42 protein-coding genes and 1 pseudogene are annotated in these 44721 nt (G+C 29.7%); 36 read left to right on the forward strand and 7 right to left on the reverse strand.

Going from position 1 to position 44721, the window contains the following annotated elements:
- Window positions 1-184: pseudogene (locus KIB46_RS08675) on the forward strand (NADH peroxidase); the annotation flags it as partial.
- A gap of 23 nt (window positions 185-207) precedes the next feature.
- On the opposite strand, the gene KIB46_RS08680 reads toward KIB46_RS08675, so the two are convergent.
- Window positions 208-1155, reverse strand: a complete 948-nt coding sequence (locus KIB46_RS08680; protein WP_291671439.1) for an alpha/beta hydrolase — start codon at window positions 1153-1155, stop codon at window positions 208-210.
- A 162-nt stretch (window positions 1156-1317) separates the two neighbouring features.
- Between KIB46_RS08680 and cls the strand changes: the two genes are divergently transcribed.
- From cls to KIB46_RS08735, 11 genes are all read left to right on the forward strand, one after another.
- Window positions 1318-2751, forward strand: coding sequence for a cardiolipin synthase (gene cls, locus KIB46_RS08685; protein WP_156559424.1), 1434 nt, complete (start codon window positions 1318-1320; stop codon window positions 2749-2751).
- 334 nt (window positions 2752-3085) lie between these two features.
- Entirely contained in the window at window positions 3086-4099 is a 1014-nt protein-coding gene (gene aroF / locus KIB46_RS08690) for a 3-deoxy-7-phosphoheptulonate synthase (RefSeq protein ID WP_291671440.1), read from the forward strand.
- Between the two features lie 18 nt (window positions 4100-4117).
- Window positions 4118-5182: a 3-dehydroquinate synthase gene (gene aroB / locus KIB46_RS08695; protein WP_156559428.1), complete on the forward strand. Its 1065-nt coding sequence runs from the start codon at window positions 4118-4120 to the stop codon at window positions 5180-5182.
- On the forward strand, window positions 5182-6480 hold the full coding sequence (gene aroA / locus KIB46_RS08700; protein ID WP_291671441.1) for a 3-phosphoshikimate 1-carboxyvinyltransferase: 1299 nt from the start codon (window positions 5182-5184) through the stop codon (window positions 6478-6480). Before aroB ends, aroA begins: the two co-directional genes overlap by 1 nt.
- Window positions 6458-7552: a chorismate synthase gene (aroC, locus tag KIB46_RS08705; RefSeq protein ID WP_291671442.1), complete on the forward strand. Its 1095-nt coding sequence runs from the start codon at window positions 6458-6460 to the stop codon at window positions 7550-7552. Before aroA ends, aroC begins: the two co-directional genes overlap by 23 nt.
- Window positions 7540-8679 carry a prephenate dehydratase gene (pheA, locus tag KIB46_RS08710; RefSeq protein ID WP_156559434.1) on the forward strand — a complete coding sequence of 380 codons (1140 nt, stop codon included), beginning with the start codon at window positions 7540-7542 and terminating at the stop codon, window positions 8677-8679. Before aroC ends, pheA begins: the two co-directional genes overlap by 13 nt.
- 10 nt (window positions 8680-8689) lie before the next feature.
- Window positions 8690-9493, forward strand: a complete 804-nt coding sequence (gene aroE / locus KIB46_RS08715; RefSeq protein WP_291671443.1) for a shikimate dehydrogenase — start codon at window positions 8690-8692, stop codon at window positions 9491-9493.
- A gap of 15 nt (window positions 9494-9508) precedes the next feature.
- The gene (locus KIB46_RS08720; protein WP_156559438.1) at window positions 9509-10024 is read left to right on the forward strand and encodes a shikimate kinase; all 516 of its coding nucleotides are present in this window, start codon (window positions 9509-9511) and stop codon (window positions 10022-10024) included.
- A gap of 4 nt (window positions 10025-10028) precedes the next feature.
- Window positions 10029-10457, forward strand: coding sequence for a type II 3-dehydroquinate dehydratase (gene aroQ / locus KIB46_RS08725; RefSeq protein WP_156559440.1), 429 nt, complete (start codon window positions 10029-10031; stop codon window positions 10455-10457).
- 124 nt (window positions 10458-10581) lie between these two features.
- Entirely contained in the window at window positions 10582-11595 is a 1014-nt protein-coding gene (aroF, locus tag KIB46_RS08730; RefSeq protein WP_291671455.1) for a 3-deoxy-7-phosphoheptulonate synthase, read from the forward strand.
- Between the two features lie 20 nt (window positions 11596-11615).
- The gene (locus tag KIB46_RS08735; protein ID WP_291671444.1) at window positions 11616-12449 is read left to right on the forward strand and encodes a prephenate dehydrogenase; all 834 of its coding nucleotides are present in this window, start codon (window positions 11616-11618) and stop codon (window positions 12447-12449) included.
- 125 nt (window positions 12450-12574) lie between these two features.
- Here the strand turns inward: KIB46_RS08735 and KIB46_RS08740 are convergent, their stop codons facing one another.
- Window positions 12575-13117 (reverse strand): CYTH domain-containing protein, encoded by a 543-nt coding sequence (locus KIB46_RS08740; RefSeq protein ID WP_291671445.1) that lies wholly within the window; start codon window positions 13115-13117, stop codon window positions 12575-12577.
- 168 nt (window positions 13118-13285) lie between these two features.
- Here KIB46_RS08740 and deoD point away from each other — a divergent pair, with 168 nt between their 5' ends.
- From deoD to KIB46_RS08760, 4 genes are all read left to right on the forward strand, one after another.
- Complete coding sequence (gene deoD / locus KIB46_RS08745; RefSeq protein ID WP_291671446.1) at window positions 13286-13993, forward strand: purine-nucleoside phosphorylase; 708 nt, start codon at window positions 13286-13288, stop codon at window positions 13991-13993.
- A gap of 35 nt (window positions 13994-14028) precedes the next feature.
- Window positions 14029-14802, forward strand: a complete 774-nt coding sequence (srtB, locus tag KIB46_RS08750; RefSeq protein WP_156559450.1) for a class B sortase — start codon at window positions 14029-14031, stop codon at window positions 14800-14802.
- A gap of 158 nt (window positions 14803-14960) precedes the next feature.
- Window positions 14961-16568, forward strand: a complete 1608-nt coding sequence (locus KIB46_RS08755) for a Na/Pi cotransporter family protein (RefSeq protein ID WP_156559452.1) — start codon at window positions 14961-14963, stop codon at window positions 16566-16568.
- A 77-nt stretch (window positions 16569-16645) separates the two neighbouring features.
- Window positions 16646-17686, forward strand: a complete 1041-nt coding sequence (locus KIB46_RS08760) for a nucleoid-associated protein (RefSeq protein WP_156559454.1) — start codon at window positions 16646-16648, stop codon at window positions 17684-17686.
- Between the two features lie 53 nt (window positions 17687-17739).
- Here the strand turns inward: KIB46_RS08760 and KIB46_RS08765 are convergent, their stop codons facing one another.
- Window positions 17740-18783, reverse strand: coding sequence for an FAD:protein FMN transferase (locus KIB46_RS08765; RefSeq protein ID WP_156559455.1), 1044 nt, complete (start codon window positions 18781-18783; stop codon window positions 17740-17742).
- Window positions 18784-18887: 104 nt separating this feature from the next.
- Window positions 18888-19334, reverse strand: coding sequence for an FMN-binding protein (locus KIB46_RS08770; RefSeq protein ID WP_156559456.1), 447 nt, complete (start codon window positions 19332-19334; stop codon window positions 18888-18890).
- A gap of 353 nt (window positions 19335-19687) precedes the next feature.
- On the opposite strand from KIB46_RS08770, the gene KIB46_RS08775 reads away from it, so the two are divergent.
- The 4 genes from KIB46_RS08775 (at window position 19688) to KIB46_RS08790 (ending at window position 23593) form a co-directional block, all read left to right on the forward strand.
- Window positions 19688-21559: an FAD-dependent oxidoreductase gene (locus tag KIB46_RS08775; RefSeq protein WP_156559457.1), complete on the forward strand. Its 1872-nt coding sequence runs from the start codon at window positions 19688-19690 to the stop codon at window positions 21557-21559.
- Between the two features lie 128 nt (window positions 21560-21687).
- Window positions 21688-22086, forward strand: coding sequence for a NusG domain II-containing protein (locus tag KIB46_RS08780; RefSeq protein ID WP_291671447.1), 399 nt, complete (start codon window positions 21688-21690; stop codon window positions 22084-22086).
- Between the two features lie 11 nt (window positions 22087-22097).
- Window positions 22098-22616 carry a Gx transporter family protein gene (locus KIB46_RS08785; protein ID WP_156559458.1) on the forward strand — a complete coding sequence of 173 codons (519 nt, stop codon included), beginning with the start codon at window positions 22098-22100 and terminating at the stop codon, window positions 22614-22616.
- 11 nt (window positions 22617-22627) lie between these two features.
- Entirely contained in the window at window positions 22628-23593 is a 966-nt protein-coding gene (locus tag KIB46_RS08790; protein ID WP_156559460.1) for a polyprenyl synthetase family protein, read from the forward strand.
- A gap of 8 nt (window positions 23594-23601) precedes the next feature.
- On the opposite strand, the gene KIB46_RS08795 is transcribed toward KIB46_RS08790, so the two are convergent.
- Window positions 23602-24489: a LysR family transcriptional regulator gene (locus KIB46_RS08795; protein WP_156559462.1), complete on the reverse strand. Its 888-nt coding sequence runs from the start codon at window positions 24487-24489 to the stop codon at window positions 23602-23604.
- Window positions 24490-24617: 128 nt separating this feature from the next.
- Here KIB46_RS08795 and KIB46_RS08800 point away from each other — a divergent pair, with 128 nt between their 5' ends.
- Complete coding sequence (locus KIB46_RS08800; protein WP_291671448.1) at window positions 24618-25757, forward strand: ABC transporter substrate-binding protein; 1140 nt, start codon at window positions 24618-24620, stop codon at window positions 25755-25757.
- On the opposite strand, the gene KIB46_RS08805 is transcribed toward KIB46_RS08800, so the two are convergent.
- On the reverse strand, window positions 25746-26873 hold the full coding sequence (locus tag KIB46_RS08805) for a glycosyltransferase family 1 protein (protein ID WP_156559466.1): 1128 nt from the start codon (window positions 26871-26873) through the stop codon (window positions 25746-25748). The two genes, KIB46_RS08800 and KIB46_RS08805, sit on opposite strands and share 12 nt — an antisense overlap.
- Before the next feature lie 121 nt (window positions 26874-26994).
- Here KIB46_RS08805 and KIB46_RS08810 point away from each other — a divergent pair, with 121 nt between their 5' ends.
- The 3 genes from KIB46_RS08810 to KIB46_RS08820 all read left to right on the forward strand — a co-directional run bounded on the left by KIB46_RS08810 (window position 26995) and on the right by KIB46_RS08820 (window position 29994).
- Window positions 26995-27993, forward strand: a complete 999-nt coding sequence (locus tag KIB46_RS08810; RefSeq protein ID WP_291671449.1) for a CotS family spore coat protein — start codon at window positions 26995-26997, stop codon at window positions 27991-27993.
- 140 nt (window positions 27994-28133) lie between these two features.
- Window positions 28134-28922, forward strand: coding sequence for a spore coat protein (locus tag KIB46_RS08815; protein ID WP_156559470.1), 789 nt, complete (start codon window positions 28134-28136; stop codon window positions 28920-28922).
- Window positions 28923-28938: 16 nt separating this feature from the next.
- The gene (locus KIB46_RS08820) at window positions 28939-29994 is read left to right on the forward strand and encodes a CotS family spore coat protein (protein ID WP_291671450.1); all 1056 of its coding nucleotides are present in this window, start codon (window positions 28939-28941) and stop codon (window positions 29992-29994) included.
- Between the two features lie 54 nt (window positions 29995-30048).
- On the opposite strand, the gene KIB46_RS08825 is transcribed toward KIB46_RS08820, so the two are convergent.
- Complete coding sequence (locus tag KIB46_RS08825) at window positions 30049-31179, reverse strand: glycosyltransferase family 1 protein (protein WP_156559473.1); 1131 nt, start codon at window positions 31177-31179, stop codon at window positions 30049-30051.
- A gap of 104 nt (window positions 31180-31283) precedes the next feature.
- Here KIB46_RS08825 and KIB46_RS08830 point away from each other — a divergent pair, with 104 nt between their 5' ends.
- The 12 genes from KIB46_RS08830 (at window position 31284) to rho (ending at window position 44582) form a co-directional block, all read left to right on the forward strand.
- Window positions 31284-32282: a CotS family spore coat protein gene (locus tag KIB46_RS08830; RefSeq protein ID WP_291671451.1), complete on the forward strand. Its 999-nt coding sequence runs from the start codon at window positions 31284-31286 to the stop codon at window positions 32280-32282.
- A 173-nt stretch (window positions 32283-32455) separates the two neighbouring features.
- Window positions 32456-33319: a sporulation peptidase YabG gene (yabG, locus tag KIB46_RS08835; protein WP_156559477.1), complete on the forward strand. Its 864-nt coding sequence runs from the start codon at window positions 32456-32458 to the stop codon at window positions 33317-33319.
- A gap of 241 nt (window positions 33320-33560) precedes the next feature.
- Window positions 33561-33797 (forward strand): Veg family protein, encoded by a 237-nt coding sequence (locus KIB46_RS08840; RefSeq protein WP_027097089.1) that lies wholly within the window; start codon window positions 33561-33563, stop codon window positions 33795-33797.
- Between the two features lie 507 nt (window positions 33798-34304).
- Entirely contained in the window at window positions 34305-35867 is a 1563-nt protein-coding gene (locus KIB46_RS08845) for an SPOCS domain-containing protein (protein WP_291671452.1), read from the forward strand.
- A 178-nt stretch (window positions 35868-36045) separates the two neighbouring features.
- Entirely contained in the window at window positions 36046-36891 is an 846-nt protein-coding gene (locus KIB46_RS08850; RefSeq protein WP_156559481.1) for a cyanophycinase, read from the forward strand.
- The gene (cphA, locus tag KIB46_RS08855; protein WP_291671453.1) at window positions 36863-39478 is read left to right on the forward strand and encodes a cyanophycin synthetase; all 2616 of its coding nucleotides are present in this window, start codon (window positions 36863-36865) and stop codon (window positions 39476-39478) included. Before KIB46_RS08850 ends, cphA begins: the two co-directional genes overlap by 29 nt.
- 133 nt (window positions 39479-39611) lie before the next feature.
- Window positions 39612-40454, forward strand: coding sequence for a 4-(cytidine 5'-diphospho)-2-C-methyl-D-erythritol kinase (gene ispE, locus KIB46_RS08860; RefSeq protein WP_156559485.1), 843 nt, complete (start codon window positions 39612-39614; stop codon window positions 40452-40454).
- A 57-nt stretch (window positions 40455-40511) separates the two neighbouring features.
- Window positions 40512-41150 (forward strand): stage II sporulation protein R, encoded by a 639-nt coding sequence (gene spoIIR, locus KIB46_RS08865; protein WP_291671454.1) that lies wholly within the window; start codon window positions 40512-40514, stop codon window positions 41148-41150.
- Between the two features lie 87 nt (window positions 41151-41237).
- A complete protein-coding gene (locus KIB46_RS08870) occupies window positions 41238-42218 on the forward strand; it encodes a tRNA 4-thiouridine(8) synthase ThiI (RefSeq protein WP_156559489.1) in 981 nt (326 codons plus the stop codon).
- 12 nt (window positions 42219-42230) lie between these two features.
- Window positions 42231-42650: a DUF1934 domain-containing protein gene (locus KIB46_RS08875; RefSeq protein WP_156559491.1), complete on the forward strand. Its 420-nt coding sequence runs from the start codon at window positions 42231-42233 to the stop codon at window positions 42648-42650.
- 140 nt (window positions 42651-42790) lie between these two features.
- Complete coding sequence (locus tag KIB46_RS08880; RefSeq protein WP_156559493.1) at window positions 42791-43078, forward strand: hypothetical protein; 288 nt, start codon at window positions 42791-42793, stop codon at window positions 43076-43078.
- Between the two features lie 115 nt (window positions 43079-43193).
- Entirely contained in the window at window positions 43194-44582 is a 1389-nt protein-coding gene (gene rho / locus KIB46_RS08885) for a transcription termination factor Rho (RefSeq protein WP_156559495.1), read from the forward strand.
- Window positions 44583-44721: the final 139 nt, after the last annotated feature.

A 44721-nucleotide genomic window follows, 5' to 3' on the forward strand; every position in this document is an offset into this window, starting at 1 on the left:
TAAGACTAACTTACAAATGAGAGTTGATGCAGAACATGGAGCTTGCCAAGGTAAGAAGGATTTAGCTACATTAGCTAAGCAATTAAACCTAGATGCAATTCATGATACAGTACATGAAATGTGCAAAGATGAAGCTAGACATGGTCAAGCGTTCAAGGGATTATTAAACAGATATTTCGGTTAGTAAATGGAAAAAATCCTAGAAGATTAATCTTCTAGGATTTCTTTTATTGCAATTAAAACAACATCTTGATGAGTATGATGAATAAAATGATCAGATCCCTTAACTAATACTTGCTTACTTCTTGAAGACCAAGTGATTAAGTCTTTTTGGGTGTTAAGCCAAGCATCTTTTTCTTCTTTGCTGAAGTTTTTTTCGTTTTCTGCTGTGAGAATAATTAAAGGTATATCTCCAATAGACTGAGATTTATCTAATACTTTAGCACAATTAGAAGATAAGTTCTTAAGTTCTGTAATCATATCTTCGTTCCAAAAGTTTTTTATAAATAAAGCTTTTTTTATTCTATTTACTTCATCAATCTTATCATTAAATTGAAGTTTATTTTTAAAATATGAAGTTAAAGTTAATAATCTTAAGATACCAGTATATTTTAAAATCTGTAAAAAGCGAATCGATATAATACTTGTTTTTTTCTTATGTTCTATGAACCAAGGGTTTAACGCATCAATCATGATTATTCCTTTTACTTCATTAGGATATAGCTGAGCAAAACGTAATGCCTCTAATCCTGCCATAGAGTGAGCTACTATTACATATGGAGGAGTGTGGCCCGATGCTTTTAGAGATTGTCTTAAATTTTCAATTATAGTATCTATATTAGCATCATATTCTACATTGTCACTAAAACCATATCCATACCGTTCAAATACTGCTGTTTTTGAAAATTTAGATGCATTTTCTTGAAGCTTATAGTAATCATAATAAGGGCTAGTTACTCCATAACCTGATGTAAATACAACGGTATTATTTCCGTTTCCTTTAGAAAATATATGAATATTACCAGTGTTTAACTTTATCATATCTCCAGGAGCTTTCAAATTTTTATCTTCAATGAAGGATAAAAACTCCTCACATATTAAACCTATAATTAATAAAATCACAAGACCCAAAAGTGTGTATAATAAAATAATCATAATAAACCTCCTATATAAGTTAATTTTAGTATACTTTTAATTTACAAAATATGTCAATAAGATTCGCGGAAAGTTTATATAAGTTATATATTTAAATTTGATTACTATATTCAAAAAAGATATAATTTTAATAATTAATATAATTAGGAGGATAGAATTATTATGAAAATAGCAATTGCTATAGGTGTGCTTATTCTAGTGATGAATATAGTCTTTTCTTTTTCCCTTATCTTTATAGAAAGAAAAGATCCAACAACAACATGGGCATGGTTGTTAATAATGATATTACTTCCTGGAATAGGATTTATTATATATCTTCTTCTTGGTCAAAATCTTAGTAGAGAAAGATTGTTTAAAGAGAAAACAGTTCTCGATGAAAATAAAAGAAGGGAATTATCCATTCAGTTTACTGAGTCCAGTGAAGGGCATTCTGGAAGTGATGAATATTTAGATTTAAGGAGAATGAATTACAATCATTCTGGAGCTAAATATACTACAGGAAATGATATTGAAATATATTATGATGGAGAAGATAAATTTGCAAGGTTGTTAGAAGATTTAAGAGGTGCAAAGAAATACATACATATTCAATATTATATATTTAGAAAAGAAAGTATAGGTAAGGAAATAATAAAAATATTAGAAGAGAAAGCTGCTGAAGGCGTAGAAGTAAGATTTTTAGTGGATAGTATGGGATCATATAAACTTACAAAAAGAAGCTTAAAAAAGTATATACAAAATGGAGGGAAGTTCGAAATATTCTTTCCAGGAATATTGCCTCATATAAATACCCGTATTAACTATAGAAATCATAGAAAAGTTGTAGTTATTGATGGTGAGTATGGCTATACTGGTGGGTTTAATGTTGGAAAAGAATATGTTAATTTAGATGACAAAATAGGATTTTGGAGAGATACTCACATAAGAATAAGAGGGGAAGCAGTAAATGATTTAAATGAAAGATTTCTTTTAGACTGGTGTTATGCTTCTGGAGAAAAATTAGATGATTTCACAGTATTTTATCCAAAACATCCTTATAAAGATGGGGGCAAGGGAATACAAGTAGTTACAAGTGGCCCTGACCATAAAGAAGAATATATCAAGCATGCTTATATTAAAATGATTAATAATGCTAAAAAGAATATATATCTTCAAACTCCATATTTTGTTCCAGATGAACCTATGTTAGAGGCATTAAAGTTAGCTGCTTTGTCAGGTGTAGATGTTAGAATAATAATACCAGGAAAGCCCGATCATATATTTATGAAGTGGGCAGCAAGTGCTTATATAGGGGATATTATTGAAGCTGGTGGTAAGGTATATACGTATGAAAATGGATTTATACATTCTAAAACTATGGTTGTTGATGGGCAAGTAGCTAGTGTAGGAACAGCTAATATGGATATACGAAGTTTTAAGTTAAATTTTGAAGTTAATGTCTTTATATATGATGCAGATGTAGCAAGGGATATGGAAAATCAATTCTTTGCAGATATAAACGATTCAGAGCTAATTACTAAAGCAGAGTATAATGGAAGAAGTAGTTGGCTTAAAATGAAAGAATCGATAATAAGATTACTTTCTCCAATTTTGTAAAAAAATATAAAAAGAATATTGACACTGGAAGTGAGTTTGATATAATTAATGAAAAAAGATACCGTGTTTTTCATGTGTTGTGGAGGATATTATGAAAGGAATTATAGAAGCATTAGTAGCAAAATTTTATAGCTTTATATATTTTATATTCTGGGGCTTTTACTTTAGCGCTGGCTATTTTTTCTGCAAAAAAATAAATAATTCTTTTCAAATGAGTATTTAATAATTTAAGCTAAGGTTGAATATTTTTATATGTAATTATTAGAGAGAGCTCATTAAAGGCTCTCTTTTTTATTAAATAAAATTAAATTTTATATTTTAAGGGGGCAAAAACATGATAGTAATTTTAAAACCAAACACAGAGCCAAAAGAGATTGACAGATTAACAGAGGCTCTTCAAAACAAAGGGGTTGAAGTTAATCAAGTGGTAGGAAAAGATTTAATTATATTAGGGTTGGTTGGAGATACAAGTAGATTAGATCCTACGCAAATTGAAGCAAATAGAAATGTCGAAAGAGTAATGAATGTAGCAGAACCTTTCAAGAAAGCTAATAAAATGTTCCACCCTGAACCGACAATTGTTGATGTAAACGGAAATAAGATAGGTGGAAAGAAACTTGCTATGATAGCAGGGCCTTGCTCAGTTGAAACAGAAGAACAAATTTGTTCAATTGCTGAAGATGTTAAAAAATTAGGGGCAAATTTTTTAAGAGGTGGAGCATTCAAGCCTAGAACTTCACCATATTCATTCCAAGGATTGAAATATGATGGGTTAGAGTTACTAAAGATAGCTAGAGAAAAGACAGGACTTCCAATAGTAACAGAAATAATGTCACCATATGATATAGAGGTATTTGAAGAGAACGTTGATGTTATTCAAGTTGGTGCAAGAAATATGCAAAACTTCGACCTTTTAAGAGAATTAGGAAAGACATCTAAAACTATTCTTTTAAAAAGAGGTTTATCTGCTACTATAGAAGAATGGTTAATGTCAGCTGAATATATAATGGCTGGTGGAAATGAAAATATAGTTCTTTGCGAAAGAGGTATAAGAACATTTGAAACATATACTAGAAATACATTAGATTTAAGTGCTATTCCAGCAGTTAAGAAGTTAAGTCACTTACCAGTTGTAATAGACCCAAGTCATGCAGCAGGAAAGTGGTGGATGGTAGACCCACTATCAAAAGCAGCAGTAGCTATAGGTGCAGATGGTTTAATAATTGAAGTACACAATGACCCAGCTAATGCATGGTGTGATGGACAACAATCAATTAAGCCAGATGTATATGGTAACTTATTAGAAGAATTAAGAGTTATTGCTAATGCAGTGGGAAGAGAAATTTAATTAGAAGGATGATTATAAGTGAAAAGAAATTTATTTGTTAATCTAAAAGAAAATAGCTATAACATCTTAATAGAAAGAGGATTGTTAAGCAAGTTAGGTGAGGAACTTAAGAAGATATATTTTGGTGAAAAGATATTTATAATTACAGATGAAAATGTAGATAAATATTATGGTGCTAAGGTTAAAGATGAATTAGATAAGGCTGGTTATAAGACTAGAAAAATGGTTTTAACTCCAGGAGAAGAGACCAAGTCCTTTAGTACATTACCAGGTATATATAATGAACTTTTAGATTTTAAGTTAACTAGAAAAGAACTTATAATTACTTTAGGTGGAGGCGTGATTGGAGACTTAGGAGGCTTTGTAGCCTCCACTTTCCTAAGGGGAGTTTCCTTTGTACAGATTCCTACATCTTTACTTGCACAAGTAGATAGTTCTGTAGGTGGTAAGGTTGCTGTAGATTTAGAAAAGGGAAAGAATTTAGTAGGAAGTTTTTATCAGCCTAAAGGAGTGTTTATAGATCCTGATGTACTTAATACTTTACCTGAAAAATTTTATAAAGATGGGATGGCAGAAGTAATTAAATATGGATGCATTAAGGATAGAAATTTCTTCTATATGCTTAAATCATTAAAGTCAAGAGAAGAAGTTATGAATAATATAGAAGATATTTTATATAAATGCTGTTACATTAAAAAGTCTGTTGTAGAAAGAGATGAAAAAGATTTAGGAGAAAGAATGCTATTAAACTTTGGTCATACATTAGGTCATGCAGTAGAAAAATATTATAATTTTACAGGATATAGTCATGGTGAAGCAGTGGCTATGGGAATGTATAATATTTCTTTAAAAAGTGAAGGGGAAGGTATAACTGAAAAAGGTGTATCTGAAGAAATAAAAGAAATTCTTATAAATTATGACCTTCCATATGAAGTTGATATTAAAGATAATAATAAAATTATAGATACTATTTCTTTAGATAAGAAGAATATAGGAAATGTCTTAAAGGTAATTTTATTAAAAAGTATAGGTGAAAGCATTATATACGATACTACATCGGATTTTTTTAAGGTGGTGAGATAGTGGGAGATATAAAGGTATATCCAAGTAAACTTAATGGAGAAGTGAAAATTCCACCATCAAAGAGTATGGCACATAGAGCTGTAATATGTGCAGCATTAGGAGATGGGCTAAGTAAAATTAGTAATATAGATTATTCAGATGACATAATAGCAACTATAAATGGTATGAGAGCCTTAGGAGCTGTTATTGAGGAGAAGGATGAATACTTAGAAGTAAGAGGAATTAATTGCAAGGAGTTAAGTGCTGATAGGGATTTTGAAAGGGTAGTGGACTGTAATGAGTCTGGGTCTACATTAAGATTTTTAGTACCTATTTCTCTAGCATTTCAAGGTGTAACAAGGTTTGTTGGAAGAGGGAACCTTGGAAAAAGACCGTTAAAAACGTACTATGATATTTTTGATAGTCAAGGCATAGAGTATAGCTATTTAAATGGTGTTTTAGATTTAGTGGTATCAGGGAAATTAAGGGCAGGAACTTATGAAGTAGAAGGAAATATAAGCTCTCAGTTTATAACAGGTTTGCTATTTACATTACCATTACTAGATGGAGATTCTAAAATTTCTATTACAACAGAGCTAGAATCTAAGGGATATTTAGATTTAACTATTTCTGCCATGAAGGACTTTGGCATAAAAGTTATAAATAATGAATATAAAGAATTTATTATTAAAGGTAATCAAAGGTATAGAAGTAGAGACTATAGAGTAGAGGGAGACTATTCTCAAGGTGCATTCTTTTTATCAGCCGATGCGTTAGGAAATGAGGTTACAATACTCGATCTTAAAGATGATTCTCTTCAAGGTGATAGAGAAGTGGTTGATATATTAGAAAGAATGGGGGTAGTAATAGAAAAGAGTAATTTAGGAATGAGTGGACAAGTTAAGAATTTAAAATCTACATTAATTGATGCATCTCAATGCCCAGATATTATACCAGTATTATCAGTTGTGGCAGCATTAAGCAATGGAAAAACAGAAATTGTTAATGCAGGAAGACTTAGAATTAAAGAATGTGATAGACTTGCAGCAGTTGCACAGGAATTAAATAAATTGGGAGCCAAAGTTACTGAAAAGCCAGAGGGATTAATTATAGAAGGCGTTGGGGAACTAGAAGGTGGAGTAGAAGTTTGGAGTCATAAGGATCATAGGATAGCAATGACTTTAGCTATTGCTTCAACAAGATGTAAGGCTCCTATTGTTATAAAGGATTATGAGTGTGTATCAAAATCATATCCACACTTTTTTGAAGATTTTAAGAAGCTAGGAGGAAGATTAGATGAGTGGTATGTGGGGAAGTAACATAAAGGTATCCATATTTGGAGAGTCTCATGGAAATGCTATAGGAATAACTATAGATGGTCTTCCTTCAGGAATAGAGTTGGATTTAAATAAAGTAGATGAGGAAATGAAGAGAAGAGCACCAGGTAGAAGCAAATTATCTACTCCAAGAAAAGAGAGTGATGTTCCTGAAATTCTAAGTGGGTTCTTTGAAGGTAAAACAACCGGGACACCCCTTTGTGGAATGATAAGAAATAGGGATACAAGATCAAAAGACTATGGGAAGTTAAAGGATTTAATGAGACCAGGCCATGCTGACTACACAGGTAATATAAGATACGCTGGCTTTAATGACTACAGAGGGGGAGGGCACTTCTCTGGAAGAATTACAGCACCTTTAGTATTTGCAGGAGCTATATGTAAACAAATATTAGAATCTAAAGGAATATATATTGGTGCTCATGTAAAGAAGATTAAGAGTATAAGTGATGAATCATTTGATTATACCAACATATCTAGAGAACTATTAGATGAACTTAGGAAGAAGGAATTACCTTTATTAAAGCCTGAAAAGGAAGAGGAAATGAGAAAGGTCATTTTAGAAGCTAAATCTAATGGAGACTCTGTTGGAGGGGTAATTGAATGTAGTGTTATAGGGATAGAAGCAGGACTTGGTGATCCATTCTTTGATTCAGTTGAATCAACATTATCGCATCTTTTATTTTCAGTTCCGGCAGTTAAAGGAGTAGAGTTTGGATTGGGGTTTGATATTGCTGAGTTATATGGATCAGAAGCTAATGATGAGTTTTACTATGAAAATGATGAAATAAAAACAAGAAGTAACAATAATGGTGGAGTACTAGGTGGTATTACAAATGGTATGCCTATTATATTTAAGTGTGCTATAAAGCCAACTGCATCCATAATAAGAGAGCAAAATACAATCAATATAAGAGAGCGTAAAAATGAATCTTTAATTATTGAAGGTAGGCATGATCCTTGCATAGTTCAAAGGGCTATACCTGTAGTTGAGGCTGTATGTGCAATAGGAATTCTTGATTTAGTAAGGGGGCGATATGGATGGGAGCTTTAGATGACTATAGAAAAGAGATTGATGATATAGATAGAGAGCTTACTGGTTTGTTTGAAAAAAGAATGAATGTCGTACTTAATGTTGCTAAGTATAAAAAAGATAATAAATTAGAAGTTCTTCAAAAAGGAAGAGAAACAGAAGTAATCCAAAAAGCAGTAGATGCATTAAATAATAAAGACTATTCAGATGAAGTAGTTAGATTTATGAATGCAACTATGGAAATAAGCAGAGGTCTACAAAAAAGAAAAATCCAATATGAGGAAAAGTTTAAGGATATAAATATAGCAAGAGAAAGTATTAATAAAAATAAGAAGGTCGGATTTCCAGGAGTAAGTGGTGCATTTACAGAAGAAGCTTTAATAAAGTTCTTTGGAGAAGAATGTGAAAGAAGTGCTTATGAAGAATTTGAAGATGTATGTATTGCTCTTCAAAATGGAGAAGTAGATTATGGAATTATTCCTATAGAAAATTCTTCAACTGGAGGAATATCTGATACTTATGATTTGTTAAGAAAGTACGGATTCTATATTCTAGGTGAGGAATGCATTAGAATTGAACAGCACTTAGTAGGATTAGAAGGTTCTATAGTAGAAGAAATAGATGAAATATATTCCCATCCACAAGGTATTGAACAAAGTAGTGAATTCTTAAAGCAGTATCATCATTGGAAGCTTATACCTTTTCATAATACAGCAATAAGTGCAAAGCTTATTAAAGATCTAAGTGATAATACAAAGGCAGCAATTGCAAGTAAAAGAGCAGCAGATATTTATGGACTTAAAATAATAAAAGAATGTATTAATAATCAAAAGGATAACTTTACAAGATTTATTGTTATATCAAGAGAGCTTAAGGTGGTAGAAGAGGCAAATAAGGTGAGTGTAGTTTTCTCCCTTGAAAATGAAGCAGGAACATTATATAGATTATTAAGGCATTTTGCAGAAAATAATATTAACCTTATAAAGATAGAGTCTAGACCAATGAAAGATACTTCCTGGAGATATTTCTTATACTTAGATTTTGAAGGGGATATAGAAAGTAAAGAAGTTAAGAATGCACTAAGGCTTATAGATGAAAATTCAGCATACTTTAAATTGTTAGGTGCTTATGAAAGAAAAACTAACTAAGGAGTGTAGTATGGAGTTTTATGGTTTATTAGGAGAAAAGCTATCTCATAGTTTATCACCACAAATTCATAAGAGAATATTTGGTTTAATAGGAATTGAAGGAGCTTATAAACTATTTCCTATACCTAAGGATAAGGTGAAGAAGGTTGGAGAGAGTATAAAGATATTTGGAATAAGAGGCATGAATGTAACTATTCCCTACAAAAAAGAAATTATGTATCAGCTAGATTTTATATCTGATGAAGCTAGGAAGATTGGAGCAGTAAATACTATAAGTTTGGAAAATGGAAAACTTTATGGTTATAATACAGATTATTATGGATTTGGCCTTATGCTAGATATTAATAATATTGAAGTTAAGGATAAAAGAGCAGTAGTACTAGGAACAGGGGGAGCTGCAAAAGCAGTTGTTACATATCTTCAAGACAAAGGGGTAAAGGAACTATTTTTAGTAAGTAGAAATAAAATGAATAATAGGAGTGATGAAGTTAATATAATTGATTATTCGGATTTACAGAGCTTAGAAGGTGACTTACTTATTAATACAACTCCAGTAGGGATGTATCCTAATATAGGAGAATCTCCTGTAGGTGAAGAGGTTATAAAAAGATTTGAAGCTATAGTTGATTTAATATATAACCCAAGAGAGACAGAGTTATTAAGGTTAGCTAAATTAAATGGTAAAAAAAGTTGTGATGGATTATATATGTTAGTAGGGCAAGCGGTGAAGGCACAAGAAATATGGCAAGACATGAATATAGATAGTAAGGTAATAAATATTATTTATGAAGAGCTTAATGGTGAATTCAACTAGAAAAGGAGAATTTTCATGAGTATGTTAAAGGATAAGGTGTTTTTAATAGGAATGCCTGGATGTGGAAAAACTACAATAGGTAAAGTGCTTGCTAAAGAACTAAATTATACATTTTATGATATGGATAAATATATAGTAGATATATCAGGAAAAGAAGTGTATGAATTATTTAATGAAGGTGAAGAAGTATTTAGAAAGTGGGAGACAGAAGCTTGCAAAGAACTTTCTAAAAAGAGAAAAAGTATTATTTCTACCGGAGGTGGAGTTATAAAAACTCCCATAAATAGAAAAATGCTAAGAAGTAATAGCTTAGTAGTGTTTATAGATAGGCCTGTTGAAAACATTATTGGAGATGTAGACATAAATTCAAGGCCTTTGTTAAAAAATGGAGTTGGTGAAGTTTATAAGTTATATGAAGAAAGATATGAATTATATAAAGAAACTTCCCATATAAAAGTTTTAAATGATGGATTTATAAGAGACACCATTGATAATATTAAGAAAAGCCTTAATGGTAGGATCAAGGAGTAAAGTTATGAAGATTATGGTTATTAATGGTCCTAACTTAAATATGTTAGGTATAAGAGAAAAAAATATTTATGGAACAAAAGATTATAAAGATATATGCAAATACATTAAGGATGAAGGTGAAAAAAGAGGTCACCAAGTAGAAATTTTTCAAAGTAATATAGAAGGTGAAATTATTAATTTTATTCAGAAAGCTTATTTTGAAAAATATGAAGGGATAGTAATAAATCCAGGTGCGTTTACTCACTATAGTTATGCCATTCATGATGCAATTAAAGGAGTGGACATACCAGCTATTGAAGTACATTTATCTAATGTACATAAAAGAGAAGAATTTAGAAAGATTTCTGTTACTGCACCAGCATGTGTAGGTCAGATAGCTGGTTTTGGAGAAGTTGGATACATACTAGCAATTAATGCATTAGAAAGTATGTAAAAAAATTAATATGTAGGATAGTAGGATTGTTTTATACACCTTTGTGGCATTATAATTTATAATATGTAATTTAAATGGAGCAAAGGTGGTAGTAATAAATATGGTTAGTACAGGAGGAATAGATATGATTATTATAATGAACCCTAAATGTGGAGATGAACAAATTAGCAAGGTGGTAAATATAGTTGAAGGAAAGGGGTTACAAACGAACCTTTCTAAGGGGTCAACTTATTGCATAATAGGATGTGTTGGAGACACTGGAATATTAGATCCAGATAAGATGCTTAGAATTGATGGTGTTGATAAAGTATTAAAGGTACAAGAGCCATTTAAGAAAGCTAATAAATTATTTAAACCAGAACCAACAATAGTAGATGTTAATGGAGTTAAAATTGGTGGAAGTCATTTAGGAATAATGGCAGGGCCTTGTTCTGTTGAAAGCGAAGAACAGATCGTAAAAGTAGCAAAGAGTGTTAAAGCATCAGGTGCAAACTTCTTGAGAGGTGGAGCTTTCAAGCCAAGAACATCACCTTATAGCTTCCAAGGCTTAGAGTTAGAAGGACTTAAGTTATTAAAGGTAGCTAAACAAGAGACTGGTCTTCAAATAGTAACAGAAATAATGTCTACAGATTATATTGATGATTTTGTAGAAAATGTAGATGTAATTCAAATAGGTGCAAGGAATATGCAAAACTTTGACTTATTAAAGCAAATAGGTAAAACTAATAAACCTATACTTTTAAAGAGAGGTTTATCAGCAACTATTGAGGAATGGTTGATGTCAGCTGAATATATAATGGCTGGTGGTAATGAAAATGTCATTCTTTGTGAAAGAGGTATAAGGACATTTGAAACATACACTAGAAATACTTTAGACTTAAGTGCAGTTCCTATGGTTAAGAGATTATCTCATTTACCTATTATAGTGGATCCAAGCCATGCAGGAGGATATTGGTATCTTGTAGAACCACTTGCTAAAGCAGCAATTATGGCAGGAGCAGATGGATTAATGATTGAGGTTCATAATGATCCTGAAAATGCTTTAAGTGATGGACAACAATCTATTAAGCCTGAAAGCTTTAAAAACTTGATGGATAAGATTAAGGTTATAGCAAAGATGGAAGGTAAAGATATTTAATCTTATTAGGGGGACTATAAATGAATATTGTTATAGTAGGTCTTGGGGTAATTGGTGGTTCCTTTGCCATGGGACTAAAAGAGGCTGGATATAAAAATGTATTTGGTGTTGATGTAGATGAATATACATTGACTAAAGCTAAAAGTCTGGGATTAATAAAGGAAGGATGTAAGACTGGAGAAAGTTTTTTCAAAGAAGCTGATTTGACCATACTAGCAATTTATCCTAAGTTAGTTAAGAAGTTTATTGAGGATAATAAGGAAAGTTTCAAGGCTGGCTCTATAATAACAGATGCAACTGGAATAAAAGAAATGTTTATAAAAGACATTATTGAAATTTTACCTGAAAATGTAGATTTTGTTTTTGGACACCCTATGGCTGGTAGAGAAAAAAGAGGGATAGATTTTGCAACTAATGATGTATTTAAAGGAGCAAATTATATAATAACTCCAATAGAAAGAAATAAGAAAGAAAATTTAGATTTAGTAGAAAATATTGCATTAAAAATGGGGTTTAAAAGAGTAAGAAGGATAACTCCAGAATTTCATGATGAAATGATAGGCTTTACATCACAATTACCACATGCTATGGCTGTAGCGCTAATTAATAGTGATGAAGAAGGTAGAGATACAGGAAGTTTCATTGGGGATAGTTATAGGGATTTAACTCGTATTGCTAATATTAATGAAGAATTATGGAGCGAACTTTTCCTGGGAAATAAGAATAATTTGTTGAAAGCTATCAATAATTTTGAATTAGAGTTAGATTTGATAAAAAAGGCCATACATGATAACGATAAAGAAACTCTTATGATGTATTTTAAGAAATCTTCAGAGAGAAGAGAGAAACTTTAATGAATAATTATAAAAATGAATAACTTTGGTGAAAACTCCGCTTTTGCGGAGTTTTTTATTATAAATAAAAAGAGAAATTGCGTTAGCAATTTCTCAACCTTAATTATTTATCTTTTCTTAGAGAATTATTCATTTTCTTTGTTTTCTTCAATTAATTCATATATTGTTTTAGAAGTTGTATCTTCCATAGTATATCCTAATAGACTAACTATTCTTTCTAACTTTTCTTCTGAATCAGTTTCGATTTCTATATATGGAAAAGAGCAGAATGTAGTATCGTTTATATCAATTTCTACTAGTCCGTCTTCTAATTGGTAGCTCTCCCTATATTTCTTTATAGATTGATGTAATTTTAGTCCTAGTACTTCATACATTCCTTCAGCTATTTTTTTGTCATCTACCTCAAATTCATATTCTTCCATCTCCTTAAATTTACCTTGGGAAAGCATTTTTTTTGCTGTTATGTAGATAACCTCTTTATTATTTAATATATCAGATACAGTTCTAATTCTAGCATAACCTTTTTTAGCCAATAGTCTTCCATCTTCAAAGTCATATATATCATTTATTTGATTTTCAGCCTTAACTTTAATAGCGCCATTTTTGATAAGTGTGTTTCTAATGGCAGCTACATCAATTTTTATTATTCTAGTTTCTAATTCTTTCATAATAATCTCTCCATTAAATTATTTTATTTACTATTATATCATATAGTTTTTCAAATTTAACAATTTCTAGTCTTGTATTTAACCTTAAAAGGAATTAGAATTTACATATTAAAATAGGATATAATAAAAATAAATAATGTATTACATTTTAGTTGGGAGGATTTTATTATGGCTAAACATTTACACATAATGGCTGAAGAAGGAGCTATAGCAGAAACGGTATTATTACCAGGAGATCCATTAAGAGCAAAGTTTATAGCAGAAAACTATTTAGAAAATGCAAAGTGCTACAATGAAGTTAGAGGAATGTATGGATACACAGGAACATATAAAGGTAAAAGAGTTTCTGTACAAGGTACAGGTATGGGATTACCATCCCATTCTATATACGTTAACGAGTTAATTAGATTCTATGGAGCTAAGAGACTAATAAGAATAGGTTCAGCAGGGTCTATGAATGAAAACGTAAATGTTAGGGATATAGTTTTAGCTCAAAGTGCATCAACTAATTCAGGAATTAACAGAAGAAGATTTCATGGAATGGATTATGCTCCAACAGCTAACTTTGAGTTGCTATTAGAAGCATATAACATTGCAAAAAGTAAGGAGGTAAATGTAAAAGTAGGTAATATATTATCATCTGATTCATTCTATGATGATACTGATGTATCAATAAAGCTATGGGCAGATTATGGATGCTTAGCAGTAGAGATGGAAAGTGCAGAATTATATACATTAGCTGCTAAGTATGGTGTAGAGGCGTTATCAATACTTACGATTTCGGATCATATTTTTAAAGGCGAGGAAACTACTCCAGAAGAAAGACAAGATAGTTTTACTGAAATGATGGAGATAGCATTAGAGTTAGCTAAATAGTATTTGTAGATAAAAGGATATTTTGGGGGATTTATATGAGTAAAAAATGGAAAGAAGTTATTAGAAAAGTTATTTTTGTTATTGCTTTAGTAGTTTTTATATGGTCAGCTTATGAGTTATTTACTATTTTTAATGAGTATAGAAAAAATGCTAATAGCTATAAGGATATTGAACAGTATGCTCCACAGATAGTAGAGAATAATGATAGTGATTCAAATGATAAGGAAGAGATTAAACCTTATGCATTTAAAGAAGAAGACTATAATAAGCTTTATGAGATAAATAATGATTTTAAAGGATGGATTATGATACCTGGCACTAAAGTTAATTACCCATTGCTTCAAGGAGAAGATAATGATTATTATCTTACTCATAACTTTAAGAAAGAGTATAATGCTGGTGGAGGAATATTTATATCCTGTGATAATCCAGATCCTTTTAATGAGAAAAATACAATAATACATGGACATTATATGAAGGATAAGAGTATGTTTGGTTCACTTCATAGTTATAAGGATGGTGAATTTGCAAAATCAAACAATAGGTTTTATATAACTACAAAAGATGGAACTTTAGAGTATGAGATATTTTCAGTATATATTGAGCAAGCAAATACTAATCCATATAGATTTAATTTTAGTTCAGATGAAGAGTATGTAAAGTATTTGAATGAACTTAAGAACAAGTCTATGCATAAACTTGTGGATTATGAACTTAACAGTGGGGATAAAATAGTAACTTTATCAACATGCTCCTATGAACAAGAAAACAACAGGCTTTTAATCCATGGAAAATTAATAAATAAGTAGATTTAAATATATAATTTAAATAAAAAATGTAGAAATCCTTAGGTGTTTCTACATTTTTTTATGTTCTAATTGTTAAATTCACGTTATAATGTTGTTAGAAAAGTTAAAAATATATTAAATATACGTTAAAAAGAGCATTTTGAAGGAGAGATATTATAGTGGACAAGTTCAATATGATCATTGAATTATTTGGAGGATTAGGTTTGTTTCTATTTGGTATGAAACTAATGGGAGATGGCCTAGAAAATGCAGCAGGAAATAAGTTGAAAAATATTTTAGAAAAGGTAACTAGGAATAAAGTAATTGGAGTATTAGTTGGAGCAGCTGTAACTGCTGTAATACAAAGTTCAAGTGCTACAACTGTAATGGTTGTAAGTTTTGTTAATGCTGGGCTAATGACGTTAAGTCAAGCAACTGGAGTAATAATGGGGGCATGCATAGGAACTACTATAACAGCACAAATGGTTTCTTTTAATTTAAATCAATTAGCCCCTATTTTTGTAGGTGTTGGTGCAATAGCATTATTATCGGTAAAGAAAAAGAAATCTAAAGATTTAGCTTCAATTGTATTAGGATTTGGTATCTTATTTTTAGGAATGGGAATAATGTCTGGTGCTATGAAGCCATTAACACAATCAGATGCATTTAGAAATGTTGTAGAAATAATGGGGAGTAATAGATTCTTAGGAGTTCTAGCAGGACTTGGAATGACAGCTATAGTTCAAAGTTCATCAGCAACTACAGGTATGCTTATAGCTCTTGCAACAACGGGTTCTATAGATATACATGTAGCATTACCTATCATATTGGGATGTAATATAGGAACATGCGTAACTGCATTATTAGCTTCAGCTAGCGCAAATAAGAAAGCAAAGAAAGCTGCAATAATACATTTATTATTTAAGGTAATAGGTGTAATAATAGTGTTACCATTCTTAAACTATCTTGCTATTATAGTTGAATATATAAATCCTAAAGATGTAGCAAGACAAGTTGCTAATGCACATACTATATTCAATGTTTCTGTAACATTAATTATATTGCCATTAAGTGAATATCTTATAAAGATTGTAGATGCTATGATGCCAGAAAATGAAGAGGATGAAGTAGAAACAGATAGAGCAATATATCTTGATAAAAATTTACTAGAAACTCCTGTATTAGCTATTGGACAGGCTTATAAAGAAACAGTTAGAATGGGTGAGATGGCAAAGAAGAATATTGAAGAGGCAATGGATGCACTTTTAAATAGTAATGAGGAAAAAGTAAAAGAAGTGTATAAGAGAGAAAAGGTAATAAACAATTTAGAACAAGAGATAACAGATTATCTTGTACTATTATCATCACATGAATTACCAGAGAAGGATAGCAAAATTTTAAGTGCTACTTTCCACGTTATTAATGATATTGAGAGAATTGGAGATCATGCTGAGAATATAGCTGATATGGCAATTGAAAAGATGAATAAAGAAATCTCTTTTGGAGAAGAAGCTACTGAAGAAGTAGTATTAATGTATAAAAAGACATTAGATGCATTAACTTTAGCTATAGAAAGTTATAAGAATGAAGATATTGAGGGTGCAAAGAATATTTCTGTTATAGAAGAAGGAATAGATAAGTATGAGAAAAAGCTTAGAAATAATAATATTAAGAGACTAAATGGAAAATTATGCAATGCTAATTCTAGTACAATGTTCTTGGATTTAATAAGTAATCTAGAAAGAATAGGGGATCATTCTAATAATATTGCTGAAGCCATTATGTAAATAAGACTTGCTTTACCTTGTTAATATAAATTTTCATTGCTAAAATAATAAATGGAATAATAATAGAGGTGAAGATAATGGATTACGTTAATGATATAAATATAAATGAAGCAGTTATCCATATATTAGATAATAATAGCATGGAGCCTATCTTAAACGAATATAAGTTGGAGATGGAAGAAGATACATATAAATTTATATATAAGCATATAGAAAAGTGTTTCAATGATGAAGAACTAAAATATGCTAAGTTTAATGAGGAGAGAAATATTGTTAAAGAAGTTGTTCAAGATTATCTTAATGGAGAGAATAATGATTTAATTACTTTTTCTAAAGAGTTATCTAGGCAGTTATTTTCTATAATGAAGGGAAATGTAAATATACCTTCTTGTGATTTAATTGTGGCATCTATAATAACAGATCAAGGTCCTATGATTGCTATATTAAAGATGGATTATGTAAAGAATTTTACCCATGAAATAGAATTTGTTGATAATAAGATTGGAATTGGTATAGTTCCACAATCAGCAGGTTTACCTGGAAGTAGCCAAAAGATACAAAAAGCAGCATTTATAAAACCTATAAAAGAAGAGGATACATATAATTTAATGGTGCTAGATAAACAGAAAAAGAGTAAAGAAGATGATGAGTATGGGGCTAATTACTTTATAAACAGCTTCTTAGGGTGTACTATTGTAGCTAATGAAAGAGATATGACAAAAACATTTTTAAAAGCTGCAGAGACGTGGACTAGAAAGAACTTTGTTGAAGATGCTGTTACTGCAGAAAAAGTAAGAACTACTGTAAAGGGAAAACTTAAGGAAGAGGATATAGTTAACATAGATGAGTTATCTCATGAATTATTTAAGGATGAGCCAAAAACAAAAGAGGAGTTCTGCACTTTTGTAAAAGCTCAAGGATTAAATGATGATGTTCAAGTAGATAAAACATGGGTAGAAAAGAAACTAAAAAGAGTAAGACTTAAGATAGATAAGGATATAGATCTTTACATAAATGAAGAAGTTTATCATGATAATAACAGATTTGAAATTCAGCGTAATGGTGATGGAAGCATAAACATGATAATAAAACATGTTATGAATTACATAGAAAAATAATATTAAATATAATAAACAAACTCAACCGAAATGGTTGAGTTTGTTTATTATATTTAATAGTTTATTATTTGAAAATCATCATTTGTTAATTTAAATATTTCTTTAGAACCTTCTGTTAAGTAAATCTTGTGGTCCTTTGTTATAAATATTGCTTCGGTATCAGGTAGTGAGTTTATAAATTCTAATCCTTTAGTTATTCCCATAGAAAAAACTGAAGTGGAAAGGGCATCACCATCTATAGATTTATCACTAATTATAGTAACTCCAGCTATTTCATTATCATAAGGATATCCACTTTTTGGAGATAAGATATGATGATATTTCACTCCATCTTGTTCTATAAAACGTTCATATATTCCAGAGGTAACTATTGACTTATCCTTTACATTTATTGATCCTACTATTTCTCCGCGAGTTTGGTCAGGATTTTGAATTCCTATTCTCCATAGTGTGTTTTCAGCTTTTTCGCCTAATGCATAAATGTTTCCCCCTAAGTCGATAATAGCTTTTTCTACACCTTCATCTTTTAGAGTTTGAGCAATAACATCTGCAGTATAGCCTTTTGCTATTCCACCTAAGTCTATAATCATACCAGGCTTTTTTAAAAATACAGTTTTTTCGGAATTATTAAGTTCAACATCATTATAATTTATGTATTGAATTTTTTCTTTTATTTCTTCTATTGTAGGGACTTTAGCTTCTGGTAAGCCAATGCTCCATAACTTAACTAAAGGCCCAATAGTTATATCAAAGGAACCATTTGTAAGACTAGAGTACTCTAATCCTTTTTTTATTATATTATAAGTATCATCACTTACTTTTACTGGTTTTATTCCAGCATTGTTATTAACTTCGTCTAGTTCAGTACCTTCCATATTTATACTAACAAGCTGTTCTATTTTCTTTACTTCTTCAAAAGCTTTATCTATTATTTTTTCACTTTTATTGTCATATAGAGTAACTGTTACAACAGTTCCCATAAAATATTCAGTTTTAGAAAGTGGTTTTGAATCATCGTTACTATTGGTACATCCAATAAGAGAAAAAATAAGAAAAATTCCTATTAATAAGCTGATTGCTTTGCATCTACTTTTCATAAGTTACCTCCTAAGATTTATTATATTTAGTATTCCCAAAGATAATATAATATGTAGAAAAAAAGACCTTAGGGAATCCCTAAAGTCTTTAAATATGGATTAAACTATTCCACTATAGCCTTTTCAGTATTTCCAGCTGTAGCATTTTCGATAGCTTTAGCAGCTAATTTCTTGAAGTTATTGCTTGAGCTTGTAGCCCCAGTGAAAGCATCAACTTCTGCAGATTGCTTTTCAACGATAGCTTTTTCTAATGCTGGGAAAGCTTCTTCAGGGTTTGTAACCTTTCCAAATTCTTTCATCTTCTTGTTGTATTCTGCATCAGATTGCTTTGAAGCTCCTTCAGTGCTTATTTCATCGTAGTCAGCAGCAACAATCTTACCATCTTTAACTTCTAAAGTTAAAGTTGATTTGTATCCGTTTTTATCAGCTGCAGCAGTTTCAACTTCGTATTTACCGTCTTTCATTCCTTCTTCTTTGCTTCCGCATCCTGCTAGAACAGCAACAGAAAGCATTGTAGCAGCAACTAAGCTTAAAATTCTCTTTTTGTTCATGAGTAAAATCCCCCTTAAAAAATAACATTTTACATTACGTTAAAATTATGACAAGTAATGTCGAAAAAGTTTTCAGATTCGACATTACTAGTTAATTATACACAAAAAACAAACTAATGGGTATTAAAATAAGTTATAGTACATTAATAATTCTTATATCTAATTTAATTTAATTAAAGAATAGGTTAGTGATATCAATGGATAGAGGCTATTTGTATAAAAAAGTAAAAACGTAAGAGGTATATAATACTGGTTTATTCTTATAGACATACCACATAGAAATCTATAGAATCAAATTTGTTGTTTTGATTAAGTTTTATTTTTAACAAGAAATTTATATATGAGGTGAAATTATGTCAGATAAGAAAAACATCCTTATATTAGGTGCTGGATATGGTGGAGTCCACGTAGCTAAAAAGTTAGCAAAAAAATATAAGAAGAATAATAATGTAGAAATTACATTAATTGATAAGAATCCATTCCATACACTAATGACTGAATTACATGAAGTAGCAGGTGGAAGAGTTCATCCTGAATCAGTTCAAATTGAATTAAGTAAAATATTTGCTAGAACAAAGGTTAATGTTGTTACTGATTTAATAGAAAAAGTTGATACTGATAATAAAACAGTAAAGACTACACATGGTAACTACACTTATGACTACCTAGTAGTAGGTACAGGAAGTGAACCAGCATTCTTTGGTGTTCCAGGAGTAAAAGAAAATGGATTTACTTTATGGTCATTTGAAGATGCTATGAAGATTAGACATCACGTTCAAAAAATGTTCAAGCTTGCAGCTAAAGAAAGAAATGAAGCTAAGAGAAAAGAAATGCTTACTTTTGTAGTAGCTGGTTCTGGTTTCACAGGAATAGAAATGGCTGGGGAACTTTTAGAATGGAAGACTAGATTAGCTAAAGAACATAATGTTGATGAGAATGAAGTAAGACTTATGGTTGTTGAAGCTATGGGAACTATTCTTAACATGTTAGATAGAAAACAGGCTGATAAGGCTGAAAAGTACATGGTTAAGAAGGGAATGACTATTCTTAAGAATAGCCCAATAGTTGAAGTTGCTCCAAATAAGATAGTGTTAAAGAGTGGAGAAGAAATCGAAACTAACACATTAATTTGGACATGTGGTATTCAAGCAAATGAAGAAGTTAAAGAATATGGTTTAGAAACTGCAAGAGCTGGTAGATTAGCTACTAACGAATTTATGCAAGCAGTTAATAAAGAAGATGTATTCGTAGTTGGTGACTTAAACTACTATGAAGAAGAAGAAGGAAAAGGAACTCCTCAAATAGTTGAAGCTGCAATTCAAACTGGTGATGTTATCGCTAAGAATATAATAGCTTTAATGGATAAGAAGAAGGATTTAACTAAGTTTAAATCAAACTACCATGGATTTATGGTATCAATAGGTGGTAAGTACTGTGTTGCTAACTTAGCTGGAATCAAGCTTGCTGGATTCTTTGCAATGATAATGAAGCATTTAGTTAACTTACACTACTTATGGGGTGTTAACAATGTTAATGCTTGTTATCACTACTTACAACATGAATTCTTCTCAATGGAAGATAACAGATGTATAATGAGAGGTCATTTATCATCTAAGTCAAATAGATTATGGTTAGTACCATTAAGACTATATATAGGTGTACTTTGGTTACTAGAAGGTCTTAAGAAGTTTGTTGGTGAAGGAACATGGGAAAATCATGGACTTAAAGCTTTCTTTAATGGAAACATGGTTGGTGGAGACAGTTGGTTAAAGGCTGGAAACATTAAAATGCCATTTACTTGGTTACAAACTGCTGCTGATTCAGGTGCTTCTGCATCAGGAGAAGCAACAACTGAATTTGCAACTCCAATATTAGAAAAAATGCCTAAGTTCTATGAAGCAATAATGCAAATATTTATACCAAACCCAGAAATAGCTGTTTGGTTCCAAAGAATCGTTGTTATAACTGAAATTGGTATAGGTTTATGCTTAATCGCAGGATTATTCACATTCTTAGCTTCAGGAGCATCTGCATTTATGGTATGTAACTTTGTTCTTTCAGCTATGGCAGGATGGGATATATTATGGTTCTTCTTCGGTTCAATTGCCCTAATGGGTGGAGCTGGTAGAACATTTGGATTAGACTATTATGTTATGCCATGGATTAATAAGATTGCTGGTAACTGGTGGTTAGGTAAGAGAGTTCCAGTTTATAAACAAAAATAGTAATTTGACATAAATAAGGATAGGATGGTAGATAACCATCCTTACCTTATTTTATTTTTGAAGTTATAATAAGATAGACAAGCCTCTGATACAGAAATAACATAAAGGTATAAAGGTGATGACATTTTATGTTTAAAGATAAAAAGATTTTTAAAAAGTGGGATATTATAATAATAATTTTATTATTAGTAGGATCTTTTACACCAGAAATAATATTAGGTGCTAAAATTAAAAAGAATTATAATATTACATATGCTGAAATTACTATAGGTGGAAAGTTGTATAAAAAAGTTGCGCTTACAGGACATAAGGGAGAAGAAACTATAGAAGTAAATACTAAATGGGGTAATAATACAGTACTTGTTAAAGATGATCAAATAGCTATAATTGATGCAGATTGTTCAGACGAAGTATGCTTAGAACAAGGTTATATTTCTAAGCCAGGTCAAAGCATAGTATGTCTACCTCATAGAGTAATGGTACAAGTTATCGGAGAAAATGACGATGATATAATACTTTCATATTAGGAGAGAAACAAATGAAGAGAAGTAGAAAAATTGTATATATAGGTCTATTAGTATCTCAAGCACTTGTTTTACATATTTTTGAAAATATGATTCCAGTACCTTTTGTTACTCCAGGAGCAAAGCTTGGACTAGCTAATCTTGTTACGGTTTTAGCTTTATATACTTTAAGCAAAAAGGAAACATTACTGGTACTATTTTTAAGATTAACTTTAGGGTCTATCTTCGGTGGAAGTCTTTCAGCATTTATGTATAGTGCAGCTGGTGGAATTTTGAGCTTTTTAGCTATGGTTCTTATAAAAGAGTTATTTAAGGATAAGATAAGTATAATAGGTGTCAGCGCATCTGGTGCTGTATTTCATAATGTTGGACAAATTTTAGTGGCTTCTGCAATCGTACATAATATAGGAGTTACATTATATTTACCAGTACTATCTATAGTTGGTATAGTAACTGGAATATTTATAGGAATCACATCAAATTATTTAGTTGAACATTTAAGAAAAATACCATATTTCAAGCAAGCTACATGAGGTAAATAGATATGGATAAGATTTGGGATAACTATGTTGGAATAAAGGAAGAGTTAGAAGACATAGTTGCTTTAATGAAGAAAGAAACAAAATGCAAAGATAAAGTTATAGAAAACTCTATAAAAAATTTAATTGAATCAGGTGGAAAAATGGTGAGACCTGCCTTTGTTATAATTGGATCTCACTTTGGTAATAGAGATAAAGAAAGAGTAAAGGCTTTAGGTGCTGTATTAGAACTTTTTCATATGGCAACTTTAGTTCATGATGATGTTATTGATGATGCTAAGTTAAGAAGGGGTAATGAAACCATTCAATCAAAGTACGGGAAAGATTATGCTGTTTATATAGGTGATTACTTATTTTGTGTATGCTTTAAGATATTAGCTAGCAATGCATCTTTAGCAAGTATAAAAATGGACTCTAAGTCAATGTCTAGAATTTGTATGGGTGAAGTTAATCAGCTTAATTCTAGATTTTCTACTAAGTTATCGGTAAAGAATTATTTAAGTAGGATATCAGGTAAAACTGCAGAATTATTCTCATTGTCTCTATATTTAGGAGCAGCTGAAAGTGGTTGTGAAAACAAACTAGCTAGAAGATTGTGGAATATAGGACATAATATTGGAATGGCATTTCAAATTATTGATGATGTTTTAGATTATGTAGGCAATGATGAGAGTATTAAAAAGTCGGCAGCAAATGATTTAAAACAAGGTATTTTTACTATACCATTTATTTATGCTTATAATAATGATAAGAAAGCTTTTAAAAAGTACTTAGAAGGTGATTCTATAACTGATAATGAAGTAAAAGAAATAATTGAGTTAGTAAAACAAAATGATGGGGTAGATAAAGCAATGGATTTAGCCCAAAAGTATACGGACAAAGCTTTTAAAGATATAGATAAATTGCCTGAAAATGAGTATAAAGAGGTACTAAGGGCACTTGCTGAAAAATTAATACTTAGAAAATATTAAAAGGATTCTTAAGATTTTAAGAATCCTTTTATTGTTGATATTAATTTGTTGATAAACAATTTTTCTCTTTTATAAAGTTGCTCTTCAAAGTTTATATACATTGAAAGAGGAAATTCTAAGTCTTCGATTTCAATAATTTTATATCCTAAATCTTTATATACAGAATTATATATCCCATATGGAATTGCCGATATGGCCTGTATATTCTTTATTCCTATTATGGCAGATTGATAGGAATCAGTTGTAAATAGAATATTTAATAGTTGAATATCATAATCTAAGTTTTCTAGCTTTGATTCAAGCATATCTTTAAATTTTAAGTTATCATTAACCATTATAAAAGGAGTATTCATAAAATTTTTAATGGTTAAGTTATCCCTTTTAAATGTAGAATCAGCTACAAAAACTATCCTATCTGAATAAATTTCCTTTGAAACTATAGAATTTATATTGTTGTAATTACTGTATGATATATTTATATCTGAAATATTATGTATTATATTATTAGAATTATCTTCAGAAGATGTAATTTTTATAATATGATTTGGGAATGACTTTTTTATCTTACTTACAGCATAAGGTATTAATGTAGAGGTTAAGATATTTATCCCATCAATATTAATGTGACTTTCTTGTGAATTTGAACTTTCAACTTCATATAGCATTTTCTCATAAGTATTCAATATAACCTTGCAATGTTTATATATAATTTCACCCTCAGTGGTTAAGGTTACACCTTTATTACTTCTAATAAATAATTTGGTGTTTAAACTATCCTCAAGCTTTAATAGTTGTTGGCTTAAGGCTGATTGTGATATATGAGAGGACTTTGCTACTGTTGAAATACTTTTTGCTTTTGCAACTTCATAAAAGAATCTTAAGTTTTCTATATGCATAAAGATTCTCCTATAACATTTATTTTTCTTTGGTATGTTTACTTATTATAATAAAAGTATCAGATATTGTAAAGAACTATGATGTAGAATAAGTTTATAATATAATTTAATAAGGGAGGTAGGAGAGTATGAAAAAAGTTAGATATGTTTTTATTATACTTTGTATAGTATTAAGCATTTTTTTACTAAACAATATAAGAAGTAGTAATAAAGAGGAAAATATAAAAGGAAATATAGTGATTTGGGCAAATGAAGACACATATGAGTATTTATGCGAATATGCTAATTTATTTATGAAATCATATGAGAAAACTAATGTAGAAGTGTCGTTAATATACAGTAGTAATTATAAAGATAAGATATTATCTTCCATAAATGATAACTCTGCTCCCCATATAATTCAGTTATCCACTAATGATTCAAGAAGGTTAATAAAAGAGAATAACTTAAGAAAATATATTTCAGAGGAAAAAGGTATAGTAGAGAGCTACTCAAGCAACTTCTCTATTGGAAGAATTAAAGAAGCCAATGATAAAGAAGGATTAGTAGGAGTACCATTAACATCAAGGCCTTTAGCATTATATTTGAGAGAAGATATGTTGGCACAGTATGGTTATACATATGAAGATATCAATACCTGGGATGATTTAAAAAGGGTTGGTGAAGATATATTAAATAAAACCTCTGGAGAAATAAGAATACTTAATGGAGTAGGTCAAGATTATGAAGATATAGTTTCACTACTTGTAATGCAAGCAATGGAAGAGAGTAATGATAAAGATAAGATAGAAGATATGGTTAAAACTAGATTAAGTGAAATAAGCAATATTATTAATACAAAGGTAGATGGTAAGTTCTTAGCTAGAATATCATCAATTAATTCTATGAGAGAGTTAACAGCTTTAGATGTTCCATGCCAGTGGACTGTTAATAATGCACCGGCTAAATTAAATGGAAGTAATAGATTTTATGTATCAGAAGGATATAACTTATTAGTATTAAATGAATCTGAAGAAAACAGTGCTCTTATTAAGAAGTTTTTGGAGTTTTTAGCTACAAACACAGAAGAATGTATTAAGTATGTTAAAGAAGGTAAGTTTTTTTCTAGTTATTTATCTACTTATAAAAATAAATCAATAGAAGAGTCAATAAAGAATTTCAGTGGAAAGAGCCCTCTAGTTGTTATGAGCAACATATATGAGAAGGCTCCTGAAATAAATGATTATGAAGTATATTTAGAAGTGAAAAATAAAATTTTAGGTCAATGATTTTAATATATCTTTATAGGCCTTTAAAGTAGTATCAGCAGTTTGTCTCCATGAAAATTGGAGACTTCTTTTATATCCTTTTTCAGAAAGCTCCTCTTTTTTAGAATCGTCATTTAATAGTTTTAATAAATTATAACTAAGCTCATCTTTATTAAAGGGATCAATTAAGATAGCTGCATCCTTAGTAACTTCGGGAATGGAAGTTAAATTTGAAGTTATTACAGGAGTTTTGCAGCTCATAGCTTCTAAAGGAGGTAATCCAAATCCTTCGTATAAGGAAGGGTATATAAAAGCCTCAGCACCGCTATATAATATTGGCAAAATTGAATCATCTAGATAGCCAGTAAATAAAACATGCTCCTGTAGACCTACCTCTAGAACTATATCCCTTAAAATATTACCTTCATCTCTTATTGCACCCCCTAATAAAAGCTTATGAGGCTTCTTTAGGTCCTTTATAATTTTACCAAAGGATAATATTAATTCCTTAACATTTTTTCTAGAGCTAAATCCACCTAAATAAAGAATATAGGGGTCATTTAATTTCAAGTTTTTACTTATATATTTTTTGCATACATCTTTAGGTATAGGTTTAAAGTTTTCATTAGTAGCTAATGGAGTTACATAGATTTTATCAGGAGATATATTAGGGAAGAACCTTAAAATATCCTTCTTAGAGTACTCTGATACAGTTAATATACCTTTAGCTGATTCTATTATATTTGGCATATCTTTTAAGAATCTATTTAAGTAACCTCTTCCAACAGTTTCTGGCATTATATACGGAATTAAGTCGTGTACAGTTACCACAACGTCTAAGTCCCAGTTAAAAGGGTAGCCTATGCCGTTTTGTGGGATGTGAAATAGGTCTATATCTTCTTTTTGCATTAGGTTAGGGGTAAAGTATGTTTCGTAAAATCCGCCATATTTTCCAGAGGTATAAAAGAGTTTTGTATTATCTCTTATAAATTCAGTATCCTTTTTTCCGGTCCAAATTAAATGAAATGTATCTTTTGTATTATTATTTATCATATTTATAATCAAATTCTTTGTATAAGTACCTATACCAGATCCTGCATATAAGTTTATACCTCTAGAATCAATACCTATTTTCATAAGGTCACCTCTATAAATTTTTATATTATAAAGTATTAAAAGGAAATTGATTTGGTGAATGAAATCACACAGAAAAGATACCATACATATAATAAATAGAATTAATCCTTAGGTGAAATGCATGAATGAGGAAGAAATAAAAAGAATTGTCACATTTAACTATAATTTAGACATTAAATCTATAGAAAAGGTTAAAAACACTTATAAAGTAAACGCAAAGGAGGGGATATATTGTGTAAAAGTAATAAAATATAAATTCCCTCATTTTTATTTTATTCTATCAGCTATACTTCATCTTCAGCAAAGGGGATTTAATAAAATACCAACTATTTTAAAGACTAAGGGAGATGAATATTATATTGAACTTTTAGGGAGATTTGCTTATTTAACAGAGTGGATTCCATCTAGAGAAAGTAATTATGATAATCCCATTGAGCTTGATTTAGTGGCACAGAAATTAGGTGAATTACATGAGTGTAGCAAAGGCTTTACTATAACAGATAGTATGAACCCTAGAATAGGGTGGTTTTCTTGGTTAAAGGTTTTTGATACTAGAAAAGATGAGATATTAGATTTTAAACACCGCATTAGTCAAAAAGCCCATAAATCTAACTTTGATAAGATATATTTAGAAAATATAGAATGTGAAGTAAATAGAGCAGAGCAGAGTGTAAGGGAATTGTCTAAATTAAATTACTACGAACTTATGGAAAAAGAAATGTTTAAAAGAGGATTTTGTCATCATGATTATGCTAATCATAATGTCCTTATAGATAATAAGGGAGAAATAAATATTATCGATTTTGATTACTGTATTTTAGATACTCATATACATGATTTATCATCACTATTAATTAGAGCTATGAAAAATGGAAAGTGGGATAAAAATAAAGCAGAAAGAATAATAAATAATTACTGTAAGACATCTGATTTGACAAAAGATGAACTTCCATTAATGAAAGAGTTTATTAGGTTTCCTCAAGGATTTTGGCAACTAGGGATACAGATGTATTGGGAACAACAGCCTTGGGAAGAAAGTTTCTTTATTGAAAGGCTTGAGAAGTATCTAAATGATAGAGAAGAGAGAGAACAGTTTGTTGAAAGCTTTTTTAATGTCTAGAAAGTATAAAAAAATTTAAGTATTAAAACTTTATGGATACAAAGCTAGAGTGATAAAAATATGTTAAGACGTTAAAAAATTATAGTGCAACCACAGAACACCAAAAGTAAGTTTTGGAACCTGTGGTAGGTTTGAAAAAAGTGACTTCTTCGCTAAAGCGTGGCGAAGCCACTTTTTTATTAAAGGAGGGGGTTAGTATTAAAGAATTAACTCTAAAAGATTATTTATTAGAAAATGATATTGTAGTTGCAGAAGAATACTTCAGAGGATATAGAGGTGCTACAGAAGAGGATATTTTCTGTCAATTTATTGTTATTCAAAGTGTTCATAAGGTATTAGCAGGATATTATTGTAGTGGACTTACTAGGATTAATAGTAGTATTGGTAAAAGATTAGAGAGCATAAAAGTGATGCAAAAAAGATTAAACAAGGATATAGCTTTAAGAGGAGATATAAAAGATACAAATTGTATGGATTTATTTATTTTAGAAAATGGAGAAAAGCTATTAAATAGAGTAGATAAGGCTATTGAAGATTTAAAGGAAATTGACTATTTAGGAATTATAAAAAGAAGTATGAAAAAAAATGAAATTTGCTTAGGAAGAGTGGATGAAGGAAACCTTAGAGTAGTTGAAGCCATTGAAGTTGGAAGCTTAAAGGGGGCAGCCTATAATCTTGTTGAAGAAGATATTTATAACTATCTAAAAAGGATAAAGAGAAGAGATAAAAATGGGGATTTAGATAAATATATTGATGAATATATAAGGTTATCTCATCTAAATAAGCATAGTAAGGATTATATTTCTATATTATTATCAATTCCATATGATAGCCTAAAGCAATGGTATAGATATAAATATAATAAGAAAAATCTACTTCCAGAAGAGTACTTAAAAAATATTAAAGCATCAATGGAGTATGAAATATAAAGTAAGAGGTGAGAGAATGATTAGAGTTAGGTATCCTGAAAAGAAATATCTATCCACATATGATCTAAGTTTAGATTTTTTTGATGAATTAGGTTTAGAGGTTTTAGATGTTACACCTTTAAGAAAGGTATTTATTCTTAATACTAATGAAGGCAAAAAGATATTAAAGAAGATGGATTTAAGTAAGGAAAGAATTGATTTTATTAATATATGTTTAAAGAATATCTATACGGAATTTCCTTATGTAATATCTTTTAGAACCTTTGAAGATGGTAATGTATATAAGAAGTGGAAAGGTGATTACTATTTAGTTATGGATCTCATTGAAGGCAGGGAGGTTACATTTACTAATCCTATAGAATATGAGATGAGTGGTAGATTATTAGGGGAGATGCACTTAGCCTCACAAGCTGGGCTTGTAAAAATAGAAGAAGAATTGAATTGTAATACGAAAGAATTAATGGAAGAAAGTTTGGTTAAGAAATTTAGTGATAGTCTAGAGGATATAAAGTATATAAAAAAATTAGTTAAATCATATAGGTTTAAAAATGAATTTGATAAAGAATTTTTAAAGGTAGTAGATGATTATATAAAAGAAATCGAAAGAGCTGCAGAATTATTGTCTTTTAGTGTTTATAGCTCTTATAGAGAAAATAGTAAAAATATAGTGGTATGTCATAATGATTTAGCTGAGCATAATTTCTTAATTAAAGATGATGATATGTATTTAATTGATTTTGATTATTGCTCAATAGATCTTAGAATTATGGATTTAACAGATTTAATTTTAAAGGGCATAAAGAATGCTGCTTTTGACGTAGATAAAGCAGTAAATATAATAGAAGCATATAACAAAATATGTCCTTTAGAAAAAGAGGAGTATAAGTTTATTTATATACTACTTTCTTATCCAAGAGATTTTTATTCTATAGTTAGAGATTATTATCATAAACAAAAAGATTGGGATGAAGAAGTATTTATAAGTAGATTAAACAATAAGCTTATGAATGAGGAATTTAGACATGAATTCCTAGTTAAATATAAAGAAAAATATAAAGAATTATTTTTTTAAATAATTAAATTAAAAAGGAAGACAATCAAGTCTTCCTTTTTATTAACTCGTTTTTTAACGATGTTCATTATTAATCATTGACCTATAGGCATTTGTAGTTAATTGGGCAGTTTTTTGCCAAGAGAAATTCATACTTCTTAATAACCCTTTCTTAACCATGGTAAGCATTAAAAGACTATCATTTAATACTCTTTCAATTGCATAGCTTAAATCATCAATATTGTAAGGATTAATTAGTAGAGCAGAATCATAGCAAACCTCTGGAATAGAAGTTACATTTGAGGCAATAACAGGTGTCCCACATGCCATAGCTTCAAGTGGTGGAAGACCAAAACCTTCATAAAGGGAAGGATATACTAAAACTTCAGCACCATTATAAAATATTGGTAGGTCTTCTAATGGAATAAAATCAGTAAATATAACATCATTTGAAATTCCTAAATCATCAGCCCTTTTTTGATATTTAGGATAGGAAAAGCCTTTATTGCCTGTAATGACTAACTTGGAATTTTTTCTTTTAGTAGGTGGGATTAAAGAAAAAGCTTCTATTAATCCAATAATATTTTTACGAGGACTAAATCCACCAACATAAAGAACAAAATTATCTTCTATACCATATTTATCTTTTATTATTTTTTTGCATTTACATTTACTTAGTGGTTTATAAATATCCTCAGCTGCTAAAGGTGTGACGAATATTTTTTCTTCAGGGAAATTAAATTCTTTAGCAATATCTTTCTTTGAAAATTCAGATACAGTTATTATACCTTCACATTGCTTAAGCATATTGGGCAATTCGTCATTAAATATTTTTAGATATCTGTCACTTACAGTTTCAGGCATTCTTAAAGGAATTATATCATGTAATGTGATGGCCTTTAGGCAATTTATATTTTCTGAAAGTCCAACACCATTTTGAGGAACATGATAAAGCTCCATACTATGATCATCTAGGATATTAGGAACGCTAACTTCATCCCAAAAGTTTTCCTGTAAATTTGCTTTTACTGGTTCAACACGAAAATTATCATTTAAATTTTTTAAAGAAGAACCATCTGGCAAAAAAATCAGATAATCATTATCTTTGTCTGTATTATTCAAGCTAGAAATAAGTTGATGAGTATAGGTGCCTATACCAGTCCCCCTGTACCATTTTGCGGCTCTGCCGTCTATGCCAATCTTCATGATGTATCCTTTCATAGTACTATCATTTTATTATATTAAATTGAGTTAAGTTTTGTTAATAAAAGAAATAAAAGGTACATATAAATATAAAGGAGGTGAGGACTATGATGAGAGAATTTGAAATAGAAAGACAGTTTGACATTAAAATTGAAGTATTAAAAGCTAACAAAGGAGTCTACTATTTAAGGACTAACAAAGGAGAAAGGTGTTTAAAAAAGATTAACTACGGGCCTCAAAAATTACTATTTGTATATGGTGCGAAAGAACATCTTATTAAAAATGGTTTTAATATGGTTGATAGATACTTCTTGAATGTAGAAGGAGAACCTTATGCACTAGTTAATGAAGACTTATATACACTTTCTGAGTGGTTAGAAGGTAGGGAGTGTGACTTTCATAATGTGGAGGAAGTAAAGCTTGCAGCTAAGACATTAGCCACTATGCATGAAGCTTCTAAGGGATATGATCCACCTGAAAACTCAAAGTTAAAAAGTGATTTAGGTCGTTGGCCACATCTAATGGAAAAAAGAATTAAGTCACTAGATAAAATGAGAGATATGATAAGAAAGAAAAATAACAAGAGCGAGTTTGACCTATTATACTTAAAATCTATGGAGTTTTATAAGGAAATGGGTAAAAAAGCGTTTGATACCTTACAAAGTTCAGTCTATTATGATCTGTGTTCAGTAACAGAAAAAGAAAAGAGTTTTTGTCATCATGATTTTACCTATCATAATATAATCTTAGATGATAATAATGATGTTCATGTTATTGATTTTGATTTTTGTAAGCGTGAAGTTAGAACCTTTGACATATCTAATTTTATGATTAAAGTACTTAAAAGAGTTGATTGGAATATTAATTTTGCAAAAGCAATAATTGAAGCCTATAACTCTGTATCACCATTATCAAAAGAAGAATATCAGGTTTTATATGCATATTTACAATTTCCTCAAAGATATTGGAGATTAGCAAATAGGTACTATTACAATGAAGTAAATTGGGGACAAGGGACCTTTACTAATAAACTTAAAAGTATAATAAATGAAAAGGAAAAATACTTGAAGCTATTAGATGAATTTAAATCTGAATATGAGTTGTAAAAAAGATGACCAGAAGGTCGTCTTTTTTTATGTCTAGAGAGCATAAATATAAAAACATATAAATATAAGAATATATAAATATGGGAATTCATAATTTTTATAAGCTTTTTCATAAAGGAACAGTTTATTATTTGCTTTCATATAATAGTAACAACAATAAAAGCGAGGAAGCTATGGTTATAGGAGATACAGTAGTTAGAAAATCTTATGATAGGGATATTACCTTTAAGGTGATTGATATTAGAGAAGAGAATGGAGAGCCAGTATATATTCTTAAAGGCATTAGTATAAGAATAATTGCTGACTCAAAAGCAGATGATTTAGAGACAGTGAATGAAAATTATGTTGGAACACAAGAAAAAATACTTAATAGTAGGGTTTCAAAAGCAATTAAGAATGCAGTAGCTCTTAGGGGGGATGTGTTAACTAGAATGAGTAAATCCCCAAAACTCATGACCAGTAAGGAATTAATGTTTGGTAGGCCAGGTAAGATACTTCATGTGGATGGAGATAGTGAGTATATGGAGACTTGTTTAAAGGTATATAAACAATTGTCTTTGGATGCTGTTGGTAGAGCTATTAGTGAGAGACAGCAACCAGAAGTTATTGTAGATCTTGTAAAAGAAGTTAAGCCAGACATAGTAGTACTTACTGGTCATGATGGTGTTTTGAAAAATGCAGAAAATTATTTAGATGTGGAGTGCTATAGAAATTCAAAATATTATATTGAAGCAGTGAAAGCTTTAAGAAATTATAATGCAAGTTACGATGAATTAGTTATTTTTGCAGGTGCATGCCAAAGTTGTTATGAGTGTATGTTAGATGCTGGAGCTAATTTTGCATCTAGTCCCAGTAGAGTATTAATTCATTGTTTAGATCCTGTGTTTGTATGCGAAAAAATAGCTTATACAAGAATTGATCAAGTTGTTTCTATAACTGATGTTATTGAAAACACAATTACTGGTATAAAAGGGATTGGAGGTTTACAAACTAGAGGCAAGTATAGGGAAGGATATCCGAAATCTCCATATATATAAGTTAAATATATTTTAAAGTGAATTTGGATCAAGTTTATAAAATAATATAAAAGTTATCTTTAATGTTATATCTTTTTTTAATTGATGCATAAAAATAGTCTTCTTTTAGAATAATATAAAAGTAAGTAAAAAAAATACAAAATGTATTGACAAATAGTATTTAAAAATGATAAAATATTGGATTTCTATTGACATAAAATTGGAAAAGATGTATACTAAAGTCAGGAAAGAGGGTGTTTAAATGGAAAAGATTAAAACTATTGCTACCATTAAAAAAGACATCGAAAGGCACTTAGGTGAGAAAGTTACATTAAAGGCTAACGGTGGACGCAAAAAGATTTTGGTTAATGATGGAGTATTAGAAAGCGTTTATCCTAGTATTTTTGTAATTAGATTAGAAAGTGACACCCAAAGGACAGTGACATACAGTTATTCAGACGTGTTAACTAAGACAGTTCAATTGGTATTTCCAAGTTAACTAATAAACTTCGATTTTTAAATCGGAGTTTTTTTCTTGTGTAAATATTTTTAATTGAGGTATATATATGAATATAAAAAATGAGGGGGATATTCATTTTATTATCCTTGATTTTATATATTTTTGATATGAAAATGTAAAATACCTTTTATTTATAGCAAATAAAATACCTTTTATTTATAGCAAATAAAATACCTTTTATTTATAGCAAATTAAAATTTTATATTTTTTAGACAATAAAAAAGAAAGATGGTGGGTTTCCATCTTTCAACTATGGTATAAAAGGGTATTGAGAATTTATGAGAGGTTATATGGTCAATAACCAAGATAATATTACGACAAATAAAACTAATTGTCAACATAATTTTGTTGAAAAATAAGAAAAAGATTTGGAAAATAGACAGAATTCGATTACATTTATAAAGTTAAACATAAATTAAATTTTAAGGCATAAATCTTTCCTGTAAATTATATAAATAATAGTAGGTATTTTATGGGAGGGATAAAATGTCAAAGATAGATGTTATAAAAGAAAATGTTCAATTTCAACAATTGATAAGAGAAAATGGCTCAACATCAATATTGAAAGATGAGTATTTAATTCCTGATACTCATCCTGATGTACAACAGATTCTATCAGTAGAAGCTAGACCTGTTATTAATAGTAAAGAGGTTTTAGGGGATAAAGTCATGGTGGAAGGTAAGGTAGAATATTCAGTACTTTATATTCCAAGAGAAGATAATATGATGGTTAATTCTGTGAGCTATGCTGAGAAGTTTACTAATTATTTGGACCTTGATGAAGGAGAACATAAAGTAATTTGTGAAGTAGAATGCAAGGTAGAACATATTGATGCTAATATTATGAATGAAAGAAAGATAGCTATTGAAGGCGTTATTGACCTAGACTGGAAAGTTTATAAAAGTGTTGAATTTGATTTCGTGAAAGACATAGAAGGTACTGAAAGTGTAGAAGTATTAAAAAATACAGAATCAATCAACAGGTTAGTAAGCAGCAAAGAGGTTGACCTTATAGGAAAATCAGTTCTAAGAGTTGGCATGGATAAACCACAAGTTTCGAAAATCCTTAAATGTTCTATGACTCTTCATAAAAGAGAGGTTAAAGTTGCAGAAGATAAGGTTTATTTAGGATGTTACTGTAAGTTAAACATATTATATTTAGGTGCTGATTCTAAAGAAATAGTAAGCCTACAAGATGATGTGTACATTTCAAAAGAAGAAGAAATGGTTGGTGTACTATCTAGTATGTTACCATCAGCTATTTATGAAATAAAGAATACTGATATAGGTCTAGAAGAAGATGATCTAGGCGAAACTAGGATAATGAATATCGAATTTTTGGTAAAGTGCAGCGTTAAAGTATTCTCTGATGAAGTATTAGAAATAATTAAAGACGCTTACTCTCCAAAATTCCCATTAGAACTTAGAAAAGATAGCTATGAAATAGGAGTTATTCATGGTTCTCAAGCTACAGAAGCTATAATAAAAGATAATATTACTATAAAGGAAGGTAATTATAAGCCTGAATTTATTGTAGGAGCAACAGGAAATATAATAGTCACAGACAAAAAGGTTACAGATGAAAAGGTCACAGTAGAAGGTGTAATTAAGGCCAATGTTATCTATAAGACAACAGATGAAGAAGTTGGTTATTCACAAATAACTGGTGATATACCATTCACTGTTGTATTAGATATTAATGGTGCTAAAGAAGGTATGAAAGCAATAGTTAATAGTAATCTAGAAGCTATTGATGCATCTATAGAAGCCAATACAATTGCTGTTAAAGCTACAATATCTGTAGGGGCTAAACTTTCCTATGAAGTAAATAAAGAATTTATTTCTGATGTAATTGAACTAGATGAAGAACCTAAAAAGAAAAAGGCTAGTATTACTATATATGTTGTTACAAAAGGAGATACTTTGTGGTCATTAGCAAAAAAATATAATACTACTATGGATGCCATAGTTAAGATGAATTCTATAGAAAATCCAGATAATATTGAAATTGGAGACAAATTAATAATACCTGGACGAGCAATATTTTAATACTTAAAACTAGATTCAAAAGGTAGGTTAAAGGCATATAAGTTTTTAACCTACCTTTTTTTAAAAAAATAATATGGGTTTTAGAATTACATATATGAAATTTTTATTTTATATACATTTTTGAATAATTACTTAAATCAATGGAAACAATAACAAATGCATGATTTGAGGTGATCTAATGAATAAAAGATTAAGTGGAAATTTAATTATTATCGGAGGAGCTGAAGATAAAGAAGGTAGAAAAGAAATATTAAAAAAAGTATGTGAATGTATTAAGAAGGAAGAGGATGATTTAGTTATTGCAACAATTGCAACAGAATATCCCAAAGAAGCAGAAGAAAAATATAGAAAAGCATTTGGAGAGTTGGGAATCTTAAATATAGATATATTAGATATAAGTGATAGAGAAGATGCATTTAAGGATGATAATGTAGCCATGATAAAAGATGCATCATTAATTTTTTTTACAGGAGGAGACCAGCTTAGAATAACTAGTCTTATTGGAGGTTCTCCAGTTTATGATGCTCTTAAGGAAGTGTCAGATAACGGGATATATATAGTTGGAACTTCAGCAGGAGCTTCTGTTATGAGTGATACTATGATAATAGAGGGAAATGATGAAGAAGCACCAAGAAAGTGTACATTAAAGATGTCTCCAGGGCTAGGCTTAATAAACAATGTAATAATTGACCAACATTTTGCTCAAAGAGGAAGAATAGGAAGGTTATTATCAGGAGTTGCTCAAAATCCAGAAGTGTTGGGGATAGGAATAGATGAAAATACAGCAATTATTGTTAATAAAAATGGAAATGTAGAAGTTATAGGAGAAGGAGCTGTATATTTTATAGATGGAAGCCAAATATCGTATACAAATGTATCAGAGCAATATTCTGAAGAGGTATTAAGCATATACAATGTTAAGCTTCATGTTCTAAAAGAAGGAAATAAATTTAATCTTGTTAGAAAGGTACCTTTTGAGGAGGATTTAATTAACAATGAAGATAATAAGTCAGAGAGTATTTGAAGGGAAGAATATATACTCTCATAAAAAATGTATTAGATTAGATGTTGATTTATGTGGTTATTCAGAAATTCCAAGTAAGAATATAGATGGGTTTAATGAAGGATTATTAAAAATTATTCCAGAACTATATGAACATAGATGTGGAATTGATGAAGAACATGGATTTGTTAAAAGATTAAAAGAAGGAACATATCTTGCTCATATTTGTGAGCATATAATAATAGCTATTCAAAATAATTTGGGAATAGAAGTTGCATATGGAAAGTCAAGAGAAATAAAAGGGGATATATACTATATTATATTTCAATATGAATATAAGAATACAGCAATAGAAGTAGCTAGATTAGCTATTGATATAATAAATTCTCTCATAGATAAGGAAGCTATAAACTACGAAGCAAGGTTTAAATTATTAAAAGAGTTTATGGTTAAAGAGAGTGTAGGTCCTAGCACACAGTCTATTTTAGATGCAGCTAAGAGATATGGAATACCTTTCTTTGAACTTGGAGATAGCGGTTTCTATCAAATAGGGTATGGAAAACAAGGAAGAATTATAGAGGCAACAATAGGTGCTAACACTAGTTGTGTTGCATCTGACATAGCATCTGATAAACTTCTTACTAAAGAGCTTTTAAAGAGACAAAATGTTCCTGTTACAGAAGGAGATAAAGTATGTAATATAATAGGATTATTGAAAGAAGGAGAAAGAATAGGATATCCCCTTGCAATAAAACCTAGATTTGGAAGTAAAGGTAGAGGCGTAATAATTAATATCAGAAATGAGCATGATTTAGTAAGTAATTATAATTCATTAAAAAATGAATTTGATGACTTAATAATAGAAAAGTATATTGAAGGTAATGATTATAGAGTTTGTGTTGTTGATTATACTGTTGTGGCAGTTTCATTAAGAGTGCCTCCTTTTGTAGTTGGAGATGGGGTTAATAATATAAAAGAATTAATTAGAAAGCTTAATGATGATCCTAATAGAGGATATGATCATGAAAAACCTTTAACTAAGATAAAAATAGATAATCAAATAATAAATGAATTAAGTAACCAAGGGGTTACTTTGTCATCTGTGCCTGAAAAAGGTAAAAGAATATTCTTAAGAGCAAATGCAAACCTATCTACTGGTGGTATGGCCATAGATTGTACAGATGATATATGTGAAGAAAATAAAGAAATATGTATACGTACTGCTAAAGCTATAGGGTTAGATATATGTGGAGTAGATATTAAAACCGATGATATATCTAAACCTTTGTATGGTAGAGGGGCAGTTATGGAAGTAAATTCAGCGCCTGGAATAAGGATGCATTTGTATCCTAGTGAAGGAAAGTCAAGAGATATAGGTGAAGCTATATTAAATATGCAATATAATGGAGTACCTAGTAATATACCCCTTGTATCTATAACAGGTACTAATGGAAAAACAACAACTACTAGGTTGATAGCTCATGTAATGCAACAAATGGGACATAAGGTGGGAATGACATCAACTGAAGGGATATATGTTGATGGAAAGTGTATAGATAAAGGTGATGATACAGGATATAACAGTACTAAGACAATACTTCAAAACAAGGATGTAGAGGTTGCTGTATTGGAGGTTGCTAGAGGAGGGCTTATAAGAAAAGGGCTAGCATATGATGTAGCAGATGTGGCTGTTATAACTAATATTACAGAAGATCATTTAGGTATTGATGATGTAAATGATATTGAACAGTTAGCCTTTGTAAAAGCCTTAGTAGGTGAAGCTGTTAAAGAGGATGGATATGTTGTAATTAATGCAGATGATAATTGGAGTAAAAATATATTAAGTAGATTTAAAGCTAAAAAGATTTTCTTTTCTAAGGATAGTGATAATCCTCTAATTGTAGAAAACATAAAATCAGGTGGAATATCCATATATGTTAAAGATGATACCCTTACTGTTATGAATAATAATAAAGAGTATAAGCTTTTAAATGTTAATAATATTCCAATAACATTAAATGGTGTACTTGATTATAACTTAGAAAATGCTATGGCAGCATGTGCAGCACTTGTAGGATTAGAAATTGATTACTGTATGATTGCTAAAGGTTTTAAGTCTTTTAAGCTTAATGACAGTTGTAATGCTGGGCGATTTAATATATATGATATAGATGGAGTAAGAGTTATTCTAGACTATGGCCATAATATTGATGGTTATAAGAGAGTGCTAAAAGCTTTATCTAACATAGATATAAAAAATAATTTAATAGGTGTTATTGGTGTGCCTGGAGATAGAACTAATAAGATGATGAATGATATAGGCAAACTATGTGGTGAATCTATGGATAGGATTATTATAAAAGAGGATAAGGACAGAAGAGGAAGAGCCATAAGTGAAGTTGCTAAGCTGATTGAAGAAGGCGTTAAGGAAAGTAATTGCAAGAATTGTAAAGTTATTTTGGATGAGGTTGAGGCTTTTAGAAAAGCATTAAGTTCAAGTATTATAGGAGATACTATTATAGTATTTTACGAGGAGTTAGAACCACTTGTAGAATTAATTAAAGAATATAAACATGGAGAAGATAATTTGAATTTAGCAAATCTCTAAATAGGATTATAAGAAATGGATAATTTTCGGGTTAGAAAATGTCCATTTTTTAGATTTAAGCATAAAACTTTAATATTTTTTTTCTATATGATAAAATTTATTTAATTATATATAGGAGAAAGGAAAGAAACACATGAGAGAAAAGGCTTATGGGAAGGTTAATATTACCTTGGACGTTGTGGGGAAAAGGGAAGATGGTTATCATTTGCTAAAAATGATAATGCAGAATATTGATATTTATGATGTTATAACAATAGAAAAAATAGAAAGTGGCATTGAAATTACTTGTAATAAGCCTTATGTTCCAACAGATGAAAGAAATTTAGCTTATAAAGCTGCTAAACTATTTAAAGATACATTTAATATTACGTCAGGGGTATCGATAAATATAAAAAAGAATATACCAGTAGCTGCAGGACTTGCAGGTGGTAGTACAGACTGTGCAGCTGTATTAAAAATAATGAATAAGCTATTTCAAGTGAATGCAGATAATGAAAAGTTAATGGAATTAGGAGTTAAATTAGGAGCAGATGTTCCTTATTGTATTAATGGTGGAACAGCTCTTTGTGAAGGCATAGGGGAAGTATTGACTCCTCTTAAACCATTTAAAAATCATATAATTGTTTTGGTTAAGCCACCATTTGGTGTTTCTACTAAAGAGGTGTATAAGAATTTTGACTTAGGTAGAGTTAAAAATCATCCTGAAACTGATAAAGTTATTACTTATATGAATGAAGATAATTTATATGAAGTAGCAAAGAATATGAAGAACTTATTAGAAAATGTAACATTAAAAAAACATAAGGTAATTTCTTCTATAAAATCAGAAATGGAGTCTTTAGGAGCTATAAAGTCAATGATGAGTGGTAGCGGCCCGACAGTTTTTGCATTCTTTGATGATATGATGAAAGCACAAAGATGTTATGATGAAATGAAAAAAAAATATAACGATACTTTTATAACAAGAACTGTATAAACCTGTATAAAAAATCTTCTTATGGCAACAATTTAAGCTATAAGGAGGTTTTTTATTATGAAAAAGAGAATTACTTTAGTATTATTAATTATTTTGTGTACAAGTATTATAAGTGGATGTACAAATTTAGACTATGATAAAGATGGACAAACTGTATATAATTATGAAGATGTAAAGGACACGTTAATAAGGTTTCATGTAATAGCCAATAGTGATACTGATGAGGATCAGAATTTAAAGTTAAAGGTTAGAGATGAGGTTATTAAGTATTTATATCCATATTTAAAGGACTCTGATTCAATAGAAAAATCAAGAAGTATTCTTTTAGAACATGAAAATAAGGTAAGAGAAATTACTAATAAAGTAATAAGTGATAATGGATATAATTATAATGTTAAAATTGAGTTGTCTCATGAGAATTTTCCAGAGAAATCCTATGGTAATCTAACTTTACCTCAAGGTCGATACGAAGCTTTTAGAATTATTATAGGAAGTGGACAAGGAAGGAATTGGTGGTGTGTTATGTTTCCGCCTTTATGTTTTATAGATGTTACTAAGGGAAAAGTTGAGGAAGATAAGAGCAAGGAAGTTTTAGATTCTCAAATATTAAGCAATAAGGAAGAGCAGGAAGAAGAGGAAGACAAACCTGTAATTAAGTTTAGAATATTGGAGTTTTTTAAAAGTATATTTGGATAAAATTACAATAAAAATAAATTACCACTTGATTAATAAATATAATAATCATAAACTATAATTTGAATAAAGTTTTAGGAGGAAGAGAATATGACTAGAGCATTAGCAATGATTTCAGGTGGATTGGATAGTATTCTAGCTGCAAAGTTAATAAAAGATCAAGGTATAGAAGTGATAGGAATATGCTTTAAATCATATTTCTTTAATGAAGAAAATGCAATAAAGATGACAAAACAAATAGGAATCAGACTTGAGGTTGTAGATTTTTCAGAAGAGCAATTTGAAGTGGTAAAGAACCCCAAACATGGATGGGGAAAAAACATGAATCCATGTATTGATTGTCATGCTTTAATGATGAAACATTCAGGAAGATTATTAGAAGAGTTTAATGCAGATTTTATAATAACTGGAGAAGTATTAAATCAAAGACCTATGTCTCAAAATAGACAAGCTTTAAATATAGTTAAAAAGGAATCAGGATTTTCAAATAAAATATTAAGACCATTATGTGCTTTAAATCTTGATCCAACAGAAATGGAGCTTAATGGATTAGTTGATAGAGAAAAGTTGTTAAAGATTTCTGGTAGAAGTAGAAAACCACAAATGGAATTAGCAGAAAAGTGGGGAATAAAGGAATATCCATCTCCTGCTGGTGGTTGTAAGCTTACTGAACCTAACTATTCCATTAGATTAAGAGATGCCTTAAATAGAAATGAAAATCTAAGTCAAAAAGAAATAGATTTATTAAGATTTGGTAGACATTTTATATCTTCTAATAATGTTAAAATAATTGTTACTAGAACTGCAGAAGAAGGAACTGAAATAAAGAAAATATTAAGTAAGGAAGATTTGGTGTTTTTACCATCACATTTTAATGGAGCTATGGCAATAATTCATGGTTACGCAAAGGATGAAGATAAAGAGTTAGCATGTAAGTTAGTTTCAAGATATAGTAAAGGAAGAGATGAAGCTGAAGTGGATGTTAAGTTTGGAAACTTTGGTACTCCGTTTAAAAATGAGTTGAGAGTAAAGCCAGCAACAGAAGAAGAAGTTTCTAAGTATTTGCTTTAATAGGAGGAACAGATGGAAAAGAAAGCGATTATAAGTATAGTAAGTAATGCTAGCATGGAAGATGGAGATGTTATTGAAGTAGTTTCTCCAGGAAAGTACATAAAAATGGATAGTGGATATAAAGCTGTTTATGAAGAAACAGAGATATCAGGAATGGAAGGAACAACTACAAGTTTAACAATAAAAGATAAGGAAGTATTATTAGAGAGAGAAGGGACAACTAGTACAAAGATGTTGTTTAATGAAAAGGAACCTTCAGTATCTTTATATAATACTCCTTATGGAATGATGGAAATAACAATTAATACAAAGAAATTAAGTGTTGAAGTTAATGATAATGGTGGAAATATTAAAATAGACTATGACATGGCTATTGCAGGTCAAGAGGTTTTAACAACATCTTTATCATTAAATGTAAGAGCTAATAAGTAAAGTAATATATGTGGAGAAATTGTTTGTGCAATTTCTCTTTTTTGTTGATAAAAATGTATAAAAGTCTTTTATAATGATTAGTTTTCAGACTAAATGGAAATAATTTCTTATAAGTGATAATTATAAGGGAGGTGTTTGTTATGAGTTTAGAGGATAGGTATTTAAAAATATTACATGTAATATGCACATATTATGGGATGAGTACAGATGGTTTAATAAAACTTCTAGAAGAAAGAGATAACAAATACTTACTGTTATTATTATTAAAGAAATATAAATGTATGGACCAAGAAAAAGTTAAAGAAGTATTTAATGTTAAGAATAAAAGAACTATAACTAATAATGTGAAAAGAGCAGAGGAAAAATTATTAATAAATAGAGACTTTAGAAAAAAGTTTTTTGAAATGGAAGAAGACTTGTTAAAATAGCCATTAATGATATAATTATTTTATAATCGTAGATGCATATCTATTTTCATCTCAAGTGCATTCAGAATTATTTTCACTAATTTATGAATAATTTTATATTTTTGGAGGTGTCATTTTGACCAAAGAACAATACGAAGATATGACTTTAGTAGAGTTAAAAGAAATAGCTAAGTCATTAGAGATTAAGAACATATCAAAGTTAAAAAAGAGTGAACTTATAGATCAAATAATAGCAACAAAAGCTCATGAGATAAAAAAGGATGGAGTAGTTTTAAGAGAGAAGATTTCTCCTAAAAATAATACTGTTAATAGTACCAATAGGGAAGAATTAAGAAGTAGTGAGAAAAAAGAAGAACTGAAAGCTATGATAAATGATTCTCATATGGCTAGAGGAATACTTGAAATATTAGAAAATAATAATTTTGGATTTTTAAGATGTAAAAATTATTTAACAAGTAGTGAAGATATATATGTTTCTCCATCTCAAATAAGAAGATTTAACCTAAAAACTGGGGATGAAGTTATTGGGAAGGTTAGAGAGGCTAAAGAGGGAGAAAAGTTCAAGGCTTTATTATATGTTGATAAGGTAAATGGGGAACATCCTGAGAAGGCTATAGGAAGAAGAGCTTTTGAAAACTTAGTACCAATATATCCAGCAGAAAGAATTAGATTAGAAGGAAGTAATCCTTTAGATTTATCATCTAGAATGATGGATATAATATGTCCTATAGGTAAAGGACAAAGAGGAATAATTGTAGCCCCTCCTAAGGCAGGTAAAACTACACTTTTAAAAAAGATTGCCCAAAGTATAACTAATAATAACCCTGAAGTTGTATTGATAGTATTACTTATAGATGAAAGACCAGAAGAAGTTACTGATATGCAAAGAAGTATAAATGGAGAGGTAATTTATTCCACATTTGATGAAGAACCACAAAATCATGCAAAGGTATCACAAATAGTTTTAGAAAGAGCTAAGAGAATAGTTGAGCAAGGTAAAGATGTTGTAATTTTATTGGACTCTTTAACAAGGTTATCAAGAGCATATAACCTAACTATTACTCCAACAGGAAGAACTTTATCAGGTGGGTTGGATCCAGGAGCGTTAATTATGCCTAAGAAGTTTTTTGGAGCTGCTAGAAATATAGAAGGAGGCGGTAGTTTAACAATACTAGCTACAGCACTTGTTGATACAGGTTCAAGAATGGATGATATGATATTTGAAGAATTTAAGGGTACTGGTAATATGGAAGTGCACTTAGATAGAAAACTTCAAGAGAGAAGAATATTCCCAGCCATAGATATTTATAAGTCTGGTACAAGAAAAGAAGATTTATTATTAACAGATGAAGAAAAAGAAGTAGCATATTCAATTAGAAAAGTTATGTACAGAGATGGAAATATTGAAAATATAACAGAGAAGCTAATTAATATGTTATCTAAAACAAAAAATAATAAAGAATTTATACGTATATTTGAAAAAAGTGATATAGATAAGAAGTAAAAAAATGGGGCTGTCGCACTAAATAATTAGTGCGTAGCTCTTTTTTTGTAAAAAAATAAATCCCAAACTCTACGAGTTTAGGATTTATGATAAAATATTCTTATGCTAAAAAGAAACATTTTACAAAAGAATTATACTT

Origin of the sequence: Clostridium sp., from assembly GCF_018372875.1 — a bacterium.
In the GTDB taxonomy this organism is placed as follows: domain Bacteria; phylum Bacillota; class Clostridia; order Clostridiales; family Clostridiaceae; genus Clostridium.

Bases quoted from the DNA above. Each gene is read 5' to 3' on its own strand.
- aroC (WP_291671442.1), top strand. From the start codon at position 6,458: ATGAGTGGTATGTGGGGAAGTAACATAAAGGTATCCATATTTGGAGAG.
- KIB46_RS08740 (WP_291671445.1), bottom strand. From the start codon at position 13,117: ATGAAAGAATTAGAAACTAGAATAATAAAAATTGATGTAGCTGCCATT.
- aroF (WP_291671455.1), top strand. From the start codon at position 10,582: ATGATTATTATAATGAACCCTAAATGTGGAGATGAACAAATTAGCAAG.
- KIB46_RS08840 (WP_027097089.1), top strand. From the start codon at position 33,561: ATGGAAAAGATTAAAACTATTGCTACCATTAAAAAAGACATCGAAAGG.
- KIB46_RS08775 (WP_156559457.1), top strand. From the start codon at position 19,688: ATGTCAGATAAGAAAAACATCCTTATATTAGGTGCTGGATATGGTGGA.
- KIB46_RS08800 (WP_291671448.1), top strand. From the start codon at position 24,618: ATGAAAAAAGTTAGATATGTTTTTATTATACTTTGTATAGTATTAAGC.
- cls (WP_156559424.1), top strand. From the start codon at position 1,318: ATGAAAATAGCAATTGCTATAGGTGTGCTTATTCTAGTGATGAATATA.
- KIB46_RS08810 (WP_291671449.1), top strand. From the start codon at position 26,995: ATGAATGAGGAAGAAATAAAAAGAATTGTCACATTTAACTATAATTTA.
- KIB46_RS08805 (WP_156559466.1), bottom strand. From the start codon at position 26,873: ATGAAAATAGGTATTGATTCTAGAGGTATAAACTTATATGCAGGATCT.
- KIB46_RS08735 (WP_291671444.1), top strand. From the start codon at position 11,616: ATGAATATTGTTATAGTAGGTCTTGGGGTAATTGGTGGTTCCTTTGCC.
- srtB (WP_156559450.1), top strand. From the start codon at position 14,029: ATGAGTAAAAAATGGAAAGAAGTTATTAGAAAAGTTATTTTTGTTATT.
- aroQ (WP_156559440.1), top strand. From the start codon at position 10,029: ATGAAGATTATGGTTATTAATGGTCCTAACTTAAATATGTTAGGTATA.
- ispE (WP_156559485.1), top strand. From the start codon at position 39,612: ATGAGAGAAAAGGCTTATGGGAAGGTTAATATTACCTTGGACGTTGTG.
- KIB46_RS08880 (WP_156559493.1), top strand. From the start codon at position 42,791: ATGAGTTTAGAGGATAGGTATTTAAAAATATTACATGTAATATGCACA.
- aroE (WP_291671443.1), top strand. From the start codon at position 8,690: ATGGAGTTTTATGGTTTATTAGGAGAAAAGCTATCTCATAGTTTATCA.
- aroF (WP_291671440.1), top strand. From the start codon at position 3,086: ATGATAGTAATTTTAAAACCAAACACAGAGCCAAAAGAGATTGACAGA.
- KIB46_RS08830 (WP_291671451.1), top strand. From the start codon at position 31,284: ATGATGAGAGAATTTGAAATAGAAAGACAGTTTGACATTAAAATTGAA.
- pheA (WP_156559434.1), top strand. From the start codon at position 7,540: ATGGGAGCTTTAGATGACTATAGAAAAGAGATTGATGATATAGATAGA.
- KIB46_RS08770 (WP_156559456.1), bottom strand. From the start codon at position 19,334: ATGAACAAAAAGAGAATTTTAAGCTTAGTTGCTGCTACAATGCTTTCT.
- KIB46_RS08720 (WP_156559438.1), top strand. From the start codon at position 9,509: ATGAGTATGTTAAAGGATAAGGTGTTTTTAATAGGAATGCCTGGATGT.
- KIB46_RS08875 (WP_156559491.1), top strand. From the start codon at position 42,231: ATGGAAAAGAAAGCGATTATAAGTATAGTAAGTAATGCTAGCATGGAA.
- KIB46_RS08790 (WP_156559460.1), top strand. From the start codon at position 22,628: ATGGATAAGATTTGGGATAACTATGTTGGAATAAAGGAAGAGTTAGAA.
- KIB46_RS08785 (WP_156559458.1), top strand. From the start codon at position 22,098: ATGAAGAGAAGTAGAAAAATTGTATATATAGGTCTATTAGTATCTCAA.
- KIB46_RS08820 (WP_291671450.1), top strand. From the start codon at position 28,939: ATGATTAGAGTTAGGTATCCTGAAAAGAAATATCTATCCACATATGAT.
- KIB46_RS08825 (WP_156559473.1), bottom strand. From the start codon at position 31,179: ATGAAGATTGGCATAGACGGCAGAGCCGCAAAATGGTACAGGGGGACT.
- KIB46_RS08795 (WP_156559462.1), bottom strand. From the start codon at position 24,489: ATGCATATAGAAAACTTAAGATTCTTTTATGAAGTTGCAAAAGCAAAA.
- KIB46_RS08850 (WP_156559481.1), top strand. From the start codon at position 36,046: ATGAATAAAAGATTAAGTGGAAATTTAATTATTATCGGAGGAGCTGAA.
- cphA (WP_291671453.1), top strand. From the start codon at position 36,863: ATGAAGATAATAAGTCAGAGAGTATTTGAAGGGAAGAATATATACTCT.
- spoIIR (WP_291671454.1), top strand. From the start codon at position 40,512: ATGAAAAAGAGAATTACTTTAGTATTATTAATTATTTTGTGTACAAGT.
- KIB46_RS08780 (WP_291671447.1), top strand. From the start codon at position 21,688: ATGTTTAAAGATAAAAAGATTTTTAAAAAGTGGGATATTATAATAATA.
- KIB46_RS08845 (WP_291671452.1), top strand. From the start codon at position 34,305: ATGTCAAAGATAGATGTTATAAAAGAAAATGTTCAATTTCAACAATTG.
- KIB46_RS08765 (WP_156559455.1), bottom strand. From the start codon at position 18,783: ATGAAAAGTAGATGCAAAGCAATCAGCTTATTAATAGGAATTTTTCTT.
- yabG (WP_156559477.1), top strand. From the start codon at position 32,456: ATGGTTATAGGAGATACAGTAGTTAGAAAATCTTATGATAGGGATATT.
- KIB46_RS08870 (WP_156559489.1), top strand. From the start codon at position 41,238: ATGACTAGAGCATTAGCAATGATTTCAGGTGGATTGGATAGTATTCTA.
- deoD (WP_291671446.1), top strand. From the start codon at position 13,286: ATGGCTAAACATTTACACATAATGGCTGAAGAAGGAGCTATAGCAGAA.
- KIB46_RS08760 (WP_156559454.1), top strand. From the start codon at position 16,646: ATGGATTACGTTAATGATATAAATATAAATGAAGCAGTTATCCATATA.
- KIB46_RS08680 (WP_291671439.1), bottom strand. From the start codon at position 1,155: ATGATTATTTTATTATACACACTTTTGGGTCTTGTGATTTTATTAATT.